The sequence below is a fragment of the Aeromonas rivuli genome (assembly GCF_000820045.1).
GTDB lineage: Bacteria > Pseudomonadota > Gammaproteobacteria > Enterobacterales > Aeromonadaceae > Aeromonas > Aeromonas rivuli.
Genome location: NZ_CDBJ01000027.1, coordinates 443,976 through 501,646, shown reverse-complemented (window position 1 = coordinate 501,646; position 57,671 = coordinate 443,976). Strand labels below are relative to the sequence as shown.

The 57,671-nt window shown below is 62.3% G+C and carries 44 protein-coding genes (1 of these 44 only partly in view); 20 read left to right on the top strand and 24 right to left on the bottom strand.

Annotation, left to right across the window (positions count from 1 at the left end):
- Positions 1–935, bottom strand: partial view of an HD domain-containing phosphohydrolase gene (locus BN1130_RS06550; protein ID WP_084218145.1) — the start only. It extends 2,014 nt beyond the left edge of the window; 935 of the gene's 2,949 nt are visible here — the first part of the coding sequence; the start codon lies at positions 933–935; its stop codon lies beyond the left edge, outside the window.
- Positions 936–1,080: 145 nt separating this feature from the next.
- On the opposite strand from BN1130_RS06550, the gene BN1130_RS06545 reads away from it, so the two are divergent.
- The 5 genes from BN1130_RS06545 to BN1130_RS06525 all read left to right on the top strand — a co-directional run bounded on the left by BN1130_RS06545 (position 1,081) and on the right by BN1130_RS06525 (position 6,679).
- Entirely contained in the window at positions 1,081–2,064 is a 984-nt protein-coding gene (locus BN1130_RS06545; protein ID WP_042040955.1) for an MsnO8 family LLM class oxidoreductase, read from the top strand.
- Between the two features lie 639 nt (positions 2,065–2,703).
- Positions 2,704–3,900 carry a glycine betaine/L-proline ABC transporter ATP-binding protein ProV gene (proV, locus tag BN1130_RS06540; RefSeq protein ID WP_042040954.1) on the top strand — a complete coding sequence of 399 codons (1,197 nt, stop codon included), beginning with the start codon at positions 2,704–2,706 and terminating at the stop codon, positions 3,898–3,900.
- On the top strand, positions 3,897–5,051 hold the full coding sequence (gene proW, locus BN1130_RS06535; RefSeq protein WP_042040953.1) for a glycine betaine/L-proline ABC transporter permease ProW: 1,155 nt from the start codon (positions 3,897–3,899) through the stop codon (positions 5,049–5,051). The genes proV and proW overlap by 4 nt, the downstream gene beginning before the upstream one ends.
- Positions 5,048–6,019: a glycine betaine/L-proline ABC transporter substrate-binding protein ProX gene (gene proX / locus BN1130_RS06530; protein ID WP_042040952.1), complete on the top strand. Its 972-nt coding sequence runs from the start codon at positions 5,048–5,050 to the stop codon at positions 6,017–6,019. Before proW ends, proX begins: the two co-directional genes overlap by 4 nt.
- Before the next feature lie 180 nt (positions 6,020–6,199).
- Positions 6,200–6,679: a 2TM domain-containing protein gene (locus BN1130_RS06525; protein WP_042040951.1), complete on the top strand. Its 480-nt coding sequence runs from the start codon at positions 6,200–6,202 to the stop codon at positions 6,677–6,679.
- 57 nt (positions 6,680–6,736) lie between these two features.
- On the opposite strand, the gene BN1130_RS06520 is transcribed toward BN1130_RS06525, so the two are convergent.
- The 3 genes from BN1130_RS06520 to BN1130_RS06510 are packed head-to-tail and all read right to left on the bottom strand — an operon-like array spanning position 6,737 to position 11,067.
- Positions 6,737–7,495, bottom strand: a complete 759-nt coding sequence (locus BN1130_RS06520; protein ID WP_042040950.1) for a phosphoadenylyl-sulfate reductase — start codon at positions 7,493–7,495, stop codon at positions 6,737–6,739.
- Between the two features lie 60 nt (positions 7,496–7,555).
- Positions 7,556–9,280, bottom strand: coding sequence for an assimilatory sulfite reductase (NADPH) hemoprotein subunit (gene cysI, locus BN1130_RS06515; protein WP_042040949.1), 1,725 nt, complete (start codon positions 9,278–9,280; stop codon positions 7,556–7,558).
- Positions 9,280–11,067, bottom strand: a complete 1,788-nt coding sequence (locus BN1130_RS06510) for an assimilatory sulfite reductase (NADPH) flavoprotein subunit (RefSeq protein ID WP_042040948.1) — start codon at positions 11,065–11,067, stop codon at positions 9,280–9,282. Before BN1130_RS06510 ends, cysI begins: the two co-directional genes overlap by 1 nt.
- 205 nt (positions 11,068–11,272) lie before the next feature.
- Here BN1130_RS06510 and BN1130_RS06505 point away from each other — a divergent pair, with 205 nt between their 5' ends.
- Positions 11,273–12,067 (top strand): PhzF family phenazine biosynthesis protein, encoded by a 795-nt coding sequence (locus BN1130_RS06505; RefSeq protein WP_042040947.1) that lies wholly within the window; start codon positions 11,273–11,275, stop codon positions 12,065–12,067.
- 110 nt (positions 12,068–12,177) lie between these two features.
- Here BN1130_RS06505 and lysS read toward each other — a convergent pair whose 3' ends face one another.
- Together lysS and prfB are read right to left on the bottom strand one after the other, a co-directional pair.
- Complete coding sequence (gene lysS, locus BN1130_RS06500; RefSeq protein WP_042040946.1) at positions 12,178–13,716, bottom strand: lysine--tRNA ligase; 1,539 nt, start codon at positions 13,714–13,716, stop codon at positions 12,178–12,180.
- Between the two features lie 18 nt (positions 13,717–13,734).
- Positions 13,735–14,833 (bottom strand): peptide chain release factor 2 gene (gene prfB, locus BN1130_RS06495; protein ID WP_157013917.1). Its coding sequence is split into 2 segments (ribosomal slippage): positions 13,735–14,757 and positions 14,759–14,833, totalling 1,098 coding nucleotides; the frame shifts between segments, so codons are not numbered across the junction.
- 261 nt (positions 14,834–15,094) lie between these two features.
- Here prfB and BN1130_RS06490 point away from each other — a divergent pair.
- Entirely contained in the window at positions 15,095–16,966 is a 1,872-nt protein-coding gene (locus tag BN1130_RS06490) for a methyl-accepting chemotaxis protein (protein ID WP_042041018.1), read from the top strand.
- 147 nt (positions 16,967–17,113) lie between these two features.
- On the opposite strand, the gene BN1130_RS06485 is transcribed toward BN1130_RS06490, so the two are convergent.
- A complete protein-coding gene (locus BN1130_RS06485) occupies positions 17,114–18,697 on the bottom strand; it encodes an EAL domain-containing protein (RefSeq protein WP_042040945.1) in 1,584 nt (527 codons plus the stop codon).
- Between the two features lie 126 nt (positions 18,698–18,823).
- Positions 18,824–19,684: a Tim44 domain-containing protein gene (locus BN1130_RS06480; RefSeq protein ID WP_042040944.1), complete on the bottom strand. Its 861-nt coding sequence runs from the start codon at positions 19,682–19,684 to the stop codon at positions 18,824–18,826.
- 289 nt (positions 19,685–19,973) lie between these two features.
- Between BN1130_RS06480 and dnaB the strand changes: the two genes are divergently transcribed.
- Both dnaB and alr read left to right on the top strand, forming a co-directional pair.
- Positions 19,974–21,368: a replicative DNA helicase gene (gene dnaB / locus BN1130_RS06475; RefSeq protein WP_042040943.1), complete on the top strand. Its 1,395-nt coding sequence runs from the start codon at positions 19,974–19,976 to the stop codon at positions 21,366–21,368.
- A 196-nt stretch (positions 21,369–21,564) separates the two neighbouring features.
- Positions 21,565–22,638, top strand: coding sequence for an alanine racemase (alr, locus tag BN1130_RS06470; protein WP_042040942.1), 1,074 nt, complete (start codon positions 21,565–21,567; stop codon positions 22,636–22,638).
- Positions 22,639–22,833: 195 nt separating this feature from the next.
- Here alr and putA read toward each other — a convergent pair whose 3' ends face one another.
- Positions 22,834–26,817 carry a trifunctional transcriptional regulator/proline dehydrogenase/L-glutamate gamma-semialdehyde dehydrogenase gene (gene putA, locus BN1130_RS06465; protein ID WP_042040941.1) on the bottom strand — a complete coding sequence of 1,328 codons (3,984 nt, stop codon included), beginning with the start codon at positions 26,815–26,817 and terminating at the stop codon, positions 22,834–22,836.
- Positions 26,818–27,374: 557 nt separating this feature from the next.
- On the opposite strand from putA, the gene BN1130_RS06460 reads away from it, so the two are divergent.
- Positions 27,375–27,812 (top strand): VOC family protein, encoded by a 438-nt coding sequence (locus BN1130_RS06460; protein WP_042040940.1) that lies wholly within the window; start codon positions 27,375–27,377, stop codon positions 27,810–27,812.
- A gap of 55 nt (positions 27,813–27,867) precedes the next feature.
- On the opposite strand, the gene fumC is transcribed toward BN1130_RS06460, so the two are convergent.
- Positions 27,868–29,259, bottom strand: coding sequence for a class II fumarate hydratase (gene fumC, locus BN1130_RS06455; protein ID WP_042040939.1), 1,392 nt, complete (start codon positions 29,257–29,259; stop codon positions 27,868–27,870).
- A gap of 142 nt (positions 29,260–29,401) precedes the next feature.
- Between fumC and BN1130_RS06450 the strand changes: the two genes are divergently transcribed.
- From BN1130_RS06450 to BN1130_RS06440, 3 genes are read left to right on the top strand one after another with little or no spacing between them, the layout of a single operon-like run.
- On the top strand, positions 29,402–29,830 hold the full coding sequence (locus BN1130_RS06450; RefSeq protein ID WP_042040938.1) for a MarR family winged helix-turn-helix transcriptional regulator: 429 nt from the start codon (positions 29,402–29,404) through the stop codon (positions 29,828–29,830).
- Positions 29,831–29,857: 27 nt separating this feature from the next.
- A complete protein-coding gene (locus tag BN1130_RS06445; protein ID WP_042040937.1) occupies positions 29,858–30,919 on the top strand; it encodes an HlyD family secretion protein in 1,062 nt (353 codons plus the stop codon).
- Positions 30,920–30,929: 10 nt separating this feature from the next.
- Positions 30,930–32,465, top strand: a complete 1,536-nt coding sequence (locus BN1130_RS06440) for a DHA2 family efflux MFS transporter permease subunit (protein ID WP_042040936.1) — start codon at positions 30,930–30,932, stop codon at positions 32,463–32,465.
- A 90-nt stretch (positions 32,466–32,555) separates the two neighbouring features.
- On the opposite strand, the gene pepE is transcribed toward BN1130_RS06440, so the two are convergent.
- The 3 genes from pepE to BN1130_RS06425 form a co-directional block, all read right to left on the bottom strand.
- Positions 32,556–33,284, bottom strand: coding sequence for a dipeptidase PepE (gene pepE, locus BN1130_RS06435; RefSeq protein ID WP_042040935.1), 729 nt, complete (start codon positions 33,282–33,284; stop codon positions 32,556–32,558).
- A 142-nt stretch (positions 33,285–33,426) separates the two neighbouring features.
- Positions 33,427–34,038, bottom strand: a complete 612-nt coding sequence (locus tag BN1130_RS06430) for a response regulator transcription factor (RefSeq protein WP_042040934.1) — start codon at positions 34,036–34,038, stop codon at positions 33,427–33,429.
- Between the two features lies 1 nt (position 34,039).
- Positions 34,040–35,863 (bottom strand): sensor histidine kinase, encoded by a 1,824-nt coding sequence (locus BN1130_RS06425; protein WP_042041017.1) that lies wholly within the window; start codon positions 35,861–35,863, stop codon positions 34,040–34,042.
- 316 nt (positions 35,864–36,179) lie between these two features.
- Here BN1130_RS06425 and dsrO point away from each other — a divergent pair, with 316 nt between their 5' ends.
- The 3 genes from dsrO to BN1130_RS06410 are packed head-to-tail and all read left to right on the top strand — an operon-like array spanning position 36,180 to position 41,189.
- Positions 36,180–36,965 carry a sulfate reduction electron transfer complex DsrMKJOP subunit DsrO gene (gene dsrO, locus BN1130_RS06420; RefSeq protein ID WP_042040933.1) on the top strand — a complete coding sequence of 262 codons (786 nt, stop codon included), beginning with the start codon at positions 36,180–36,182 and terminating at the stop codon, positions 36,963–36,965.
- Entirely contained in the window at positions 36,955–38,082 is a 1,128-nt protein-coding gene (gene nrfD, locus BN1130_RS06415) for an NrfD/PsrC family molybdoenzyme membrane anchor subunit (protein WP_042040932.1), read from the top strand. The genes dsrO and nrfD overlap by 11 nt, the downstream gene beginning before the upstream one ends.
- Positions 38,082–41,189 (top strand): tetrathionate reductase subunit A, encoded by a 3,108-nt coding sequence (locus BN1130_RS06410; protein WP_042040931.1) that lies wholly within the window; start codon positions 38,082–38,084, stop codon positions 41,187–41,189. The genes nrfD and BN1130_RS06410 overlap by 1 nt, the downstream gene beginning before the upstream one ends.
- A gap of 60 nt (positions 41,190–41,249) precedes the next feature.
- Here BN1130_RS06410 and BN1130_RS06405 read toward each other — a convergent pair whose 3' ends face one another.
- Positions 41,250–42,623 (bottom strand): endonuclease/exonuclease/phosphatase family protein, encoded by a 1,374-nt coding sequence (locus BN1130_RS06405; RefSeq protein ID WP_042040930.1) that lies wholly within the window; start codon positions 42,621–42,623, stop codon positions 41,250–41,252.
- Between the two features lie 346 nt (positions 42,624–42,969).
- On the opposite strand from BN1130_RS06405, the gene BN1130_RS06400 reads away from it, so the two are divergent.
- Positions 42,970–43,908 (top strand): L,D-transpeptidase family protein, encoded by a 939-nt coding sequence (locus tag BN1130_RS06400; protein WP_042040929.1) that lies wholly within the window; start codon positions 42,970–42,972, stop codon positions 43,906–43,908.
- 76 nt (positions 43,909–43,984) lie between these two features.
- On the opposite strand, the gene BN1130_RS06395 is transcribed toward BN1130_RS06400, so the two are convergent.
- The 4 genes from BN1130_RS06395 to fldB all read right to left on the bottom strand — a co-directional run bounded on the left by BN1130_RS06395 (position 43,985) and on the right by fldB (position 48,077).
- A complete protein-coding gene (locus BN1130_RS06395; RefSeq protein WP_042040928.1) occupies positions 43,985–44,359 on the bottom strand; it encodes a VOC family protein in 375 nt (124 codons plus the stop codon).
- Between the two features lie 304 nt (positions 44,360–44,663).
- Complete coding sequence (locus tag BN1130_RS06390) at positions 44,664–46,004, bottom strand: TldD/PmbA family protein (protein WP_042040927.1); 1,341 nt, start codon at positions 46,002–46,004, stop codon at positions 44,664–44,666.
- Positions 46,004–47,404, bottom strand: a complete 1,401-nt coding sequence (locus BN1130_RS06385) for a TldD/PmbA family protein (RefSeq protein WP_042040926.1) — start codon at positions 47,402–47,404, stop codon at positions 46,004–46,006. Before BN1130_RS06385 ends, BN1130_RS06390 begins: the two co-directional genes overlap by 1 nt.
- Positions 47,405–47,558: 154 nt before the next feature.
- Positions 47,559–48,077, bottom strand: coding sequence for a flavodoxin FldB (fldB, locus tag BN1130_RS06380; RefSeq protein WP_042040925.1), 519 nt, complete (start codon positions 48,075–48,077; stop codon positions 47,559–47,561).
- Between the two features lie 184 nt (positions 48,078–48,261).
- Here fldB and xerD point away from each other — a divergent pair, with 184 nt between their 5' ends.
- A complete protein-coding gene (gene xerD, locus BN1130_RS06375; protein WP_042040924.1) occupies positions 48,262–49,179 on the top strand; it encodes a site-specific tyrosine recombinase XerD in 918 nt (305 codons plus the stop codon).
- Position 49,180: 1 nt separating this feature from the next.
- Here xerD and BN1130_RS06370 read toward each other — a convergent pair whose 3' ends face one another.
- Together BN1130_RS06370 and mscL are read right to left on the bottom strand one after the other, a co-directional pair.
- Positions 49,181–50,737, bottom strand: coding sequence for a sensor domain-containing diguanylate cyclase (locus BN1130_RS06370; RefSeq protein ID WP_052448200.1), 1,557 nt, complete (start codon positions 50,735–50,737; stop codon positions 49,181–49,183).
- A 159-nt stretch (positions 50,738–50,896) separates the two neighbouring features.
- The gene (gene mscL / locus BN1130_RS06365; RefSeq protein ID WP_042040923.1) at positions 50,897–51,304 is read right to left on the bottom strand and encodes a large-conductance mechanosensitive channel protein MscL; all 408 of its coding nucleotides are present in this window, start codon (positions 51,302–51,304) and stop codon (positions 50,897–50,899) included.
- A gap of 281 nt (positions 51,305–51,585) precedes the next feature.
- Here mscL and recJ point away from each other — a divergent pair, with 281 nt between their 5' ends.
- Positions 51,586–53,316, top strand: coding sequence for a single-stranded-DNA-specific exonuclease RecJ (recJ, locus tag BN1130_RS06360; protein ID WP_042040922.1), 1,731 nt, complete (start codon positions 51,586–51,588; stop codon positions 53,314–53,316).
- Between the two features lie 99 nt (positions 53,317–53,415).
- On the opposite strand, the gene BN1130_RS06355 is transcribed toward recJ, so the two are convergent.
- Positions 53,416–54,015 carry an RBBP9/YdeN family alpha/beta hydrolase gene (locus BN1130_RS06355; protein WP_042040921.1) on the bottom strand — a complete coding sequence of 200 codons (600 nt, stop codon included), beginning with the start codon at positions 54,013–54,015 and terminating at the stop codon, positions 53,416–53,418.
- 188 nt (positions 54,016–54,203) lie between these two features.
- Between BN1130_RS06355 and BN1130_RS06350 the strand changes: the two genes are divergently transcribed.
- Positions 54,204–55,280: a Gfo/Idh/MocA family oxidoreductase gene (locus tag BN1130_RS06350; RefSeq protein ID WP_042040920.1), complete on the top strand. Its 1,077-nt coding sequence runs from the start codon at positions 54,204–54,206 to the stop codon at positions 55,278–55,280.
- Positions 55,281–55,399: 119 nt separating this feature from the next.
- Here BN1130_RS06350 and lipA read toward each other — a convergent pair whose 3' ends face one another.
- From lipA to ybeD, 3 genes are all read right to left on the bottom strand, one after another.
- Positions 55,400–56,365, bottom strand: a complete 966-nt coding sequence (gene lipA / locus BN1130_RS06345) for a lipoyl synthase (protein ID WP_042040919.1) — start codon at positions 56,363–56,365, stop codon at positions 55,400–55,402.
- Between the two features lie 85 nt (positions 56,366–56,450).
- Positions 56,451–57,119: a lipoyl(octanoyl) transferase LipB gene (gene lipB, locus BN1130_RS06340; RefSeq protein ID WP_042040918.1), complete on the bottom strand. Its 669-nt coding sequence runs from the start codon at positions 57,117–57,119 to the stop codon at positions 56,451–56,453.
- Between the two features lie 65 nt (positions 57,120–57,184).
- Positions 57,185–57,448 carry a DUF493 family protein YbeD gene (ybeD, locus tag BN1130_RS06335; protein ID WP_042040917.1) on the bottom strand — a complete coding sequence of 88 codons (264 nt, stop codon included), beginning with the start codon at positions 57,446–57,448 and terminating at the stop codon, positions 57,185–57,187.
- Positions 57,449–57,671: the final 223 nt, after the last annotated feature.

The following is a 57,671-nucleotide window of genomic DNA, read 5'->3' as shown; positions in this document are numbered from 1 at the left end:
TTGACCTGCCACTCCCCCCGTTCTGGATCGTCGAGGGTCAGGGCGTGGCGCCCCTTGAGCAGTTCGGGTTCGGCGCTCAGCCGGCGCTGCAACAGGGTAAAGACGGGATCGCTCAGGGTCGAGATCTTGGGGAGAACTCGCAGTCTGTCGTAGCCGGGTAGTTGGGCCGGATCCGTGGCCAGCAGGGTGGCATGACGATCGAACAGTACCAGTTGGGTTCCCTCCTGCTGCATCTTGCCGATGAGTGCCGAGATGCGCTCGACACTGGCATCGATGCCGATCACCGCTTTGCGATCCTGGCTGGCCATCGCCAGTGTGATGCCTGGCTCCTTGGTGGTGAAAAAGAGATAGGGGGCTGTGCTGGTGATGCCATTGTGGTGAAGCGCCTGCTGATACCAGAGCCTGGCGCGGGGATCGAACTGGTAGTCGGGGATGGGCTGGCGGGCAATCAACTGCTGGCGGGCATCATAGTAGAGGTAGTCGCCTTGGCCTCTGGCGAGGCTCTGCACCAGAATGTTGCTGCCTTCTGGCAGTGAACCCAGCTGCACCTTGACTCGCTCGGTCAGGGTTCGCACCAGAAAGAAGTCACCGTTGTCATAGCCGACATAGATGGCGCCATAACCGTGGTTGCTGGCCAGTACTTCGATGAGCTGGGGCAAAAATGTCAGTCGCGCCTCCAGATCGTCTGCCTGCATCAGTGAACCGGCCCTGAGTAGCTTGAGACTGGTTCGGGCGGGACGTTCGTTGAGCTGCAATGCGAGGGCCAGCCGCTCCCTATATTGCTGAAAATTCTGATATTCGTGTGCCATGCCCTGAGCACGATGCTGTGCGAATTGCTGCAGTATCAAGAGGGCACCGAACAGACAGAACAGGCCGATAAACAGAGTGGCTATGTGCACATAGAAAGGGCGGCGTTGTGAGCCGGATTGCCTCATGGTCCAGATCCTTGTGATGGCCACTCATCCATGGTTGGCCAGCAATGAGTGTGGCTCATGGCATCGAGATCGCCAGTGATGGATGATTGTGTCTCATTCAGAGCTAGTGATAGAGTGGGGGTTTTCTCATCCACAGGAGTGAGTCATGGGTGTTCCCTATTCGGTACTGGATCTGGTGCCTGTCCCCGTCGGTTCCCGCCCCGCCGATTCTTTCCGTCGCTCCCTTGAGTTGGCCCAGCAGGCCGAGGCCTGGGGTTATCACCGCTATTGGCTGGCCGAACATCACAACATGCCGGGGATCGCCAGTGCGGCCACCTCGGTGTTGATTGGTCATCTGGCTGCGGGTACCCATACCCTGCGTCTGGGCGCCGGTGGCATCATGTTGTCCAATCACTCTCCTCTGGTGATCGCCGAGCAGTTTGGCACCCTGGAATCCCTCTATCCGGGCAGGATCGATCTGGGTCTTGGCCGGGCACCAGGTTCGGATCAGCGCACCATGCAGGCCCTGCGCCGTCAGCGGATCGGTGAGGTGGATGATTTCCCTGCCGATGTGGCAGAGTTGATGGCCTATTTCGGTGATGAGCCTGGCCCGGTACGCGCCGTGCCGGGGCTGGGACTCAAGCTGCCAGTCTGGCTGCTCGGATCCAGCCTTTACAGCGCCCAGTTGGCGGCGACCATGGGGTTGCCGTTCGGCTTTGCTTCCCATTTTGCCCCGGCGCTGTTGTCGCAAGCGCTGGAGATCTATCGCAGTCAGTACCGCCCCTCGGTGCGTTGGCCCGAGCCGTATGCCGTGGTCTGCGTCAATCTGATTGCCGCCGAGAGCACGGCCGAGGCCCGCTTTCTGCTGAGCACAGTACAGCAGCAGTTTTTACGGCTCTATCGGGGAGATGCCGGGGAATTGCCGGCGCCGGTCGAGGAGCTGACAGGTTGGGCACCCCATGAGCTGGTGGCCATGGAGAAGACGCTGTCTCGCTCCCTGGTGGGTGATAAAGCGGCCATCCGCCATGGCATTCAGGCATTGCTGGCCGAAACTCAGGCCGATGAACTCATGTTCAATGGCCCCATCTTCGATCATCAGGCCCGCTTGCACTCCTTCGCCCTGGGTGCCGAGGTAATGCGCTCGCTCTGATGGCCCGCAAACCCGGTGTACAGACACCGGGTTTTCACTCGCGATTGACAGACCTCCCCACCCTTTTTATCCCCTTCTGACCTTCTGACCTTCTGACCTTCTGACCTTCTGACCTTCTGGCCTTCTGACGTTCTGATCTTCGGTCTCATTCTTGCCATCCACTGCACGTCATCTCATTGGTTTCGGCAACCATTCATATGTTCGACGTTTATGGAATTTAGCGGCAACTTTGCCGATTTTTATCAATTTATCCTGATTTTAATCCCTATTTCCTCCTGCTTTTTTCTGCCCATTGCTGGCTCTGCCTGCTTCGGTGTCGGCTGATCAGGCCCTCCTGTTGCAGTGGTGGAAAAGAGGCATCTGTTCCAGGAGTTTGATGCTCTGAGGCTCAAGCATTAAATTTAGTTTAGAACATTAAATAATTACATGGTCAAAATATTCTGGCTTGGTGCCTCAACCTGATAATAGAAATTGTTATTATCGTGTTTTATGGTTTAAGATCAGTGGTTTAGTTATTTATTGTGGGCTGGTGGATGTTATTTAGCCTTTAAATTCACTCAAAAATTGTTTAGTGTATAAAGTGAATTTCACCATGGCCATGCCATGGCGATGGCGTTTTAATCAATTAGAAAGGGCAACATGACAGTCAAACTGGAAGTAAAGACCCTGTATAAAATCTTTGGAGAGCAACCTGACAAGGCGTTCAAGTTATTGGAAGAGGGTGATGATCGTGCCGGTATCTTGCAAAAGACTGGGCAGACCCTCGGTGTGCATGATGTGAATCTGCAGATCCATGAAGGAGAGATCTTCGTGGTGATGGGGTTGTCGGGATCTGGCAAATCCACCCTGGTACGCCTGCTCAACCGGCTGATAGAGCCGACCCGAGGACAGGTGTTGATCGATGGTGAAGACATCGCCGTCATCTCGGATGAGGCGTTGCGTCAGGTGCGCCGAAAGAAGATCAGCATGGTGTTCCAATCCTTCGCCTTGATGCCGCACCTGACGGTATTGGACAACGCCGCTTTTGGTCTGGAGCTGGCTGGGGTATCCCAGGACGATCGTCATCGCAGTGCCCGTCAGGCGCTGGCTCAGGTAGGTTTGGACAAGTGGGCGGACGCCTATCCTGACGCTCTGTCCGGTGGCATGAAGCAGCGGGTCGGCCTGGCCCGCGCCCTGGCCAATGACCCCGATATCCTGTTGATGGATGAGGCGTTTTCTGCGCTAGACCCCCTCATTCGCACCGAGATGCAGGACGAGTTGCTCAAGCTGCAAGCCAATCACCAGCGCACCATCGTCTTCATCTCCCACGATCTGGACGAGGCGATGCGCATCGGCGATCGCATCGCCATCATGCAGGATGGCCAGGTGATCCAGGTCGGCACCCCGGATGAGATCCTGAGTCAGCCAGCCAACGATTATGTGCGTGCCTTCTTTCGCGGCGTGGATCTCGCCAATGTGTTCAGCGCCCGTGACATCGCCAGCCGCAAACAGACCCCGCTCATCAAGAAACACATCACGGATGGCCCGGCCAACGCCCTGCGTCAGCTCAAGGAGCAGGAGCGGGAGTTTGGTTATGTGATCGATCGCAGCCGACACTTCGTCGGTGTCGTCTCTCTCGATTCCCTGGCCTGTGCCGTGGCGAGCAAGGGCAGCCTGGATCAGGCCCTGCTCGAGGAGGTGAGCCCCTTGCTGGCGGATACCCCCTTGCATGAGCTGATCAGTCAGGTGGCAGCCGCACCCTGTCAGGTGCCGGTGATCGAAGAGGATGGTACTTACCTGGGGCTTATCTCCAAGGCCAATCTGCTCAATACCCTGGACAGGAGTACCCCGGCATGAAGCATCTGTTATCCCTCTGCCTGGCGACCCTGTTGCTGGCCGCACACCCAGCCTGGGCCGATGAAGCCCCTGGCGCCGCTCCGGATCCCTGGGCCGAAACCCCGACGACGCAAGCCGAGGCGGATCCCTGGGGCAGCACTACCCAGACCGCGGTCGCCAGCAACGATTGGCAGAACCAGATAGCCGTGGCCGATGAAAAACCGGCGCTGGATCTGCTGGATCCTTTCCAGCAGGCCTGGTTGCCCCTCGATATCTGGGTTGAAGAGGGGATCGGTGTCCTGGTGACCCACTTCAGACCCCTGTTCCAGGTGATTCGTGCACCGGTCGAGGTGACCCTCAACGCCTTGACCCAGGCGCTGCAGAGCGTGCCTTCCGCCCTGATGGTGGGCCTCTTGACCCTGATCGCCTGGCAGCTGGTCAGTGGGCGCATGGCACTTGGCACCCTGGGTTCTCTCATCGGGATTGGCCTCATCGGGGCCTGGTCCGATGCCATGGTCACCCTGGCCCTGGTGATGACCTCCCTGCTGTTTTGCATGTTGATTGGTCTGCCTGCCGGCATCTTGCTGGCCCGTAGCGAGCGGGCCACCGCCTGGACCCGGCCCCTGCTTGATGCCATGCAGACCACGCCAGCCTTCGTCTACCTGATCCCCATCGTCATGCTGTTTGGCATAGGCAACGTGCCAGGGGTGGTGGTGACCATCATTTTCGCCCTGCCACCCATGATCCGGCTGACCATACTCGGCATTCGCCAGGTACCGGCGGATCTCATCGAGGCGGGTCACTCATTTGGTGCCAGCCCACGGCAACTGCTGTTCAAGGTACAACTTCCGCTGGCCATGCCGACCATCATGGCCGGGGTCAACCAGTCGCTGATGCTCTCCCTCTCCATGGTGGTGATCGCCTCCATGATTGCGGTGGGCGGGCTGGGCCAGATGGTCCTGCGCGGCATAGGCCGTCTCGACATGGGCATGGCCTCGGTCGGCGGGCTCGGCATAGTGCTGCTGGCCATAGTGCTCGACCGTCTCACCCAGGCCATGGGCCAATCCAGCGCCGAGCGTACCGGTCGCTGGTATCAGCGAGGCCCCATCGGCCTGCTGCTCGCCCCGTTCGGCCGCCATCATCAGAATCACACCAAAGGAGAAATACTATGAGAGCCATCACCAAGGGATTGACCCTGGCAAGCCTGTTACTGAGCACCACCGCCATGGCCAGCGTCCCGGTGCAACCCATTCAGAGCAGCGTACCGGAGGAGGCATTTCAGACCCTGCTGGTGAGCAAGCTGCTCGGCGAGCTTGGCTATGACGTCAAACCCGCCAAAGAGGCGGATTACAACGTGGGCTATGCCTCGGTCGCCAGCGGCGATGCGACCTTCCTCGCGTTCAACTGGGATCCGCTGCACAAGGACAAATACGAAAAAGCGGGCGGTGACACCAAGTTCTATCGTGAAGGCACCTATGTGACGGGGGCGGCTCAGGGCTACCTCATCGACAAGCTGACAGCCGACAAGTACGGCATCACCAATATCGCGCAACTGAAGGATCCCAAGCTGGCGGCCCTGTTTGACAGTGACGGCGATGGCAAGGCCGACTTGGCCGGTTGCAATCCGGGTTGGGGCTGTGAGGGGGTGATCAATCATCAACTCAAGGTGTTTGGCCTGGACAAGACGGTGACTCACCAGCAGGGTAACTATGCGGCCATCATTGCCGACACCATTACCCGCTACAAGGAACGCAAGCCGGTGTTTTATTACACCTGGACCCCATACTGGGTCAGTGGCGATCTGATCCCGGGCAAGGATGTGGTCTGGCTGGAAGTGCCCTTCACCGCGCTGCCGGATGGCCGCGATGGCGACACCAAGCTGGCCAATGGCAAGAACTATGGTTTCGAGATGAACACCATGCACATAGTGGCCAACCGCGTCTTCGCCGAGGCCAATCCGTCGGCGGCCAAACTGTTTGACGAGATGAAGTTGCCCATCAACGACATCAACGTCCAGAATAGCCTGATGAAGCAGGGTCAGAACAAGCCCGCCGACATAGAGCGGCACGCCGATGCCTGGATCAAGGGGCATGATAGCCTGGTCAAGCAGTGGCTGACGGAGGCTCGCGCCGCCAAATAGGTGTCAGCAGTCTGTCATCTGATCACGCCCGGCTCTTGAGCCGGGCGTTTTTATTTGTGCAACTTATTCTATAAGATGTTGATCTAAAAAGGCTGTCGCGCAGATGTCGGGTCGCTGTCGTCAAGGATTACTGCCAGGCCGGGTACGCTTGCTCTCGTCAATACCACAAGGAGTTCATCGATGATTGTCAGGAAGTTGAGATTGCAGCGCGGCTGGTCACAGGATCAATTGGCTACCATGTCGGGGCTGAGTGTCCGCACAGTGCAACGGATAGAGCGGGGGCAGGCCCCCGGCCTCGAATCCCTCAAGGCCCTGGCCGCCGTCTTCGAACTCGATATCAGTCAACTGCAGGAGAGCGAGATGAGGGAAACAAGCATGGAGACGGGATCCGGGGTGTCGCTGGAAGAGCGCGAGGCGATGAAGTTTGTCGAGGATCTCAAGGGATTCTACGGCCACCTCATCAGCTATGGGCTGGTGATCAGCCTGCTGTGGGTCATCAATCTGGTGACCAGCCCGGGGCATATCTGGGCCTGGTGGCCCATGCTGGGCTGGGGTATAGGTCTGACGGCTCACGCCTTCAATCTGTTCAAGCTGCCCAAGTGGCTCGGCCCCGACTGGGAGCGGCGCCAGATAGAGAAGCGACTCGGCCGCAAGTTATGAGCCGAATATGAAGAGGCCCGGCATGATCCGGGCCTTTTTCATGGGGTAAACAGGCGCTTAGATCCCGGAGCCGTCGTTCTCGCCGCTCTCTTCATGCAGGCCGCACTCTCGCTTGAGGCCGAAGAAGCGGGTCTGCTCCTCGCTCATGCCCGGCTCCCACTTGGCGGTGGTGTGAACGTCGCCCACCGAGAGATAGCCCTGCTCCCACAGGGGGTGGTAGGGCAGGTCGAACTCCTTGAAGTAATAGAAGACGTCCTTGTTGCTCCAATCGATCACCGGCAGGAACTTGAAACGGCCGCGCTGGATGGCCAGCACTGGCAAGTTGCCACGGCTGCCTGACTGCTCCCGGCGCAGACCGGAGAACCAGGTTTGCGCGCCGAGATCCCGCAGCGCCCTGTCCATGGGCTCGACCTTGTTGAGCTGGTTGTAGCGGGTGATCCCCTCCACTCCCTGCTCCCACAGCAGGCCGAAACGGGCCTCCTGCCAGGCAGGGGACAGCTCGGAGCGGTAGATCTTGAGATTGAGCTTGAGCCGCTCGCTCAGTTCGTCGATGAAGCGGTACGTCTCGGGGAAGAGGTAGCCGGTATCGGTCAGCACCACGGGCACGTCACCTTGCTCGCGACTCACCAGGTGCAGCATCAATGCGGCCTGAATGCCGAAGCTGGAAGAGAGGATGTGCTGTCCTGGCAGATTGGCCAGGGCCCAGCGCACCCGCTCGGGGGCGCTCATGGCCTCCAGCTCACGGTTGTGGGGGGCCAGGGCGGCGACCTGCTCCTCTTTGGAGAGGTTGAGCAATAGGGTCAGATCCAGTGTCATCTCAGTGTCTCGCTCTGTGAAGAAAAGCGGGCGTCGCGGCAATGCGGGGCGCCCTTGGGATCAGGCTGCGTAGAAGTCCACGGCCGAGTTGACCACGGGGGCGACGATGGCGGCGCGGATCACGAAGTCACCGAAGCATTCCCCCGGGTTGCGCTCCTTGGCCCAGCGGCCGATCAGGGCATCCAGTTCGGCCAGGATCTGCGGCTCAGTGATGTTCTCCTGATACATGCGCGGGATCCGGGTCCCTTCCAGATTGCCGCCCAGGTAGAGGTTGTAGCGACCGGGGGCCTTGCCCACCAGTCCCACCTCCGCCAGCATGGCGCGCCCGCAACCATTCGGGCAGCCGGTGACCCGGAAGATGATGGCGTCATCGGCCAGGCCGTGCTTGCCGAGCAAGGCTTCGATGTCGGTGACGAAGGCGGGCAGCATGCGTTCGGCTTCCGCCATCGCCAGCGGGCAGGTGGGCAGGGCCACACAGGCCATGGACTGCTTGCGCTGCTCGCTCACCCCATCGTCCAGCAGGCCGTATTGGCGAGCCAGGGCTTCGATCCGTGACTTCTCGCTGGCGGGCACCCCGGCGATGATCAGGTTCTGGTTGGCGGTCAGGCGGAAATCCCCCTGATGCACGCGGGAAATCTCCAGCATCCCGGTCTTGAGCGGCTTGCCTGGGAAGTCCAGCAGGCGGCCATTCTCGATAAAGAGGGTCAGGTGGTGCTTGCCGTCTATGCCCTCAACCCAACCGAAGCGATCCCCACGGCTGGTGAACTCATAGGGGCGACTGTCGGCGAAGGTGATGCCGGCGCGGCTCTCCACCTCGGCCTTGAACGCCGCCACGCCCACTCGTTCGAGGGTGTATTTGGTCTTGGCGTTCTTGCGGTTGACTCTGTTGCCCCAGTCGCGCTGGGTGCTGACCACGGCGGCCGCCACCTCCAGCACGTGGGAGAGCGGGATAAAGCCGAAGTCGCTCGCCTTGCGTGGATAGGTGCTGGTGTCGCCGTGGGTCATGGCCAGTCCGCCACCGACCAGCACGTTGAAGCCCACCAGCTTGCCGCCTTCGGCAATGGCCACGAAGTTGAGATCGTTGGCATGCACATCGATGTCGTTGTGGGGCGGGATCACCACTGTGGTCTTGAACTTGCGCGGCAGATAGTTGGAGCCGAGGATGGGTTCCTCATCGTCGCCGAGCTTCTCGCCATCGAGCCAGATCTCCACATAGGCGCGGGTCTTGGGCAGCAGGTGTTCGGAGATCTGCTTGGCCCACTCGTAGGCCTCCTGGTGCAGCTCGGATTCGACCGGGTTGCTGGTGCAGAGCACGTTGCGGTTCACATCCCCGGCGGTGGCGATGGAGTCGATGCCGGTGCTGTTGAGGGTCTGGTGCATCAGCTTGATGTCGCGCTTGAGCACCCCGTGGAACTGGAAGGTCTGACGGGTGGTGAGGCGAATGCTGCCATACAGGCTGTGATCTTCGGCGAACTTGTCGATCACCTGCCACTGGGCCGGGGTGATGATGCCACCGGGCAGACGGGCGCGCAGCATGACGTTGTGCAGGGGCTCAAGCTTCTGGGCGGTGCGTTCCGGACGAATGTCGCGGTCATCTTGCTGGTACATGCCATGGAAGCGGATCAGCTGGAAGTTGTCGCCGTTGAAGCCGCCGGTCAGGGGATCCTGCAAATCCTGCTCTATGGTGCCGCGCAGGAAGTTGCTCTCGCGCTTGAGCCGCTCGTTGTCGGACAGCGGCCCTGCAACCGGCCCCGCTTCTTGTGTTGAGATTGTTTGCTTGCTCATCAGTAGACATCCCTTTGGTAACGTTTGGCACGACGCAATTCGCTCAAATACTCTTCTGCTTCTTCACGGCTCTTGTGGCCATGTTGGGCAATCACATCCAGCAGGGCTTCCTGCACATCCTTGGCCATGTGGTTGGCGTCGCCACACACATAGAAGTGGGCACCCGCCTCAAGCCAGGAGAACAACTCTGCACCCTGTTCACGCAATCTGTCTTGCACATAAATCTTGCTGGCCTGATCCCGGCTGAAAGCCAGGGAGATGTTCGACAGCAGGCCGCTCTTCACATAACGCTGCCACTCCAGCTGATAGAGGAAATCCTGGGTGAAGTGGGGGTTGCCGAAGAAGAGCCAGTTTTTACCCGAGGCTCCGATGGCATCACGCTCTTGCAAGAAGGCGCGGAACGGCGCTATGCCGGTGCCCGGGCCCACCATGATGACGGGGGTGGCGGGGTTGGCTGGCAGGCGGAAGTTGTCGTTGTGCTCCACGAAAACCCGCACCTCGGCATCCTCATCCAGCCGATCGGCCAGATAGGAGGAGGCGGCGCCACTGCGCAGGGTGCCATCTTGCTGGGGATAACGGACCACGGCGACGGTGAGGTGCACCTCCTCCTCGACTTCGCTCATGGCGGAGGCGATGGAGTAGAGGCGGGGGGTGAGGGGACGCAGCAGGCCGACCAGCTGTTCCACGCTCAAGGGCGTCGGGAAGCGCTTGAGCACATCGACGACCTGGGCGCTGGCGACCAGGGCGTTGAGCTGAGCCTTGTCACCGGCGATGTCGTGCAGTGCCGCATCGTTGGAGATGGCGGCCAGACCCGTGATAAAGCCGCCATGCAAGCGGGTCAGCTCGAAGTTGCGAGTCAGGGCCGCACGCAGGTTGCCCTGCTCGGTTGGCTCCTCGCCGGACAGGCTGGCCAGGGCCAGCAGTTCGTCCACCAGCGCGGCCTCGTTATCGAACCAGACGCCGAGGGCATCACCGGGTTGATAAGTGATGCCGGACTCTTCGAGGCTTATCTCGATGTGGCGGATATCCTTGGTCGAATCACGGCCGGTGACCTTCTGATTCACAGACAGCCGGGCCGGGAAGGGGTTGGCTTTATCATATTGACTGTGACCGACCGCGCTCTTGACGGCACCGGCCACCGAGCCGACCGGCCCCGCATTCAGGGTCGCGGCGACGGCCGCCAGCGCCTGTTCTGTCCAGGCTTTGGCACCCGCTTCGTAGTCCACATCCAGACCGGCCAGGGGCGCGATACGTTCAGCCCCGGCCTGAGCCAGCCAGCCATCGAAATCCTGGCCGGTCTTGCAGAAGAACTCATAGGAGCTGTCTCCCAGCCCCAGTACGGCAAACTTGACGCCATCGAGCTTGCCGAGCTTGCCCTTCTTGAGCTGCTCGTGGAGATCGACCGCGGGCTCGGGCGGCTCGCCCTCGCCATAGGTGCTGACGACGATCAGCAGGTGGCTCTCTTTCTTGAGCTGCTTGGGCTTGTAGTCGGCCATGGAGATCAGCGTGGTGGGTAATCCCTGTGCCTGGGCCTGTTTCTCGATGGCACTGGCCACTCCTTTGGCATTGCCGGTCTGGGAGCCGTACAAGATAGTCAGGCTGCCACCGGCGCTGGCGGGCAGGACAGGCGCCGCACTGACAGCGCCACCGGCCTGGACCAGACCATAGAGATAACCGCTGACCCAGGTCAGCTGCTGGCTGTTGAGCGTGCCCAGGGCCTGGGTTAGCTGGCGCTGCTGCTCATTGGAGAGGGGAGTTATGTTGGTCAAAGAGTCCGTCAATTGCATCACACAGGTCTTCCATGGTCTGAATTTTGGTCAGATTAAGGCTTGGCATGAATAACAACAAAGAATAAAAATGTCTTTTTTATTCGATTGAGGCATTAAAAAGTGTGAAATCTCCCTTGCAGATCCCTGCCCACAGGAAGGCATGTCTGGGGGAGGGCGATCTTTGTTAGAGTCAGTGCCTTCCATCTGTCTGCCTGGAGCCCCGATGATCCGTCTGTTTCACGTCAATGCTTTCGCCCATGCCCCTTTCACCGGCAACCCCGCCATGGTGGTGCTGAGTCAGGGACTCGATGAAGCCACCATGCAGCGCATGGCCGCCGAGTTCTGCCTCTCCGAGACCGCCTTCCTGGAGGCCATCACAGGGGATCACTATCGACTGCGCTGGTTCACGCCGCAGCTTGAAGTGGATTTGTGCGGCCACGGCACCCTGGCGGCGGCTCATGTGATCTGGGCGCTGGGTTTGGCTCTCCCTGCCCAGCCACTGCGCTTCGATACCCGCAGTGGCTTGCTGACGGCGGTGCAGGCGGAGGGGGGGATCCGGCTCGATTTCCCTGCCATCGCGATGGCGCCGCTGACGCTGGACGCCGCTTACGGTCAGGCGCTCGGGGTCAACCCTCGTCACTGCCTGGCCGCAGGGGCCAAATTTGTACTGGAGTTGGATAGTGAGGCCGAGGTGCGTGCCATCAAAGCCGATTTTCAGGCCCTGCGCGCCCTGCCTGGACGGGGACTCATCGTCACCGCCCCCGGGGAGGATCCGGCGATAGATTTCGTGTCCCGCTACTTTGCCCCCTGGGTCGGGGTGGAGGAAGATCCGGTCACCGGCTCCAACCACTGCGCCCTGGCGCCCTTCTGGGGCAAGCGTCTGGGCAAAACGGAGCTCAGGGCCTATCAGGCTTCAGGGCGGGGTGGTGAGTTGTTACTGCGGCTGGCAGGTGACAGGGTGCAGATGACGGGGCGGGCGCTGATCCTGAGCCGGGGTGAGTGGTTGCTGCCAGTGTGACAAGCCTCAGTGGCTGAGCAAGAGATAGGCTGATCCAACCCATAAAAAACGCCCCGCAGTTGCGGGGCGTTTCGTTGCGCTCAAGGGGCAGGTCAAGCCTGCCAGAGTGCTTACTTCTGTTGCGGGCGCAGGGCCGGGAACAGGATGACGTCGCGGATGGTGTGGCTGTTGGTGAACAGCATCACCAGGCGGTCGATACCTATGCCCTGACCGGCGGTGGGCGGCAGACCGTGTTCCAGCGCGGTCACGAAGTCGGCGTCGTAGAACATGGCTTCGTCGTCACCCGCTTCTTTCTGGTTCACCTGATCCTGGAAACGCTTGGCCTGATCTTCCGCATCGTTGAGCTCGGAGAAGCCGTTGGCCAGCTCGCGGCCACCGATGAAGAACTCGAAGCGGTCGGTCACGTCCGGGTTGGCGTCGTTGCGACGGGCCAGGGGGGAGACAGCGGCCGGGTATTCGGTGATGAAGGTCGGTTGCAGCAGCATGTGTTCCACCGTCTCTTCGAAGATGGCGGTGATCACGTGGCCCAGCTCCCAGCCCTTCATCAGCTCGATGTGCAGACGCTTGGCGACGGCCTTGGCGCTCTCCAGGGTGGCGAGATCTTCCAGGGTGACGCCCTCGGCGTACTTCAGGATGGAGTCCACCATGGTGAGGCGCTGGAACGGCTGACCGAAATCGATGGTCAGGCCCTCTTCACCCTCTTTGGCGTAACGGATCTGGGTGTCACCCAGGATGTCCTGGGCCAGGGTGCGCAGCAGCTCCTCGGTCAGGTCCATCAGATCGATGTAATCGGCATAGGCCATGTAGAACTCGATCATGGTGAACTCGGGGTTGTGACGCACCGAGATCCCTTCGTTACGGAAGTTGCGGTTGATCTCGTAGACGCGCTCGAACCCACCGACCACCAGACGCTTCAGATAGAGCTCGGGGGCGATACGCAGGTACATGTCGATGTCCAGCGCGTTGTGGTGGGTGACGAAGGGACGCGCGGAGGCACCACCGGGGATGACCTGCATCATGGGGGTTTCCACTTCCATGAAGCGCTTCTCATTGAAGAACTTGCGGATGCCGGAGACCACCTGGGTGCGGATCATGAAGGTCTTGCGGGACTCTTCGTTGGCGATCAGATCCAGATAACGCTGGCGGCAGCGCGCCTCCTGATCGGTCAGGCCCTTGTGCTTCTCTGGCAGCGGACGCAGTGCCTTGGTCAGCAGACGAATGGTGGAGACATGCACCGACAACTCGCCAGTCTGGGTCTTGAACAGGGTGCCTTCCACGCCGACGATGTCGCCCAGATCCCACTTCTTGAACTGCTCGTTGTAGAAGCCTTCCGGCAGATCGTCACGGGTCACGTAGATCTGGATCTTGCCAGCCATGTCTTGCAGGGTGGCGAAGGAGGCCTTGCCCATGATGCGGCGGGTCATGATACGACCGGCGATCGACACCCGTTTACCCAGGGCAGTCAGCTCATCGCTGCTCTTGTCGTCGAATTCGGCGTGCAGATCACCGGAGAGGCTGTCACGACGAAAATCGTTGGGGAAGGGGTTGCCCTGGGCGCGCAGGGCGGCCAGCTTGGAGCGACGCTCGGTCATCTCGTTGTTCAGTTCGAGCTGGTTCTCGACTGCCGGAGTGGTGCTTTGTTCAGACATGGTGATTCCTGCTGCGTGTTACAGACCTGATTTCAGGCTGGCTTCGATAAACTTGTCCAGGTCGCCGTCGAGCACCGCTTGGGTGTTACGGGTCTCGACGCCGGTGCGCAGATCCTTGATACGAGCATCATCGAGCACGTAAGAGCGGATCTGGCTGCCCCAGCCGATGTCGGACTTGGTCTCTTCCAGGGCTTGTTTCTCGGCATTCTGCTTCTGAATTTCCAGCTCGTAGAGCTTGGCCTTCAGCTGCTTCATACACTGATCTTTGTTCTTGTGCTGGGAACGGTCGTTCTGGCACTGCACCACCACCCCGGTCGGGATGTGGGTGATCCGCACCGCAGACTCGGTCCGGTTGACGTGCTGACCACCGGCGCCCGAGGCACGGTAGACGTCGATGCGCAGATCGGCCGGGTTGATGTCGATCTCGATGTCATCGTCGATCTCGGGGTAGACGAACACCGAACAGAAGGAGGTGTGGCGGCGGCCACCGGAGTCGAACGGCGATTTACGGACCAGACGGTGCACACCGGTCTCGGTGCGCAGCCAGCCGAAGGCGTACTCGCCGGTGAACTTGACGGTGGCGGACTTGATGCCGGCCACGTCGCCGTCAGAGAGCTCGATCAGCTCCGGCTTGTAGCCGTGGGCGTCGCCCCAGCGCAGGTACATGCGCAGCACCATGTTGGCCCAGTCCTGGGCCTCGGTACCGCCCGAGCCGGACTGGATATCGATGTAGCAGTCGGAGCCGTCGTGCTGACCGGAGAACATGCGGCGGAACTCGAGATCCACCAGCTTGGCTTCCAGCACATCCGCTTCGGCCACGGCTTCGTTGAAGGTCTCTTCATCTTCCCCTTCGACGGCCAGGCTGACCAGCATCTCGACGTCCTCAGCACCTTGTGTCAAGACGTCTATGGTAGTGACCACGTTTTCGAGCGACACGCGCTCCTTGCCCAGCGCCTGTGCGCGCTCGGGTTCATTCCAGACGTCGGGCTGTTCCAGCTCGGCGTTGACCTCTTCTAGACGCTCTTTCTTGGCGTCATAGTCAAAGGTACCCCCTAAGAAGCTCGGTCCTCTCAGACAGCTCCTTAAGCTTGTTTAATACAGGATTGACTTCAAACATCGTGAAAACTCTCGGGGTCGATGTGATTTAAAAACGGGATATTCTAGCCAATTGTGGAAGGAATAAACAGGGTTGCCCGCCCCTCGTGGGACTTGATGGGGCAATTAGTGGTGCATTTTTGCCCATGGGGGTGAAAATTTTAGCGGTACAGGCAGATAAAGGTTCAGATTTTCCCCAGCGCGCCGCTATTAACGTCTGCAAGACAAAGATGTCGACGGCATTAATGGGCACTCTCTCTTCCTGACATAAGAAGCACACATGATGAAAAACCTCTCACTCAAGCAGAAGATACTGTTATCTGTGGTGATCGCTCTCTCCCTGGTGATCCTGCTGCTCTCCTGGCAGAGCTATACCAGCCAGAAGTCCCTGTTGCTGCAAGGCAGTCAGGAACAGGTGCAGCGCTTGGGTAACCAGCAAGCACAGAGTGTCAGCGACTGGCTGAGTGCCCGCCGCGACGTGATCCAGGCACTGGGCAACAAGGCAAGCAGCGAGCCCCTCAATGCCCTGCAGCAGGCCCAGGTCTCCGGCCGTTTCCAGCTCACCTATTTTGGTGAGGGCAATGGCAAGATGAATGACTCGGATCCCTCCATCAACCGCGACGGCTATGACCCTCGCTCCCGTGGCTGGTATCAGGAGGCCATGAGCAAGGGCGGCCTCATCGTCACCAAGCCTTATCTGGACGTGGCTTACAACATTCTGGTGGTCACCCTGGCGCAACCCGCCCAGGGCGGCGTGGTAGGCGGCGATCTCTCCATCGCCGCGCTGGTCGATGACGTTACCAAGATGACCCTGCCGGCAGACGGTTTTGCCATCATGATGCACAAGGACGGCACCGTCATCGCCTACAAGGATGCCGCCAAGGCGATGAAGCCGGCCACCGAGATCGACAACGACTTGACCAATGCCCTGATCGATCAGAGCAAGTCGAGCCAGAGCCTGGTGCCTGCCTACTTTGATAACGAGGGGCGCGACAAGTTGCTGCTGGCGGTGGACGTGCCCGATACCGATTGGGAGCTGGTGCTGGTGCTGGACAAGGCCACCCTGGAGGCGCCGCTCTCCTCCTTGCTGATGACCCAGCTCGCCATGGCGCTGGTGGTGCTGGTGGGCAGCATCCTCGCCATCTCCTGGCTGGTCAGTCTGCTGCTTGGCCCCCTGGCCAAGGTCTCCCAGGCCCTGGCCCGCATCGCCGATGGTAATGGCGATCTGACCCAGCGCATCAAGATAGATGCCAATGATGAGGTGGGTCAGCTGGCCAACAGCTTCAACCGCTTCGTCGGCAGCCAGCATCAGCTGATCGGCCATATCCGCAATCTGGCCCATGAGCTGAATGCCGACGCCGAGCGCAGTCTGGTGACCAGCCAGGCCGCGGTGGAAGAGCTGCAGCGTCAACAGCAGGAGGTGACCATGGTCGCCACCGCCGTCACCGAGATGGCGAGCGCCACCATGGAGATCGCCGGCAACGCCGAGAACACCGCCTCTGCGGCCCAGCAGTCGGCCCAGAGCAGTGAACAGGGCAAGCAGCTCGTGAACCAGACCCGTCAATCCATCAACAGCCTGGCCAGTGAAGTGGGGCAGGCGACCGAAGTGATTGGCGAGCTGAGCCGTCATGCTCAGGCCATCTCCGGCATTCTCTCCACCATCCAGGGCATTGCCGAGCAGACCAACCTGCTGGCGCTCAATGCCGCCATCGAAGCGGCCCGTGCCGGTGAACAGGGTCGTGGTTTCGCCGTGGTGGCGGACGAGGTGCGGGTGTTGTCCCGCCGCACCCAGGACTCCACCCAGGAGATCCAGTCCACCATCGAGACCCTGCAAAAGACCACGGCCCGTGCGGTGAGCCTGATGCAGACCAGCCAGGGGCTGGCGGACAACAGCGTGCAGGATGCCGATGCCGCCGCCGCCGCCCTGGAGGAGATCACCCAGGCGGTCTCCCTCATCTCCGACATGGCGGGCCAGATCGCCACCGCCGCCGAGGAGCAGACTCAGGTGACTGGCGAAATCACCCAGAACACCACGGCCATCAAGGATGTGAGTGACGAGATCACCGCCTCCGCCATGCGCGACCTGGATCAGGCCCATGGCCTCAAGGGTCGGGCCACGGATCTGAGCAAACAGGTGTCGACCTTTATCCTGTAGCGAGGCAGGGTTGGCCCAGTGAGCTGACCCCTGCCGCCGGTGTCATGAAAAAGAGCCCATTCGGGCTCTTTTCTTATCTGGGCGTCAGCCGCTCTGCAAGCCGGTGCCGTGCTGGGTCCCCACCACGAAATGAGATGGCGCCGGGCCTTAGTCGAAGGAGGGGGTCAGCAACTCCGTTTCGCCCGGGGCGACAGCCGATGGAGACGGCTTGCTCAGCTGCAGCAGGAACTGCTGCTGGGGCTGGGGTTTGGCGTAGAGGTACCCCTGCTGGAAGTGCACCTGGCGCTGGCGCAGAAAGTCGGCCTGCTCCTGGGTCTCGACCCCTTCGGCAACCGTATCCAGACCGAGGCGGGTCGCCAGATTGATGGTGTTGTCGAGTATGTGGTGAGAGAGCGCGTCTGTACCGATCATGTCGACGAAGCTCTTGTCGATCTTGAGCAGGTCTATCTGGAATTTTTGCAGATAACTCAGGCTTGAATTGCCTGTGCCAAAGTCATCCAGCGCTATCTTGACCCCTAACTCATGGAGGGCGCCAAACAGCTGCTCGGTGATGAGGGTGGGGGTGATGAGCTCACGCTCGGTCAACTCCAGTACCAGTACCAAGTCTCGGCGCTCGAAGGCGGCCAGGAAGGCCTTGCAATCATCGAGCAGGCTGAGATCCTGGCAGTGGCGGGCGCAGATGTTGAAGCCGAAGTAAAAGTCAGGGGGAAGGAGGTGAACCTTAGGGGCAAGTGCCTGGCTCACCTGCTGCATCAGGCTGCGGGTCATGGGGACGATAAGGCCGCTCTCCTCGGCCAGGGGAATGAAGAGATCCGGGCGGATCAGCCCCTGATGCCTGTGCTGCCAGCGCATCAGTACCTCGCAGCCACGGATGGCCTTGCTCTGGCTATCTATGATGGGTTGCAGATAGGGGATGAACTCCCCGTTGCCGAGGGCGCGCCTGAGTTCCTGGGTCGGGGTGGATATGTGCCACCACCAGCGGTAGACGCTGAGCCCCGTCATGAGTGCCAGCACCAGGCAGAGCAGCAGGGCGGGCCTTTGCTGTTCGAGCAGATATTGATGGAGCTGCGCCTGGCTGAAACCAAAGCGCACGCTATAGGGATAAAGAGTGGAGTCGAGCTGGACGTTATCCCCCATCAGCGGCGGCGGCGGCTCCAGATGTATGACGCCATGGGTGCCAATCCAGCGATCGCCGACCTTGATCAAGGTCTGGGGACCAGTAAGAGTCCAGTCTAGATTGCGGAACAGGTTATAAGGGTCGATAGCGACCTGGACACCCGTACCGCCGAGGTCCAGATGATAGAGAAAGAGTTGAGAATGGCGGCCCAGGGCCGAGCTGGGGAGTAGGCGCAACTGACCCCCTATGTAGCTGTCCCTGTGTTCAGGCACATCGATCTCTTCGAAAATAGAAGAGCAATAAAGGTGGCCATTGCGAGTGAGACTGATAGCGCGAATATAGGGAGAGGCGGCGGCCAGCATGCGCAGTTCTCGCGCGGCCGTCGTGCAGGCGCTGCCCGCCAGGGGAGTGGCCTGCATGGCTATTTCTTTACTGTCTTCCAATACCTGATCGATCTGTTCCACGGCATCAAGGGCTGCGTTGTGAGCCTGTTGACGCAGGTCGGATCGGGTTTGCCAATAAAGCGCGGTGAGTGCGGTGAGTGCGACCAACAGGAGAGACAACAGGCTGTTCAGCAGGCGAGGCTTGTTGCTGCGCATGAAAGAGAGGGGCATAGCCTGACCTTGGTGGAAAATGGCCGCTGAGTTTACTGAGGGGGAGAGGGATAGACCAGTGCATTTCACATTCTACAAATGATAAAAGCGACCATAAGGTCGCTTTTTCAACAAACAAAGCAGGAATCAGAGCTGTTCGATACCAGTGATATGCCAGGGGGCACCGGCCTTGGCCAGGTTGCGCTCCAGGTGCCACACCTCTTTGATATCTTCCTCAACCTGCTCCTGGCGGTCCATGTAGCGGCCGCTGAAGCGCACGCTGACCTGAGCCCAGTCGCTGCCGTGGTCGGCGCGGACCAGCTGGGTATCCACATACATCACTTCGGTATGCTGCTCACCGGTCAGTTCGGCACGCTCTGTGATGAGCTGTTCGAACAACTCCGGGCTCAGATACTCGCGCATCTTCTCCAGATCGTTCTGGTTCCAGGCCTCTTGCAGGGTGCGGTAGTGATCGCGGGCACCGGACAGGAAACCGTTCATGTCAAAGCCCGGCGGCAGACGGAAAGGCACATCGCTGTCGGCAAAGCCGGTCGCCTGGGGGGCGCTGCTGCTCTGCTCGAACTGCTGTGGTGCCTGGGGCTGATAACCTGCCCCGGCATAGGCCGTTCGCTGCTGCTGTGGCATCTGGGCCGCCTTGCTGCGGCGCAGGGCACGGATCAGGAAGAAGGCGCCGAGGGCCAGAGCCGCTATCAGCAACATGTCCATGCCTTGCAGGCCTTCGAAGGCACCGCCACCGAGCAGGGCTGCAAACAGGCCACCGGCCAGCAGGCCGCCGAGCAGGCCACCCATCATGCCGCTCTTCTTGGGAGCCCCTTGGGCGCCCACTGTCGGGTTCTTGCTGTCAACGGGCTTGGCGGCAGGCTGGGCCGGCGCCGTCTTGTAGCTCTTGCCAAAAGATTTACCGCCGCCAAATTTCTTGGCTTCGGCGATGGGTGCCCCCAGGCCAACGGCCAGGATCAAGGCAAACAAGGTCAGCATTTTTTTCATTTTGACGCTTTCACTCTCAGCAATGGATGGGGCATGCCCCGTTAGTGGCAAGGCGCATGGCAAGCTGCCAGTCCCGCTATGTGTCGCAGCTTGTCACTAGGAGTAACACCCCCGGCATGAATTATTCATGAACGAATTTATCAAGGTGCCAGCCTGCCCGAACGGCGATCTCTTGGCAAATCGCGGCGGCCCTGGTCGCTTATCCGGCCCGTGGCCAGATTAGCGCTCGCGGTGGCGGGCTTTCTTTTGTAAAATTCTCGTCCCCTTCCCGCTGCGGTTTTTTAGGTGTATGGCAGAGCAAGTGACGGCGAAAAAAGACGCCAAGACACAACAGCTGAAAGTCCCCCCCCACTCTTTTGAGGCAGAGCAGTCCGTACTGGGCGGCCTGATGCTGGATAACGAGGCCTGGGACAGGGTCGCCGAGCGGGTGATCGACAAGGATTTCTACAGCCGTCCCCATCGGCTGATCTTCCAGGCCATGGCGCGCCTCTCCAATACCGGCAACCCCATCGATCTCATCACCCTGCAGGAGGAGCTGGAGCGCTCCGAGCAGCTGGAAGAGTCGGGAGGTTTTGCCTATCTGGTGGAGATCGCCAAGAATACCCCGAGCGCCGCCAACATCAGCGCCTACGCCGAGATAGTGCGCGAGCGCGCCGTGGTGCGGGAGATGATCTCGGTTGCCAACGAGATAGTCGAAGCGGGTTACGAGCCCCAGGGCCGCACCTCCGGCGATCTGCTCGATCTGGCCGAGAGCAAGGTATTCAAGATTGCCGAGCAGCGCACCAGCGCCAATGAGGGGCCACAGCCGCTCAAGCTCATTCTGGAGCAGACGGTCGACAAGATTGAGGAGCTGTTCAAGACCCCTCACAACGGGGTGACCGGGGTCTCCAGCGGATATGGGGATCTGGACAAGATGACCGCCGGTCTGCAGCGCTCGGATCTGGTGATCGTGGCGGCCCGTCCCTCCATGGGCAAGACTACCTTTGCCATGAACCTGTGTGAGCACGCGGCCCTCACCGCCGACAAGCCGGTGCTCATTTTCTCCCTGGAGATGCCCTCCGAGCAGATCATCATGCGTATGCTCGCCTCGGTCGGGCGCATCGATCAGACCAAGGTGCGAACCGGCCAGCTCGACGACGAGGATTGGGCGCGGCTCTCCTCCACCATGGGGCTGCTGCTCGAGAAGGGCAAGATGTACATAGATGACGCCTCCGGCCTGACCCCGACCGACGTGCGCTCCCGTGCCCGGCGCATCGCCCGCGAGCACGGCGGCCTCTCCATGATCATGATCGACTACCTGCAGCTGATGCGGGTTCCGGCGCTGTCTGACAACCGAACCCTGGAGATCGGTGAAATCTCCCGCTCTCTCAAGGCGCTGGCAAAAGAGCTGCAAGTGCCGGTGGTGGCGCTCTCCCAGCTCAACCGAAGCCTGGAGCAGCGCGCCGACAAGCGGCCGGTCAACTCGGATCTGCGGGAATCGGGCTCCATCGAGCAGGATGCGGATTTGATCATGTTCATCTACCGCGATGAGGTCTATCACGATGACAGCCCCGACAAGGGGGTGGCCGAGATCATCATCGGCAAGCAGCGTAACGGCCCGATAGGCCGTATACGACTCACCTTCCAGGGTCAGTTCTCCCGGTTCGACAACTATGCCGGCCCGGCGTTTGACGATGATTACTAAGGTGATATTGGTTTAGGTATCACCATGTTCGCCCTGACAGGGGATGGCCGAGTCGGTGCTCGTCGCTCCCGTCAGAGCCAGTTTTCCCGGTTCGACAATTATGCCGGTCCGGCCTTCGACGATGATGACTCAGGGTTGACACCACAAGGTGCCTGGCGCATTCACGCGCCATCACGCCCTCGCATAGGGAAAACAGATGAAAGCGGCTATTGCCCAAATTGATACCTCGGCCCTGCGCCACAACCTCGCCGTGGTCAAGCGCCACGCCCCTTCCTGCAAGATCATCGCCGTGGTCAAGGCCAACGCCTATGGCCATGGCCTGCTGCCGGTCGCCCGTACCCTGGTGGACGCGGACGCCTATGCGGTGGCCCGCATCGAAGAGGCGCTGATGCTGCGCTCCTGCGCCGTGGTCAAACCCATAGTGCTGCTGGAGGGGTTCTTCTCCCGGGCAGACTTGCCGGTGCTGGCGGCCAACAACCTGCAGACCGCGGTGCACACCTGGGAGCAACTCGAGGCCCTGGAGCAGGCCGAGTTGCCGGCTCCCGTGGTGGCCTGGCTCAAGCTCGACACCGGCATGCACCGGCTCGGGGTGCGGGCCGAGGAGATGCCCGCCTTTATCGAGCGGCTGGCCCGCTGCAAGAACGTGGTGCAGCCGTTCAACATCATGACCCACTTCAGCCGCTCCGATGAGCTCGAACAATCGACCACCCGCGAGCAGATCGATCTGTTCAGCCGCCTGACTGCGCCGCTCAACGGCGAGCGCGCCATGGCCAACTCGGCGGGCATCCTGGCCTGGCCAGACTCCCACTGCGACTGGGTGCGCCCCGGCGTCATCCTCTACGGCGTCTCCCCCTTCCCGGATACGGTGGCGGCGGATTATGACCTCAAGCCGGTGATGACCCTCAAGACCCAGCTCATCGCGGTGCGGGATCACAAGGCGGGCGAGCCGGTGGGCTATGGCGCGAACTGGGTGTCGACCCGGGATACCCGGCTCGGGGTCATCGCCATCGGTTACGGCGACGGCTATCCCCGCATGGCGCCTAACGGCACCTCGGTGCTGGTCAATGGCCGCATAGTGCCGCTGGTGGGCCGCGTCTCCATGGACATGACCACGGTGGATCTCGGCCCCGGCGCCACCGACCAGGCCGGCGACGAGGCCGTGCTCTGGGGCGAGGGCTTGCCGGTGGAGCGGGTCGCCGAGGAGATAGGCACCATTCCTTATGAGCTCATCACCAAGCTTACGTCCAGAGTCTTTATGGAGTACGTTTAACCCCCCCCCTCATCCCCAACCCTTCTCCCGCGAGGGGAGAAGGGAGTGACGACCACAGTTCTCTCTCTGCTGGGAGAGGGATTAATCAATGAAAAGGCCGCTCGCGTGATATCGCGAGCGGCCTTTTTGATCGGTGAAGGATCATAAAAAGCCCCGCATCGGCGGGGCTTGAGTCCATGTCGTTAAGCGGGGCGCTTAGCCTATGGTCATCAGGCTGGCGTTACCACCGGCGGCGGCGGTGTTGACCGAGAGGGCGTGTTCGACAAGCAGCCGCTCCAGGGGGATGTCGGTCTCGCCACGGTGCAGGCCGTGCACGCCGACGATGGCGCCAGCACGGGCGGCGGCGAGTTTGGCCACTTCCCGCAGCTGATCCGAGTCGCCGTGGTGCAGCAGGGCATCGAAGCCGATGTCGCTGTTTGCCCAGTCCCCGACCAGCTGGATACGCTGTTGCACCTCCGTTGGCAGGCTGGCGAGCAGGGTGCGACGCTCGGCATTGTCCTGCCACAGCACTTGCGTCCCGACCGCCAGACAGGCGGCGAGCTGGGCCAGCAGATCCGCTTTGGCCTCGTTATCGTCGGCAGCCAGACAGAGCACCCGTTCCCGGGGCAGCAAGCTGTATGTGTTGCGCTCACCGGTGGGGCCGACCAGCACCTGGGTCAGGCCGCTCTGGGCCAGCTCGGCATACTGGTCGCAGAGGGTGACGAGGGCCGGAGCCTGTTTGGCTGCCCAGTTGCGCAGGGCCTGCAGGACCGGTTTGGTCGCCTCGGTCTGTTGAGATGCACCGGACTCCTGGCGCAGCTGACTGGCCACCGCATCCTGCGGACGGGTGGCGAGCAAGCGGTACATATAGAGCGGACCGCCCGCCTTGGGACCTGTGCCTGAGAGGCCCTCGCCGCCGAATGGCTGCACCCCGACCACGGCGCCCACTATGTTGCGGTTCACATAGAGGTTGCCCACCTTGGCGGTGTTGACCACCTGGGCGATGGTCTCGTCAATCCGGGTATGGACCCCCAGGGTCAGGCCGTAGCCGCTGTCATTGATCTGGCTGAGCAGCTCGCCGAGCTTGGCTCGGGGGTAGCGCACCAGGTGCAGCACGGGGCCGAACACCTCGCGGCCGAGTTCGTCCAGGCTGTCGAGCTCGATCAGGGTCGGCAGCACGAAGGTGCCGCGGCTGTAATCGGCCCCCTTGTCTGCACATAAGGGGACGCGGGCAATCTGGTGCACCCGGCGACCCTTGTCGCTCATGGCCTTGATGTGTTGCTCGATGTTGGCCTTGGCCTCGGCGTCGATCACCGGGCCTATGTCGGTGGAGAGGTGCTCCGGGTTGCCGACCTTGTACTCGGCCATGGCGCCCTTGAGCATGCGGATCACCCGATCCGCCACATCTTCCTGTACGCAGAGCACCCGCAGGGCGGAGCAGCGCTGACCGGCGCTGTCGAACGCCGAGGAGATGACGTCCATCACCACCTGTTCGGTCAGGGCGGAGGAGTCGACGATCATGGCGTTCTGACCGCCGGTCTCGGCGATGAGCGGTATGGTGCGACCCTGGGCGTCTAGGCGACCGGCCAGGTTGCGGGAGATGATGCCCGCCACCTCGGTGGAGCCGGTGAACATGACGCCACGCACCCGCTCGTCGGCGATAAGGGCGGCACCCACGGTCTCACCACGGCCCGGCAGCAGTTGCACCGCGCCGGCGGGCACGCCGGCTTCCAGCAGGATGCGCACCGCCTGGGCGGCGATGAGGGGGGTCTGCTCCGCCGGTTTGGCGAGCACCGTATTGCCGGCGGCGAGCGCCGCGCAGACCTGGCCTGCGAAGATGGCCAGCGGGAAGTTCCAGGGGCTGATGCAGACCACGGGGCCGAGCGGTCTATGGCTGTCGTTGGCGAAGTGGTTGCGGGCCTGGGCGGCGTAGTAGCGCAGGAAATCCACCGCCTCGCGCACCTCGGCGATGGCGTTGCTGAAGGTCTTGCCGGACTCGCGCACCAGCAGGCCCATCAGGGGTTGCAGTTCGGACTCCATCAGGCTGGCGGCTCTGTCCAGCACGGCGGCGCGCTCGGCGGGCGGGGTCGATTGCCAGATCTGGCCGCTGGCCAGGGCGCAGCCGAGGGCAGAATCGACCAGCTCGGGGGTGGCTTCGCTCACCTGACCGACAACATCGCGGTGATCCGCCGGGTTGAGCACATTCAGGAACTCGGTCGGTGCCTCAGTGTCACAGCCCGGCTGTTCATTACCCAACATGGGCAGCGCCTGATAGCGGTTGTTGGTGCTGGCGAGCAGGGCGGCGGAGAGCGACCCCAGGCGGTGTTCGTTGGCCAAGTCCAGCCCTTCCGAGTTGGGACGGGCCTCGCCGTACAACTCCCGCGGCAGCGGAATGCGTGGATGAGGCAGACCCAGCGCCCCTTCACGGGCGGCCATCTGTTCGATCTGCTGCACCGGATCCTGTACCAGATCCGAGAGGGAGATATTGTTGTCCGCGATACGGTTGACGAAGGAGGTGTTGGCCCCGTTCTCCAGCAGGCGGCGCACCAGATAGGCGAGCAGGGTCTCGTGGCTGCCGACCGGCGCATAGATGCGGCAGGGGCGGCCCAGCTTGCCATCGGCAACCTTGCCGACCACCTGCTCATAGAGCGGCTCACCCATGCCGTGCAGGCACTGGAACTCGTACTGACCCGGGTAGTAGTTCTGCCCCGCCAGCTGGTAAATCGCGGCGAGTGAGTGGGCGTTGTGGGTGGCGAACTGCGGGTAGATGGCTTCCGGCACCGCCAGCAGCTTGCGGGCACAGGCGAGGTAGGAGACATCGGTGTAGGGCTTGCGGGTATAGACCGGATAGCCCTCCAGGCCGTTGACCTGGGCCAGCTTGATCTCGCTGTCCCAGTAGGCGCCCTTCACCAGCCGGATCATCAGGCGGTGACGGCTGCGCTTGGCGAGATCGATCACATAGTCGATCACATAGGGGCAACGCTTCTGGTAGGCCTGGATGACGAAGCCGATGCCGTTCCAGTCGGCGAGGCTCGGGTCGAAGCAGAGTCTTTCCAATAGATCGAGGGAGATCTCCAGCCGATCGGCCTCCTCGGCGTCTATGTTGATGCCGATGTCGTACTGTTTGGCGAGCTGGGTCAGGGAGAGCAATGTGGGATAGAGCTCTTCCATCACCCGATCGTACTGGGCGCGGCTGTAGCGCGGATGCAGGGCGGAGAGCTTGATGGAGATGCCCGGGCCCTCATAGATGCCGCGGCCGTGGGAGGCCTTGCCGATGGCGTGAATAGCCTGCTCGTAGGAGGCCAGATAGCGCTTGGCGTCCTCCTCGGTGAGGGCCGCTTCCCCTAGCATGTCGTAGGAGTAGCGGAAGCCCTTGCTCTCTGTGGTGCCCGCGTTGGCCAGCGCCTCGGCTATGGTCTCGCCGGTGACGAACTGCTCCCCCATCAGCCGCATTGCCATGTCGACACCCTTGCGGATCAGCGGCTCGCCGCCCCTGCCGATCAGCCCCTTGAGGGAGCTGTTGAGGCCGGCCTCGTTATGGGTCGAGACCAGTTTACCGGTGATGAGCAGGCCCCAGGAGGCGGCGTTGACGAACAAGGAGGTGCTGTTGCCCAGATGCTGGCTCCAGTTGCCGCCGCTGATCTTGTCGCGAATGAGGGCATCGCGGGTCGCCTTGTCGGGGATGCGCAGCAGCGCCTCGGCCAGGCACATCAGTGCCACCCCTTCCTGAGAGGAGAGGGAAAACTCTTGCAGCAGACCCTGCACCAGGCCCTGACGACCACTGGCACCCTTCTGGTTGCGCAGCTTCTCGGCGATGCTGGTGGCCAGCTTCTGGGTGGCCTCTGCCTTCTCCTTGGGCAAGCGGGCCTGCTCCAGCAGCATGGGCACGGCCTCGGTCTCGGGGCGGCGATAGGCGGAGGTGATGGCGGCGCGCAGCACGGACTGCGGCAAGATGCTCTCGGCAAATTCGAGGAACAGTTGCAGACCCTGTTCGGTCAGGGTTTCCACCGACTCTTCTCCCGCGGCGGCGGCCAGACCAGAGAGTTCCGTGGGGGTCAGGCCACGCTCCAGCTGCTCCAGATAGGTGAAGATCGCCTGCTTGATCAACCAGTGCGGGGTGCGGTCGATGGTCTGCGCTGCCTGCTTGAGCCGGTCGCGGGTGGCTTCATCGAGTTTAACGCCAAGGGTGGTAGTAGCCATGGGACTTCCTGTATCTGTGCCGGCGAGAATATTGCCGTATGGTTAAATTCCGATGAGGATGGCGCAACCAGGTGCAACCTTCAAGTTAGAAATTTTAATGTCTCCGTTACATGGTTGCGTTTGGATAAGCGCGGTGGCGGGGACTGGCGGTGAAAAACGATGCAGTGTCAGTGTGTTGCGACAAGATAATGAAGTTAAAAATATGTCTCAAAAATGTGCGCTCGCCACGGATGTATAAACGGAGGGTTGCACCTTTTTTCAGTCGTGCCGTGGTGTGGGTGCAACCCATGATGTGGGTGAAAATGGAGGTTTGTCGGCCTTGTGCCAGGGGTCAGGATCTGTCACAGGGCGCCGCAGGCGGCATATCCGTTGATTGGCGATGCCAGCCCAGGGGAAGGCCTGTGCCAATGGGCATGCTGCCTAGGTTGGTATGGCTGACACCGTACAATGGACTGCGCTGTCCGCTCGGTGAGAGGGGGCCATTGAGGCGATGGAGCCGCGCTCTTCTATGCTGATAGCTGGTCTCGTAACCCGTAATCAATGACAAGGAGTTCACCATGGCGCGTGTCAGTACCTATCTCAACTTTGCCCGGGAGACGGAGGCGGCGTTCCTCTTCTACCGGGAGGTGTTTGGTGGCGAATTCAATGGCCCCATCCACAGGTTCAGCGATTCACCGGGCTGCCCGGGTCAGGATCCCGTCTCCCCGGAAGATGGGAACTTGGTGATGCATGTGGAGCTGGCCATCCTGGGCGGCCATGTGTTGATGGGCACGGATGCGCCGGCCAGCATGGGGTTCACCCTGGTGCAGGGCAACAACAGTTACCTCAATCTGGAGCCGGACAGCCGGGCCGAGACCGACTGCCTGTTTGCTGCCCTTGCCGAAGGCGGCAGCGTAGAGATGGAGTTACAGGAGATGTTCTGGGGCGACTACTTTGGCAGCCTGGTGGACAAGTTCGGTACCCACTGGATGTTCAACTGTCAGAGCAAGAGCTGAGACGGCTTTGCTAATGAAAAGGGCGCCATGGCGCCCTTTCGGTTTTTACTCGTGGCTATTTGTTTCGGCCCACCATCTCGGCAGGCACCACCCAGAGATCGAATTGCTCGGCACTCAGGTGGCCGGAGGCGATGGCCGCTTCCCGCAGACTGATCCCCTGATGGTGTGCCTTCTTCGCTATCTCGGCGGATTTGTCGTAACCGATGTGGGGGTTCAGCGCCGTGACCAGCATCAGGGAGTTGGCCACCAGCTCGTCGATGCGGGCCTGGTTCGGGGTTATGCCGCGGGCACAGTGATGTTCGAAGCTGGTCATGGCGTCGCTGAGCAGGCGCACGCTCTGCAAGAAATTGTGGGCAATCATGGGCCTGAACACATTGAGCTCGAAGTTGCCGCTGGCCCCGCCGATGTTGATGGCCACGTCGTTGCCCATCACCTGCGCCGCCACCATGGTCAGCGCCTCGCACTGGGTCGGATTGACCTTGCCCGGCATGATGGAGGAGCCGGGCTCGTTCTCCGGAATGTTGATCTCCCCTATGCCACTGCGCGGGCCGCTGGCGAGCCAGCGCACATCGTTGGCGATCTTCATCAGGCTGGCGGCCAGGGTCTTGAGGGCGCCATGGCCGTGGACCAGGGCATCGCAGCTCGCCAGGGCCTCGAACTTGTTCGGCGCTGTGACCAGGGGCAAGCCGGTCTGGCTGGCGAGCTCCCCGGCTACCGCCTCGGCATAACCGGCTGGCGCATTGAGGCCAGTGCCGACCGCGGTGCCGCCCAGCGCCAGTTCGCACAGATGGGGCAGGGCGGCTCGAAGATGGCGCTCTCCATGGGCGAGCTGAGCGGCCCAGCCGGAGATCTCCTGACCCAGGGTAAGGGGGGTGGCATCTTGCAGGTGGGTGCGGCCTATCTTGACGATATGGTCAAACGCCTTGGCCTTGTGCTCCAGGGTCTGGCGCAGGCTGGCGAGGGCGGGCAGCAGATGCGCCACTATGGCGGTCACGGCGGCGAGATGCATGGCGGTGGGGAAGACATCATTGCTGGATTGACTGCGGTTGACCTCGTCATTGGGATGCACCAGACGCTCCTCGCCGCGCATGCCACCGAGCAGCTCGCTGGCCCGATTGGCGAGCACCTCATTGACGTTCATGTTGGTCTGGGTGCCAGAGCCGGTCTGCCAGACCACCAGGGGGAACTCATTGTCATGCTGACCCGCCAGCACCTCGGCGGCGGCGGCAATGATCGCCTCGGCATGGCGATCCTTGAGCAGCCCCAGCCGCTGGTTGACCCGGGCGCTGGCGCTCTTGATTTGCACCAGGGCACGAATGAGCTCGGGACTCTGCCGCTCCACCGAGATGGCGAAGTGGTGCAGGGATCGCTGGGTCTGGGCCCCCCACAGCCGGTTGGCCGGTACCGCGATCTCTCCCAGGCTGTCCCGCTCCATCCTTGTCTTCATCGTCGTTCCCCTTTTGTTGGCTAGATCAGCAACTCTTGGCTGTAGAGCCTTAGCATGCTGGCAACAAGAGAGGGAGGCCAGCATTGAATTTAAACATGCATTGTATATAATAAGTAATGCTTACTAATTTATTGGTCTCGCTATGATGAAACAACCTGACACCCTGGGCTTCCTGATCGGCGACGTGCATCGCCTGATGCGTCGTCACTTCCAGCAACAGCTGGAAGGAAGTTGTCTGACCCTGGCCCAGGCCCGTGCCCTGGTCCATATCGCCCGGCATGAAGGGATGCGTCAGGTTGAGCTGGCCGAGCGGCTGGATATCCAGCCTATCACCCTGGCTCGCCAGCTCGATCAGCTGGCCCAGAGTGGTCTGGTCGAGCGACGCCCGGATCCCGATGACAGGCGTGCTCATCAGCTGTTTTTGACCGAAGCGGCCGTCCCTCACCTGCAATGCATCAAGCGGGCTGGCGACGCCGTACATCGCAGTGCCATGGGCGATCTGGATGAGAAGGCGGCGAACGCCCTCTATCAGGCGCTAAAGACAATGCACGACAACCTTTCCCAGAGCTGATCTTCTCGATTTTTCGGAGTGTTTCTCATGACTACTGATCCGACTTCCGCCCCTGTGGCGGTTTCCGACCGACGCCGTACCCGACTGTTACTGCTGGTGGCGGTCCCTCTCATTGCCCTGTTTGGATGTGGCGTCATCTATATGCTGGGCGGGCGCTATGTGGAGACCGACAACGCCTATGTGAAGGCCGACAAGGTGCCGATCAGTACCGAGGTGCTGGGCCGGGTAGACAAGGTGATGGTCAAGGAGAATGCCCAGGTCAAGGCCGGGGACCTGATGTTCGAATTGGATCCCGCCTCCTTCGAGCTCGCCGTGGGCAAGGCCGAGGCTGAGCTTGCCAAGGTACGCACCGATCTGGTGGCATTGCAGACCAGCTATCGCGGTCAGCAGGCGGAGATAGCCGTGGCTCATACCCGCAACGCTTATGCCCAGAAGGAAGAGCATCGCCAGGCAGATCTGGTTGCCAGGCACTTCACCTCCACCGCCAACTATGATGATGCCCGTCAGCTCACCATACAGACGGCGCAGCAACAGGTGGCGCTGGAAGAGGGGCTCAAGAAGATAGAGGCTTCCCTGAACGGTGACGTCAATCTGCCGGTCGAACAGCAACCCGCCTATATGGAGGCGGCCGCCGAATTGGCCAAGGCAAAACTGGATTTGGCCCGTACCAAGATCTATGCCCCGGTCAATGGCATCGTCAGCCAACTGCCCAAGTCTGGCCAGTACAGCATTGTGGGCATGACCGCCATGATGCTGGTAGAGACCGATCAGCCCTGGATAGAGGCAAACTTCACCGAGACGGATCTGACTCATGTCCAGCCTGGCCAGCAGGTGAACATCAGTGTGGATACCTATCCGGATGCTCACTGGACAGGGGTGGTCGAGAGTCTTAGCCCGGCGACAGGTTCAGAGTTCTCGGTGATACCGGCCCAGAATGCGACCGGCAACTGGGTCAAGATCACCCAAAGGGTCGCGGTCAGGATCCGGTTGGACGATGCCAGTGCAGCGCCTGCGCTCAGGGCTGGACTCAGTGCCGTGGCCGAGATAGATACCGGCCATCACCGCAGCCTGTTTGGCTGGTCGTTGTGAGGTGAACCCTATGACAACAGCGACTCAGGAAGGCCCCAGCAAAGCACATCTTGGCTTCATCACCCTGTCGGTCATGCTGGCCACCATCATGCAGGCGCTGGACACCACCATAGCCAACGTGGCCCTGCCCCATATGCAGGGTGCCATGGGGGCGACCCAGGATCAGATCTCCTGGGTGCTCACCTCCTACATAGTGGCGGCGGCCATCTTCATGCCGCTGACCGGCTTCATCTCTGACCGAATTGGCCGCAAGCGGTTGTTCATGTGGTCGGTGGCGGGTTTCACCATCGCCTCCATGCTGTGTGGCGCGGCCCAGAGTCTGGAGCAGATAGTGCTGTTCCGGCTGCTGCAGGGGATCTTCGGCGCCAGCCTGGTCCCCCTCTCCCAGGCGGTACTGCTCGACAGCTATCCCCCTGAAAAGCATGGTTCTGCCATGGCGATGTGGGGCATAGGTGTCATGGTTGGCCCCATCCTGGGCCCCTCGCTCGGGGGTTGGCTCACCGAGTACTACAACTGGCGCTGGGTGTTTTACATCAACCTGCCATTCGGCCTGCTGGCCTGGTTCGGCCTCGCCGCCTTCATCGAGGAGACCAAGATCAATAGCAGTCGGCGCTTCGATCTGCTCGGCTTTGCCCTGCTCAGTATTGGCATAGGCGCGTTGCAGATGGCGCTGGACAGGGGCCAATCCCAGAACTGGTTCGCCAGCGCCGAGATCGTCATAGAGACCGGGTTGGTGGTGCTCTGCTTCTACCTGTTCGTGGTGCATATCTTCACCCATTCACACCCCTACATAGAGCCGGCCCTGTTCAAGGATCGCAACTTCAGCGTCGGCCTGGTGTTCATCTTCATCGTCGGCATCATCTTGCTGGCGACCATGACACTGCTGCCCCCCTTCATGCAGGGATTGATGGGTTATCCGGTGATCGATGTCGGCTACCTGCTGGCGCCACGGGGAGTCGGCACCATGTTCGCCATGATGCTGGTGGGCAGGCTGTCGGGTCGGGTGGATGTGCGCATCCTGATCCTGCTGGGGCTGCTGCTCACCAGCTTCTCCATGTGGGAGATGACACTGTTCAACACCGACATCAGCAACTGGGACATCATCCGTACCGGGGTCGTTCAGGGCCTGGGTCTGGGTTTCATCTTCGTGCCGCTCTCCACCATCACCTTCGCGACCCTGGCGCCCCGTTTTCGCACCGAGGGCACGGCCTTGTTCAGCCTGATGCGCAACATCGGCAGCAGCATCGGCATCTCTGTGGTGATCACCTATCTGGCCCAGCGCACTCAGATGAATCATGAGGTGTTTGCCTCCTACATCACCCCCTTCAACCAGGCGCTGCATCATGGGGGAGGCATGGCGGAGCTGATGACGCCCAAAGGGCTCAGCGCGATAAATGGCGAGGTGACCCGCCAGGCCAGCCTGCTCGCCTATCTGCAGGACTTCCGGCTGATGATGTGGGTGAGCCTGTGCGCCATTCCGCTGGTGTTGCTGCTAAAAGCCCCCCAGCGGGGCGCCGGCAAGGAGGAGATGGCGATCCTGGAGTGAGTGCCCTTGCAGGACTTCACCCCGGCGCGAGGGGGCAAACGAAAGAGGGATGGCCCAGGCCATCCCTCTTTTCATTGCAGTGCCCCTGACTCAGAGCTTGGGGATGAAGGGGGTGAGGGCGGCCAGGGGAGCGGCATCCTCATACTCCTGGATCGTCTCGCCGTGCTTGAAGATCTTGAAGCCTTCGCCGCGCACGCTCCAGTACTCGACGGTCTCGCCGCTGATCTGCAACAGGCTGGCTTCGCGCAGGGCCACCACGGATTCGCTCGGGTTGATGGCGCAGAACTCGGCGAGCCGCTCGTCCCGGGTCTCCCCCATGTGGCCGCTGATGCTGGCGTCCAGGTAGTGGGGATTGATCTGCAGCGGGAACAGGCCCAGGGCCGGCAGTACGGCGGCGCTGCACACCGGCATGTCGTTGGTGGTGCGGATGCTCGGGGTCGCCACGTTGCAACCTGCGCTCCAGCCTACATAGGGCACGCCCCGTTCGCGCACGGCGCGCTGGATGGGCACCACCAGACCGTATTCGTGCAGCAGCTGGTTCAGGCGCCAGGTGTTGCCGCCGCTGATAAAGATGGCGTCTGCCTGGTTGATGGCCGCCACGGGATCGTCGAACTGGTGGATGCTGATGGTCTCCACCCCCAGGCTCTCGGCGAGATCCTGGGCGCGGGCATCCCAGTCGCTGCGGATCACCGCATAGGGGATGAGCAGGATGCGCTTGACCTGTTTGCGGGCGAGCAGGGTCTGCACCCGGTCGCGGGCCCAGCCGAGCAGGCCCGGGTGTTCGGTGGTTTTGCCATTGCTGAGCAGAAGCAGTTCCATGATGTCTCCTCGAAATAATGCGCAGGACCTAGGTCGGCCCTGATAAAGGGAAGGGGCTACTCTACCCCCAAGGCGGCGCCAAGTGTGTGATCTCGCCACGTTTTATCTCCCGGGGCTGGGGTTTGCCCATGGCGTGAGCGAGTCAGGGCTGCCCATTGACCGCCGCATAGCGCAGCATCAGCTCGGCCAGGGAGCCCACCTCGAGCCGCCTCATCAGGCTGGCGCGGCACACCTCGACGGTGCGCACCGAGATGCAGAGATCCTGCGCTATCTGCTGGTTCTTGTGGCCTTGGGCGATGAGCTGCAACAGCTGGTGCTCGCGGGGGGGGAGCCGCTCGAAGGCGTGTCTATGGGCAAGACGCGTCGCCGCGGCCAGGGTTGCCTGCTCGGCCCGCGCGATGGCGGCGAGCAGGGGGGCCAGCTGCACCGGCTTTTGCAAGAAATCCACCGCCCCCTGCTTGAGGGACTCCACCGCCAGGGGCACCTCCCCGTGACCGGTGAGAAACAGTATGGCGATGGGGCTCTGGGCCGCCTTCAGCCGCTGCTGCACCTCGGGGCCCGACAGCCCCGGCATGCGGCAATCCAGGATGAGACAGGCGGGCAGGCGCAGATCGACCTCTGCCAGGAAGCGCTCGCCGTCGGCAAAGCAGCGCAGCTGCCGCTCGTCGCAGCTCTCCAGCATGAAGCGCAGGGAGTCGAGCACGGCCTGATCGTCATCGACCAGGTAGAGGGGAGGGCGGTCAACGGGCTGCATATCAGCTCCTTGGGTTGAAATCGGAAGCGACCTCAAGTCGCTGCTGAGGGGCGGGCAGGGTCACCCGGGCCAGGCAGCCATGGGGGCTCAGGTTGCTCAAGGCGAGCTGGCCACGATGACACTCGACCACGTCCCGGCAGATGGCGAGCCCCAGCCCCATGCCGCCCTCCTTGTCGCTGTGAAACGCCTGTTGCAGCAGCGCCTCTGGCATCCTCAGGCCGGGGCCGTTGTCGCGGATCTCCAGGATCAAGAGCGCCGCCTCGAAGCAGGCAAGCAGCTCGACCCGGCCCGGCTCAGCCCTTTGCGCCGCTGGGCCGCCCGTTCGGGCCGCGCTCTCGGCGCCATTCTTGATGAGGTTTATCAGCAACTGTTCCACCCCTATGCCATCCAGGGGGAGCAGGCGCGGCTGCCCCTGCCAGCGCAGGGTGAAGGTGACCCCGAGGGGGGCCAGCATCTGACCGAGCAGGGGTTGCAGGCCCTCCACCAGGGCGACCAGGTCCGTGGGCTCGGCTTGGCGCGGGCGTTTCTGCAGCCGGGATCTCAGCCGGTTGACTGTCTGGGTGATGCGCTGGACCTGCAGGCCAATCTGCTCCAGGGCCTGGCGCAGGGGCTCCTGTGATGCGGTCGTGGCCGGATCCTGCCCCTGCCTTGCGAGGCGCAGCAGGGCACCCTGGCTGTAGTTGGCGATGGCGGTGAGGGGCTGGTTGATCTCGTGGGCCATGTTGGCGCCGAGTTCGCCGAGCTCGGCGAGGCGTCTGGCCTGCTCGAGCTGGCGTCCCTTCTCCTCGAGTTGTTGGCGGGTGGCGAGCAGTCGGCGCTGGCTGCGGTTGAACAGGTATTGCAGCAGCAGGTGGTGGCCGCCGAGCAGCAGCACCAGCGCCAGGGCGCCCCAGCCCCACTGCTGATGCTGGCGCAGCCAGTGCCAGGCCGATTGCCACCAGGGGCCCTGCAGGGGGTGGCGATCCAGCGCCTTGAGCAGGCGGTCGATGCCAAGCTGGCTGGTGGGCACTGTCCAGCCCGCCGAATCGGCGGCCATGGCCGTCTCGCTGTCTGCTGGCAGGTCGAACAGGGCTCGCGTCACCGCCAGAGCAAGCGCAGGGGAGGCCTGCTCCGTCTGGGCGAAGGCCCAGTTCGGGTAGAGCCGGGTCGAGCTCTGGCAGCCAAAGCCCGCCGGCGCCTGGTTGTCCAGCACCCGAAAATCCGAGTCGGCGACCTTGCCCTCCCGCACCATGCGCTCCAGCTGACACACGGGCACTATGGCGGCGGCCACCTGGTCCGCCGCCAGCTGCTCGATGAGCCTGTCCAGGGGGAAGCCGGTGAAGCGCACGGCGGAGAAGAAGCGCTCCAGCCTGACCCCCTGCTCGTCTGCCTCGAAGCGGTAGGCGAGGTAGCCACCGAAGGCGTTTTCCGACACGGCGGCGACCGGCTGTCCCTCGAGATCCTGCCAGTGCCGGTAGGGGGCATGGGCGCGCACCACCAGGGCGGCGCCTATGGCGAGGTTGTCACCCCCGGCCGGGCTCTTGAGGGTGGCGAGCCAGGCCAGCGGATACTGGCGCGCCAGACTCACCGACTGGCCCGGGTTGGTGATGACAAAGTCGAGCCTGCTTTGCGCGACGGCCTCGGCCAGGGCATCGAGCTCCAGGGGCACCAGCGCGAAGCGCCGCTCTGGCACGCGCTCATTCAGCCAGCCCATCAGCGGCTGCCACTGCTGTCGGGCGAGGGGGAGGCCGCGAGTCGCCAGCACGCCGACTCGCACCGGCTCTACTTGGACTGATACGGACACAGGGTGGCTCGGCTCGGGTGCGGCCAAAGCGGGCAGGGCCATCAGCCAGAGCAGCAGGCAGGACAGCAGCCAGCTCAGCCGCTGGCACCGGAACGATGGCGAGGGTTGGAGGAACAGGGGCGCGAACATAGGCGGCCAGTCTATCACCGGGAGGGGCATCAGGGGCCGGCTTGACCCCCTGTCGGGCGTGCAATGGGGGGCCCGTCACAGTTCGGCCAGAGGCCCGCCGCTTTTCTTGCGCTGGATCAAGGGGGCCCCCGCTATGTGGAAAACCACAATAGAGACGGATTTTTGTGGCGGGGACAATGGCCTCATCCCCACGCTTGCCCCCTAGGCAAGCCAGCAGAAGGAATAGTCCATGGAGCCCAGCAAGCGCCGATTGTTATCCGGCATTGCCGCCATCACCGCCGGGGCGGCCCTGATCCCCGTCGCTCAAGCCAGGAGCCCGCGCCATGCCGCCCCGGGTGCCCGCCCAGCCATAGGCCGGGGCGATCCCGGCAAGCGCTACGGCATGCTGATCGATCTGCGCCGCTGCGTCGGTTGTCAGGCCTGCACCGTGGCCTGCACCATCGAGAATCAGCCCCCCCTCGGCCAGTTTCGCACCACGGTCAGCCAGTACGAGGTGAGCGATGTGGCGGCACTCGATGCCCCCGCCTCCCTCTTGATGTTGCCGAGGCTCTGCAACCACTGCGCCGAGCCCGCCTGCCTCGACGTCTGCCCCACCGGCGCCACCTTCCAGCGCGATGACGGCATAGTGGTGGTCAACAACGACTGGTGCGTCGCCTGCGGCTACTGCGTGCAGGCCTGCCCCTATGACGCCCGCTTCATCAACCACGAGACCAACACCGCCGACAAGTGCACCTTCTGCGCCCACCGGCTGGAGGCGGGGCTCTTGCCCGCCTGCGTGGAGAGCTGCGTCGGCGAAGCGCGCATCATCGGCGATCTCAACGATCCCAAGAGCCAGATAAGCCGGTTGCTGCGGGAATATGAGTCCGCCCTCAAGGTGCTCAAGCCCGAGGCCCATACCCAGCCGCGGGTCTTCTATCTGGGCATGGATGAGGCCTTCGTCAGCAAGATCGACGGCCATCCGGCGCAGTGTACCCTGCTCGGCGACGACGGCAAGGAGATAGCCCATGACCATTAACGAACTGCTGGCCCCGGATCAGCCCATCACCTGGCTGCCCTGGGCGGTGCAATATTTCTTCCTCATCGGCCTCGCCTATGGGGCCCTCTGGCTGGGCGCGGCCGATCTATGGCGCAAGGTACCGGATCGGCGGCTGCAGACCCTGGCCGCCGTGCTGATGATGGGGGCCGGTCTGGTGGCGCCCATCGCTCTGACCGCGGATCTGCACCAGCCAGCCCGGGCCTGGCACTTCTACGCCCAGACCCGCTTCACCTCCATCATGTGGTATGGCGCCTACCTGCTGCCCCTGTTCAGCCTGCTCAGCATGCTGTTTGGCTGGCTGCTGATAAGGCCCAACCTGGCCAGACGCGGCGAGGAGCGGGACAGGGTCGCCGCCCTGGCGCGACTGCTCTGCCTGGGGAACTGGTCCGGCGAGCCCTGGCGCAAGCCGCTGGCTTTGATGGCGGCCTTGAGCGGGCTCAGTATCGCGCTCTACACCGGGCTCGAGACCATGGCGGTGCAGGCGCGCCCGCTCTGGCACACCCCTTGGCTCCCCTGGTTGCTGGCGCTGAGCGCCCTGCTGGCGGCCCAGAGCGCCCTGCTGCTGCTCAACCGGCTGCTGGCGGGCTGGCAGCAGCACACCGAGGCGGGGCTGCTGCGCCAGATCCGCCCGATCCTGGCCCTGCTTGCGCTCTCCCTGCTGGGCTGGGCCCTGTTTGGCGGCGCCTCGGCGGCTGAGGCGGCGGCCCTCTATCGGCTGGATCCTAGCTGGCGGCTGGCGGCCCACTGGCTGCTGCTGACCCTGGGCCTGCTCGGCCTGTTGCTGCTGGCGGGGCACCGATTCTCCCCCCGCCTGCAAACCTGGGGCCTGGGGCTGCTGGCACTGCATCTGGTGTGGGGCCTGCGCTGGCTGGTGCTCATTCAGGGGCAGTTGGCACCGAAATATGGCGCCGGTGTCTATGTCTACCAGATAGCCTGGGGGCCGGCCGGGGTGCTCGGCATCCTCGGCACCTTCGGCCTGCTGCTGGCCCTGCTGGTGGCGCTCTCCGAGCTGGTACGCGCCCCGGCTCTGCCATCCGTCACAACTTCATCTGCCACCCAGGCAGCCACCACCGATTGCGCTCGCGAGGCACTCTGATGGATCACAGCAAACGCAAGTTTCTCAAGGGAGCCGCCATCGCCGGGGGCACGGGGTTGTTCGTGGCCGGTTACAGCGACACCCTCAAGCAGGTGGTGAGCGGGGTGGCCACCGGCAGCTCGGGCAAGCCGACCCGGGATCCCATCCACGGCAACTCCCTGGCGGTGGAGTATCGGGTCGATGAGGGAGGGGAGCTTCACCCCAACCCGGCGCAGCGGCTGGCCAACACCATGTGCCTCGGCTGCTGGACCCTGTGCGGGGTGCGGGCCCGCATCGACAACGAGAGCGACAAGATAGTGCGCATCCTCGGCAACCCCTATCACCCCCTCTCGGCCCTGCATCACATCGATTTCAAGACGCCGATCAAGCAGGCGCTGCTCGCTACCAGCGGTTATCAGGAAGGTGGGCTGGATGGCCGCTCCACCGCCTGCGCCAGGGGCAACGCCATGCTGGAGCAGCTCGACAGCCCCCACAGGGTCACCCGCTGTCTCAAGCGGGTCGGCCCCCGTGGTAGCGGTCGCTGGCAGAGCATCCCCTTCGAGCAGCTGATCGAGGAGGTGGTGGAGGGGGGCGATCTGTTCGGGGAGGGCCAGGTTGAAGGGCTCAGGGCCATCCGCAACCTCGCCGAGCCGCTGGATCCCGCCAACCCGGAATATGGCCCCAGGGCCAACCAGCTGCTGGTGAGCAACGCCTCGGACGAGGGCCGCGACGCCTTCATCAAGCGCTTCACCTTCAACGGCTTCGGCACCCGCAACTTCGCGAACCACGGCGCCTACTGCGGCCTGTCATTCCGGGTCGGGGCCGGCGCCCTGCTGGACGATCTGGAGAAGAACGCCCACCTCAAACCCGACTGGGACGAGAGCGACTTCCTGCTGTTTATGGGCACCTCCCCCCAGCAGTCCGGCAACCCCTTCAAACGCCAGTCCCGCCAGCTGGCGGCGGGGCGGGCACGGCAGGGAAAGCCGTTCTCCTACGTGGTGGTGGCGCCCAGCCTGCCGAACACGGTGAACCTGCCGTCTGCCCCCACCAACCGCTGGCTGCCCATCAAGCCCGCCACCGACTCGGCCCTGGCCATGGCCATGCTGCGCTGGATCATCGACAACGATCGTTACGCCGAACCCTTCCTAGGGGCACCTAACGCAGAAGCGGCCGAGCGGGCCGGCTATCGCGGCTTTTGCAACGCCAGCCATCTGGTGGTCTGCGACGAGTCGCACCCCCGCTTCGGCCAGATGTTGCACGCCAGCGATCTGGGGCTGCCCTTTGAGGGCGAGGCCTATGGCGAGGGGGATGCCGTGCTGGTGGTCGAGGAGGGGAGTGACGAGCTGACACCGGCCGGCCGCTGCGAGCGGGCCCGACTCTGGGTGGCGCGCAGCATTTCGACCCCGGGCGGGGAGCTGGCGGTCAAGAGCAGCTTCCAGCTGCTGGCCGAGGCGAGCCGGGAGCACAGCCTCGAGCAATACAGTGCCGAGTGCGCCGTGCCGGTGGCCGACATCAAGGAGCTGGCCCGGGAGTTCACCAGCCACGGCACCCGGGCGGCGGTGATCACCCACGGCGGCACCATGAGTGCCAACGGCTTCTACACGGCCTGGGCCATCATGATGCTCAACGCCATGATAGGAAACCTCAACGCCAAGGGCGGCGCGGTGGCGAGCGGCGGCAAGTTCAACCCCTTCGGGAGCGGGCCGCGCTACGATCTGGAGAGCTTCCCCGGCATGGTGAAACCCGCCGGCGTCTTCCTCTCCCGCTCCAAGTTCCCCTACGAGAAGACCTCCGAATATCGTCGCAAGAAAGAGGCGGGGCAGAACCCCTATCCGGCCCACGAGCCCTGGTTCCCCATCTCGGGCCCGCTGCTCGGCGAGCACCTGACCGCGGCGGTGAGCGGTTACCCCTACCGCGCCAAGGCCTGGATCAACCACATGGGCAACCCGCTCTACGGTCAGGCCGGGTTGCACCAGGCCATAGGTGAACAGCTCAAGGATCCGAGCGTGCTGCCGCTGTTCATCAGCATCGACAGCTTCATCAACGAATCCTCGGCGCTGTCGGACTACATAGTGCCTGACACCCTGACCTACGAGTCCTGGGGCTGGGCAACCGCCTGGCACGGGGTCATGACCAAGGTCTCGACCGGGCGCTGGCCTGTGATCGAGCCCAGAGTGGTCAAGACCACCGAGGGGGATCCCGTCTGCATGGAGTCCTTCCTCATCGCCGTGGCGAAACGCCTCGGCCTGCCGGGCTTCGGCGAGGGGGCGATCGAGGGATCGGATGGCAAGCTGCATGCGCTCAACAAAGCGGCGGACTTCTCCCTCTACGGGGCTGCCAACGTCGCCTACCTCGGCCAGCCGGTGCCTCCCATCGGCGCTGAAGACCTCGCTTGGTCCGGGGTGGAGCGGATCCTGCCCACCCTCAACGCCACCCTGAGCGCGGAGGAGGCGAGCCGCGCCGCCTATCTCTTTGCCCGGGGCGGGCGCTTCGAGCCGGTCGCCAAGGGGCGCGACGAATCGGGTCAGCCGAGCAAGCGTTGGCCCAAGCCGCTGATGCTGTGGAACCCGGCGGTGGGCAGCCGCCGTCACAGCCAGAGCGGCCAGTTCTTGAGCGGCACCCCGCGCTTCTTCCGGGCCCAGCTCGCCGACGGCACGCCGCTGAGCGAGGCGTTCAAGCCTGCCCAGTGGCCCCTGCTGCTCACCAGCTACAAGTCCCACACCATGAGCTCCATGAGCATAGGTTCGGATCGCCTGCGCCAGGTGCACCCCAGCAACGGGGTGCGGCTCAACGCCCAGACGGCGGCCCGCCTCGGCATAGTGAGCGGGGACAGGGTGCGGGTCAGCACCCCCAATGGCAGCGTGATCGGGCTGGCCGAGTGCGTGGCCGGGGTGCAGGAAGATGCCATCGCCATCGAGCACGGCTTCGGTCACAAGGAGCTGGGGGCGCGGGCACACTGGGTCGACGGCAAGGAGGTGGCGGCCAGCGCCCTGCGCGGCGCCGGGGTGAACCTCAACGATCTGGCGGTGCTGGATCCCAGCCGCCACGGCCGTTATCCCCTGGTGGACTGGGCCATCGGATCCTCGGCCCGCCAGGGGCTGCCGGCCCGGGTCGAGAAGCTGGTCTAGCGCCAGTTGCAAAAAAGCGGGGCCATCATGGCCCCGCTTTTCATTGAGTGATCCTGAACATCACTTGTCCAGTTCGACGTCCACCCACACCAGGCGGTGATCCGAGCTCACTCCCTTGGCGATGCCGAGCTGTGGGTCATACACCAGGTGGTAACCCGGCTCGAAGCTGGCGGGCCAGAACACGCCGGAGGCGATGGCATTGAGGTTGGCGGAGGGGATCAGGTGATCGAGCTGCAGGCCGCTGCTGCTGGTGATGCGCTCCGGGGTGGTGCGGTTGTTGTTGCGCTTGCACTGATCCGGCTGGCTGGCGAGGCACTCGGGGCCCCCCTGGCTGACCGGGATAAGGGCGCCATTGGTGACCGCCTGGTTGACCAGCACATGGTTGTGCAAGTCCTGGATGGCACTGAGATCCCCGTCACCCGCTTGCGGATCTGCGTTGAGATCCCCGGCGATGACGAAGTGGGCGCCCTCGGCCAAGCCACCCGCCTTGCCTCCATCGTCCACCATGTAGCTGGCGCTCTCCACATAGTCCTGCCAGAAGGCGACCTCGGCCCTGTTGTGCTTGACGTTGTGGCGCGCCGCATTGCCGAAGATGGGGGGCGTGGGGTGAGAGATGAGGAAGTGGACCACCTGCTCCTTGTTGCCCTGCTTGATGCGCACCGGCACGTCGGCGTGGTTCTTGGAGGAGAGCGGGAACTGCGCCCAGGCCGCGGCGTCATACCAGGCATCACCGCACTGGCGGCCGGCCGGGATCGGGGCCCTGGGGTTGTTGCAGTCGTCGATGATGGGGTTGGTTTCGCCCGGCATCTCCTTCCACTTGAAGTGCTGGAAGGTGCGGATCTGTTTGGTGTCGATGGGATATTTCGACATCACCGCGAAGGCATACTGGCCGTGGTAGTTGCCAAAGCCCCAGGCGTCATCCGGCCCGCGGCTCACTTTGCCGTCCAGATTGAGGTCCTGGCCGCTCATCAGGCCGGTGTTGGTGGCGAAATTCTGCATCACCGGGTAGCTGATGGCCTGCACCTCGCCGTGCTGGGCATGGGCCAGGTAGTTGTCGTTGAACGCCTTGAGATCCGTTGTGCTCTCGCCCTTGCCGTCGTTGTCGAACTCGTTCAGCAGAAACACGTCCGGGCGGGTGCGCTGCACTATCTCGGCAATATTGCGGATCTGCTGCACGTTTTTGGCCTGGGTGATCTCGGCCTTGCCGAGGCTGGCGTCACCCTCCTGGTAGCGGGCCAGCAGGGCGTCCTGGGCGGCGCGGTCCAGGGCCAGTTCGCCGGAGAGCATGCCGGGGGCGGTGCGATCAAACGACAGATTGAAGGTAGCGAAGCGAACCATGGGATCGGGGGCCTTGGAGTCATTGTTGCTGTTACAGCCTGCCAGTAATCCAAGGGAAATGGCGGCGGCCAGTAGGGTTTTATTGAGGTTTTTCATTATATTTTCCGTAGCGTCAATAGGTTAGCGCCTTTTTTTGGCGCTGGCATTATAAGGCGCAAGGAGGAAGGTTGGGTGTCGATTGACCTCGGTTGTGAGCTACTTCACAGGCCGGGAAATAGCAGCAACCTTAAGCGGGATCCCACTGTTCATGGAATAGTCAGCCAAAGGGCAGTAGGGTAAATCATTAAATAGTGTCAAAGCGGGGCCTTTGAGTGATAAATCCCCCGTCTGGACGTTGAAATTTGTGTCACGGCAGGGAAGAATGCGCACCAAGGGTGCTGGCAGCTCATGATGAGCGTGCACCTTCCCAAGATCAGGTCACAGAAACACCTATAGGAATTGTATGAACGCCTTTAGTACCACGGTTCGCGTCGCCGCCTCGGCCCTCTTGTGCAGCCTGACACTGGTCAGCCAGCAAGCCGCCGCTGTTGAATATGCTCTGCCTACCGCCAAGAGCCGTTTGATCGGTGAAAATCAGGAGTACGTGGTGCCGGCGGACAACCGCCCCCTCGAACAGATCGCCGCCGACTTCCAGTTGGGGCTGACCAACATCATGGAAGCGAACCCCGGCGTGGATCCCTTCCTGCCCAAAGCGGGCAGCACCCTGGTGATCCCTCATCAGCTGATACTGCCGGATGCGCCCCGTGAGGGAATCGTCATCAACGTGGCCGAGATGCGTCTCTACTACTACCCCAAGGGCAAGAATGTGGTGCAGGTGTTGCCGATAGGCATAGGCCAGCTTGGGGTCAACACCCCGGAAAACTGGGTCACCAAGGTGGAGCGCAAGCGTGCCAACCCGACCTGGACGCCGACCGAGAACATCCGTCGCCGTTATGCCGCGCAAGGCAAGACGCTGCCCGCTGTCTGGCCGGCTGGCCCGGATAACCCCATGGGTCTGCATGCCCTCTATATCGGTAACTTGTATGCCATCCACGGTACCAACGCGACCTTCGGCATCGGCCTGCGGGTGAGCAGTGGTTGCGTCCGTCTGCGTGCCGACGACATCAAGTACCTGTTTGACAAGGTACCGGTCGGTACTCGCGTGCAGTTCGTCAACCAGCCGGTCAAGGCCACGGTCGAACCCGATGGCAGCCGTTACATGGAAGTCCATGAGCCGCTGTCGCGCAGCGAGGCCGAGTTCAACTCCAATACGCCAGTCCCGCTCAAGCTGACGGCCCCCATCAGCCGTTTCGTCGCTCATGCCGAGAACGATTCCAAGATGGTGAAAGAGGCTCTGGAGCAGCGTTCCGGCCTGCCGACTCGCCTCAACCCCGAGGTCTGATGGTCTCATTGAGAGTGTCAGTCAAGAGAACGGCGACCCCTGGGTCGCCGTTGTTGTTTCTATGGCAGCCATTGGATCAGGATGCCGGGGGCGCATAGAGCGCCAGTCGATTGCCTTCGGTGTCCTCGATGATGACCCGGGAGCCGTGACCGCTGCCGATGCCGTGCAGAGGTGCCAGGACTCGCCCGCCGAGCCGGGGAACCATGAGTTCGGCCTCTTTCAGCCTGTCTCCGAGGGAGAGATAGATGAGGGGGCCACTGCCGCCGGGCTGGTGGTATTCATCCATGGGGCCGAGACAGGCCGCTGCATTATTGCCGTCGTGGCGCAGCATGGCGAAGCGTATCTCCTCCTGTTGTGCCGTGACCGGCACGTCGAGCAGGGCCGAGTAGAAGGCCATGGCGCGGTCCAGATCCCGGGTTGGAATGTCGGCCCAGACTAGCGTGTTGTCCATCTTGCATTCTCCAGACGTTTCCGGCCGATGCGACCGGTGGCTCTTAGAGGTTAGGAGGGGAGAATAAGGGGCGCCATCAATGAAAAAACGGCGCCATCAGGCGCCGTTTTGGGGTGGGGGATAGCAGCAATTTCTGCACTGTATACAGTCAGTTACCTTCGAGGTTCAGGCCAGCGCCCCATCTCTGTGCTGGCATATAGCGGCTCTCCTTGTCCGAAGGCCTCACTTGCCGGCGATGCTCAGCCCGCCGAAGCGGATGAATGATGGTGCGTAGGAGCCTTTGCCATCGGGTCAAACGTACCGCTTATTTCCCGGCGATGTTCAAGCCGCCGAAGCGGATGAGCGGCGCGTAGAAGCCCTTGCCATCGTCGTGGTGCAGCAAGTCGCCGACCGCTTCCAGCTCCCCCAGCAGGCGGTAGAAGTTGCCCGCCACCGTGATGCCGCGTACCGGCGCGATGCGAACCCCGTCCCGACACAGGAAGCCAGAGGCGCCAAACGAGAAGTCACCGCTCACCGCATCGGCGCCCGAGTGCAGGCCATCGAGCTTGACCAGTTCCAGATACTCGCCTGTTTTTACCTCGGTCTCGCTGTGGGGGCCTGTGCCAAACACCAGATGGCGCGGGCTGACATCCAGGGCGCTGCGGGCGCTGCGTGAGGCGGCCCCATTGCTCTGGATGCCGAAGTGGTGCGCAGTGACACTGTTATGGAGCAGGGTTTTCAGCTCCCCCTCGCCAATCAGCAGCAGATCGGTGCTGGGGGCTCCCTCACCGTCGAAGGCCTTGATGTTCATGCCCCCGGGCATATAGACCCGGCTCTCCAGGGTGAGCCAGCGCGACGCCACGCTCTGCCCTACTTTGTTGCGCCAGGGGTTGATCCCCTGCTGGGCCCATTTGCCAGACAGCGCCGACTGGAAGCAGCCAAACAGGCTGGCCAGGCAGTTGGTGCTGAACAAGGCGCTGTAGCGACCGCTCGGCACGGCTTCCCCCATCAGCAGCCCCTCAGCCACGGCATACACCTGTTCGATGAGGGTACGGCTGTCGAGTTCGTCGAAGCGGCGGCCGTACTGTCCCTGATAATGCATGGACTGGCGCCCTTCACGCTCAACCAGCGCCGAGGTGTAGCAGCCGACGCTGAACTCGCTGTGCTGACAGAGGGTTCCCAGGCTGTTGGCGAGCCAGAGACGGCTCTCCCCCTCGAACAGGCTGTTGTAGGGCGCACCTGTCACATCCGGCAGGGCCAGCATGTCCGCCTCGAGGCGCAGGGCCAGGGCTATCTTCTCTTCCACCGGGGTGCGGTCGGGTTGATGGATCTCGGCGCAGTCGGTATTGAGCTGGCTGTCGGCCACCCGAATCGCCTGATCCGCATCCACCTTGGCGAAACGGCTGGCGTCGAGGGCATCTTGCAACATGGCATCGAGGGCGGCCTCATCCAGGGATTCCGAATAGGCGATGCCGACCCGGCCATCCTTGATGAGACGCAGGCCAAGCTGCTGACTGCTGGTGACCTTGTATTCACCAAGCTCCCCCTTGTCGGCCTTGAGGGAGAACGCCTTGTCCTGATTGGCGATGATATCCGCCTCGGCATTGATATCGGCCACTTTCTCCAGCAGGCGGCTGAGCAGAGTATTCATATCGAGTGTGCTCATCAGGCGTTCCCTCCCACTAGGATGTTATCCACTTTCAAGGCTGGCTGACCGACCGAGGTGGGCACTGAGCCCGAGACGGAACCACACATGCCCGCGGCCAGGGCCAGATCGCGGCCGACCATGGAGATCTCCTTGAGCACCTGGGGGCCTGTGCCTATCAGGGTGGCCGACTTGAGTGGCCGGGTTATCTTGCCATGCTCGATGAGGTAAGCCTCCTGCACGTTGAAGTTGAACTCGCCGGTGCCAGGTTGCACCGAGCCGCCGCCCATCTTCTTGGCATAGATGCCGTGTTCCACCGTGGCCAGCATCTCGTCCAGGCTGTGATTGCCCGCTTCGATAAAGGTGTTGCGCATGCGCGAGGCGGGGGCGAAGCGATAGGATTCGCGTCGCCCTGAGCCGGTGCGGGCATGGCCGGTCTTGAGCGCCCCCATGCGGTCGACCAGGAAGCCGGTCAGTACCCCATCCTTGATGAGCTGGGTGTGCTGGGTCGCCATGCCTTCATCATCGACGTTGATGGAGCCCCAGGCGTTGCCTTGCAAGCCTTCGTCCACGGCGCTGACCGCCGGATTGGCGATGAGCTGGCCCATCTTGTCGTGAAACACCGAGGCCTTCTTGGCCACCGAGGTGGTCTCCAGCAGGTGGCCACAGGCCTCGTGGAAGATGACGCCGCCAAAGCCGCTCTCCATGATGACCGGCAGGGTACCGCTCGGGCAGGGCGCTGCGCCGAGTTTCACCAACGCCTGACGGGTGGCGGTGAGCGCCAGCTCGCGGGGATCTATGCTGGCCGCATGCTCCCAGCCCATGAGGGCACCGGGGGCCTCGTAGCCCATGGTCTGCTCGCCGCCCTGGGCGGCGATGGCCTGGGCCATGATGCGGTTGTAGTGGCGACGATCCCCCACCTGCAACCCTTCGCTGTTGAAGATCTCCACCTCCTGCTCCCAACCCATGGCATTGGCGGAGAACTGGCTCAACTTGTCACTCTCGCTGCGGGCGGCGGCATCCATGGCATGCAGATAAGCGATCTTCTGCTCAAGCAGCTTGTCCGCCGACAGCGGCAGGGCGATGGGATGGTGATCGGTCAAACGGGTGAAATCGAAGGCGGTGGCGGTCACCACAGGATCCCGTCTGTCTTTTGCCGCCAGCAGAGTGACGATGCGCAGCAGCTCATCGCGGCTGGCCAGATTGGTGTAGCCGTAGAGCACCTTGTGGCCATAGCACAGGCGCACGCCTATGCCAAAATCGAGGCCGCCACTGATATTTTCTATCTGGCTCGACAGCAGGCTGATCTGGCTGCGGCGCTTGCGCTCCACAAACAGCTCGGCGAAGTCGGCCCCCAGCGCCAGGGCGTGATCGAGCACGTCGCGGGCGATGGCGGGGGCCAGGAGGGAGATTTGGATCATAGAATTTCCTTTTCTGGTCTATTCCTGTTTGCTTCCAGCGCCCTGATTTTTAGGATTATGTTGGGCGCAGGTAAACATTGTTACAGACCAGTGTGCAAAAGTCGCTAGGCCGAACCCGATGACGACAATAGAAAATATGAGGGGAAGGGCAGGCTTACAGCAGTTCCTGGATCTCATTGAGGATCTGTTCGACCCACTGTTCGAGTCGCTCATCGGTCTGGTCATACTGGTTGGCGTCATCGAGGGCCAGGCCGACGAAGTGGCGACCGTCGTCGATGAGTGCCTTGGAGGCCTCGAATTCGTACCCTTCATTGGGCCAGTAACCCACCAGCTTGACTCCCTTGGGCAGCAGCTGATCGTGGAGCAGGCCGAGGGCATCCTGATACCAGTCGCCGTAGCCGAGCTGATCGCCCATGCCGAACAGGGCGATGATGCGCCCCTCGAGGTCGAGCCCGGCGATGTCATCCCAGCTGGATTCCCAATCTTCCTGCAACTCGCCGAAATCCCAGGTGGAGATGCCGAGGATCAGGATCTCGTAATCCTGCATGCGCGCCAGTGGCACGTCTTTGATGTTGTGGATGTCGACCAGCTCCGGGCCCAGCAGGGTACGGATCTTCTCGGCGGCCATCTCGGTGTAACAGGTGGTGGAACCGTAAAACAGACCTATCTTCATCGCTCTTCCAGCCAGCTCAAGGTAAGGGGGCAAGTTTACCAGAGAGTGGCCGCCGCTTCCCAGTCTGGACGGGCCTTGATCCCTCGCCATATCAGGGCGTCTGATCCGACACTCGCAGCCCGGCTTGTGTGGCGGCCCCGACTTGGCGTTAGAATGGCAACCTGTTCGTCAACCCGGCCGCCCCATGACCAAGCAAACCGTCAAGTCCGCCCACTCCCCGCACCCCCTGATCGAGCAGTTCCTCGACGCGCTCTGGCTGGAGCGGGGCCTGTCTGACAATACCGTGGCCTCCTACCGGGTCGATTTGAGCAAGTTCGCCCATTGGCTGGATGCGCAGGGCAGCGCCCTGCTGCTGGCGGGGATGGCCGAGATCCAGCACTACCTCGCCTGGCGGGTGGATCAGGGCTTCGCCCCCAGCAGCACGGCGCGCTTTCTCTCCGCCTTGCGCCGCTTCTATCAGTATCTCAACCGGGAGAAGCTGCGCAGTGACGATCCGACCGTCTTGCTGGAGGGACCCAAGTTGCCCAAGAAGCTCCCCTCAGACCTGAGTGAGGGGCAGGTTGGCACCTTGCTCGATGAGCCTGATGTGGAGGATCCCCTTGAGCTGCGGGACAAGGCGATGCTAGAGCTGCTCTACGCCACTGGCTTGCGGGTCTCGGAACTGGTGGGATTGACCGCCGAGCACCTGAGCCTGCGCCAGGGGCTGGTGCGAGTGGTCGGCAAGGGCAACAAGGAGCGGCTGGTGCCCATGGGGGAGGAGGCGGTGCATTGGCTCGAGCGTTATTATCGTGCCTCGCGCCCCCTGCTGCTCGGCGGGGTGAGCTCGGATGTGGTGTTCCCTTCCAAACGGGCGCAGATGATGACCCGCCAGACCTTCTGGCATCGCATCAAGCTCTACGCCTTGCGCGCCGGCATTGCCGGGGAGCTGTCCCCTCACACCCTGCGCCACGCGTTCGCCACCCATCTGCTCAACCACGGTGCCGACTTGCGGGTGGTACAGATGCTGCTGGGGCACGCGGATCTCTCCACCACCCAGATCTACACCCATGTGGCGAATGAACGGCTCAAGGCGCTGCATGGCGAGCATCACCCCCGTGCCTGATTCAGTGTGAGCTGACTTCTGCCAACTGGTTCTTGCCATTGGCTTTGGCCTGGTAGAGCGCATCATCCACCTGTTGCAACAGCGCTTCCCAGGCTTGCCCCTGCCAGGCTCCGAGGCCAGCGCTGAAGGTGACGGATAGTGCAGGTTCACGCCATACCAGCGTGCTGACTGCTATTCGCCACGCTTCCATCAGCAGCTTGGCCTCCAGCAGTGACTCCTGCTCGAAGATGACGATCAGCTCCTCGCCACCATAGCGGCACAGGGTCCCCCCCTGGGGCAGGATCTCCTGTCCCAGGGCCGACACGCGCTTGAGGACCGCATCTCCGGTCGGGTGGCCGAAGCTGTCATTGATCGACTTGAAATTGTCGAGATCGACCAAGGCGAGTACGAAGGGACGCTGCTCGTCATGAAGCCGACGCATTTGGTTATCGAAATAACGGCGATTGTAGAGGCCGGTGAGCGCATCTCGATTCGCCTTGTCGGCCACCTTGTCCATCTTGGCCGTCATCCGGTTGAGTTCATCTTCCAGCTCCTCAACCCCTTTGATACTGGGCAGGATAACCTGTTTGCCGGGAGGCGTGACTCGCATCAGGCGCACGACCTGGATGAGCTGGGTGATGATCTGTTCAATTTTGTTCTTGAAGATGACGGCCACCAGGCCAAACAGCAGTAGAGAGAGCAGCAACATGACAATGACTGTGGTGATGAAACCCTTGTTGATGTTATTGGTCAGGCTGAGGGGGAGCTGAGTCACCAGGATCCAGTTGGGGTGCCCCTCAATGCTGCCGAAGGTGACGAGGTTATTCTCATCATCGAGGAACTGGCCATCCAACCCCTCCAACTGCACCAGCATCTTGGGGTCGGCGGGGCTGTTGATGAGAGAAGCGTCGCTGTGAGCGATCAGGATCCCGGTCTGGGTATCGACCAGCATCATACGGGCCCCGTTGGCCAGTTTGGTGTGTTGCTGAAAGATAAGACTCCACTCCTGCAGCGACACATCGAGGGTGACTACCCCATCAATTTTGCCGTCGGGAGCGAGCAAGGCCTTGGAGACCGATATGACCGGGATCTTGGTCAAGGCATCGCTATAAGGATTCCCCCACACCGGTGTATTAGGCAGCTGAAGGGCAACCTGATACCAGGGGCGCCGGGTGGGCTGGTAGTCGTCAGTGAGCCGCAAGGTGGGATAGGAGAAGAAGCTGCCCTGATGACTGCTGTAGTAGATGTGCTTTATCAGGGGGGAGGGATAGCTCAGCGCGCGCCAGCGCTGGGCCAGCTCTTCTTTTTCTGCATTGGAGAGCCGATTTCCTCTTTTTGTCTTTTGCAACTGCTCTCCCGCCATATTGAGCTGGGCGACCAGCATGGTGCTCTGGCGGGCTATGTCTTGAACCATGATCTGGCTGGTCGCCTTGAGTGTCGCCTGGAGAAGATTGGACTGGGTGAGCTGATTGAAATAGAAGAGACCGCCACTGATCAGCAGCATGGGGATAGCCAGGATGATGAGATAATAAGTGACAAACTGATGGTAACTGTTTGTGGGTTTGCTGGGGGAGGTCATGGCATTCCTGAAAGGTTCTGGGCCGAAACAGGCTGACCGACCAGTCTACGTGGCGGGATCCCTCAAGGCAAATGATTGATCTGTCATTTGTATATTCATTTGAGCTTATGGCCGAGAAGGGGGCCCTCCTCGGCGTGGTTGCGGGGGCTTGCCGGAGAGTTATTGCTGCTTGTTCTTGAGCAGATCGCGGATCTCGCTCAGCAACTCTTGATCCTTGGTCGGCGCGGCTGGTGCCGCTGGCGCTTCCTCGGCTTGTTTCTTCATGCTGTTCATGGCCTTGACGCCCATGAAGATGGCAAAGGCGATGATCAGGAAGTCGATGATGGTCTGGATAAACTTGCCATAGGCGATCACCACGGCGGGGGTCTCTCCCTCGGCCGCCTTGAGCACCACGGCCAGATCGCTGAAATCGACCCCGCCCAGGATGATACCTATGGGGGGCATGATGATGTCACCGACGAACGAGGAGACTATCTTGCCGAAGGCGGCACCTATGATGATACCGACGGCCATGTCGATCACGTTGCCACGGGCGGCAAAGGCCTTGAATTCCTGGATCAGGCTCATTGAAATCTCTCCAAATGGGTAAAGTTGTACAAAGTTATGAGTGATGGAGTGAGGGCTGAGTACAGGCTGCGCCTACACCCATGAGCCATCTCTGCTAGCTTGATGTGACTGAGCCCAATTGGCAACCTGAGCGGGCAAAATTTCTGTTAACGATCAGTTATTAATGGGATTCGTAATAAGATCCCGAATGATGGAATTTGCCTATCGGGGGCAGGAGTGCGATCCTTGCCACCTGTTTTCGGCCTCTGCCACCGTGTTGATTAACCCCATTGGATAGCCCCATGTCCCTGCAAATTCGTCGTCGTCCCCGGGTGGATGATGCTCATCTCCCCGATACCCTGCATCCCTTGCTGCGTCAAATCTTCGCCAGTCGCGGGGTGGAGGATCCCGCCCTGCTGGAGCGCAGCGCCAGCCAGCTGCTGCCGCCCCAGCGGCTGCTTGGCATGGAGCAGGCGGTGCCCCTGCTGGCGGATGCCCTGACGGCGCAGCAGCGCATCCTCATCGTCGGCGACTTCGACTGTGACGGCGCCACCAGCTCGGCCCTGTGCGTGCTGGCGCTGCGGGCCATGGGGGGCCATCACGTCGATTTTCTGGTGCCCAACCGCTTCGAGTTCGGCTACGGCCTCACCCCCGAAATCGTCGAGCTGGCGGTGGCTCGCGGCGCCGAGTTTCTGATCACCGTGGATAACGGCATCTCCAGCATCGCCGGGGTGGCCGCCGCCAAGGCTGCCGGGATGCGGGTGCTGGTCACCGACCATCACCTGCCGGGCCATGAGCTGCCTGCTGCCGATGCGATAGTGAACCCCAACCAGCGTGGCTGCGATTTTCCCTCCAAGTCCCTGGCCGGGGTGGGGGTGGCCTTCTACCTGATGGCGGCCCTCAACACCCATCTGCGCCAGCTCGGCTGGTACGAGCGACTCGGCATTCGCGCCCCCAATGTGGCGGACTATCTCGATCTGGTGGCGCTTGGCACAGTCGCCGACGTGGTGGCGCTGGATGGCAACAATCGCATCCTGGTCCATCAGGGGCTGCAGCGGATCCGGGCCGGTCGCTGCCGCCCCGGGATCCAGGCGCTGGTGGATATCTCGGGTCGTGACGGTCGCCGCCTGTGCGCCGCCGATCTCGGCTTCGCCCTGGGCCCTCGCCTCAATGCGGTGGGCAGGCTCGATGACATGTCCCTCGGGGTCGCCTGTCTGCTGTGCGATGACATCAATCTGGCGCGCCAGCTTGCGGCCGAGATGGACAGCCTCAACCAGGAGCGCAAGGAGATAGAGCAGGGCATGCAGCAGGAGGCCCTGGCCACCCTGGAGCAGATCCGGTTTCGCGACGGCGAGGTGCCCAGCGGCATAGTGCTGCACCGGGATGAGTGGCATCAGGGGGTGGTGGGGCTGGTGGCCTCCAAGATCAAGGAGAAGTACTACAGACCGGTGATCGCCTTTGCCGAGAGCAGTGACACCGAGCTCAAGGGCTCGGGCCGCTCCATTCCCGGGGTGCACCTTCGCGATGCGCTGGAGCTGCTCGACACTCGTCATCCGGGCCTGATGGGCAAGTTTGGCGGCCACGCCATGGCGGCGGGGTTGACCCTGCCCAAGGCAAACATAGAGGCGTTCGGCCGGGCGTTTGAAGCCGTCATCGCCGAGCTGGTGACCCCGGAGCTGCTGACCGGGGTGCTGCTCACCGACGGCGAGCTGCTGCCCGACGAGCTGAGCCTGGAGCTGGCGGAGCTGATCCGCGCCTCCGGCCCTTGGGGCCAGGCCTTCCCCGAGCCGCTGTTCGATGGCGAGTTCGTGCTGGTACAGCAGCGGCTGGTGGGGGAGAAACACCTCAAGCTGATGCTGACCACGGATTCCGGTCATGCGGTAGATGCCATCGCCTTCGGGGTCGATCTCAAGCGCTGGCCCGATGCCTCGGTGAAACGGGTGCGGCTGGTCTACCGGCTCGACGTCAACGAGTGGCGCGGCAACCGCAGCGTGCAGCTGCTGGTGGAGCATCTGGAGGCCGCAGGCATCTAGCCCTGCCGCTTCAAACGTCACGCAAGCCAACGGCCACCCTCGGGTGGCCGTTTTGTCATCGAAAGTTATCGAAATCTACCGACAATGACAGCCATGCCATCAACCTGCCTTAAGCGTCCCTTGGACATCACCCAGGGCACTGACCATACCCATCACTTGCTCATAGGCGAGGGGCAACTCGGTGAAACCCTCCCGGTCGAGGAAGTGTCCCCCTTGCTCGATCAGATGCAAAGGAGCCTGGAGCCGCTGGGCCAGACGCGCCGAGTAGGGCTGGGGCACTATGGCATCATCCATGGAGGCGATCAGGGCGCAATGGTGCAGGCGAGCACGAAGCTCGGCAAGGGGCAGCGACTGGGCGACGAAGGGGGTCAGCTCGGGCAGGGTCGCGAGGGGCTCATCAAAGCCACTGACCAGCAGCACACCGCCGAGGTGATGCGTCGCGGTTTGTTGATGCAGGTAACGCAGGGCCGCGATGCAGCCCAGGCTGTGGCCAACCAGTATGGTGCTGCCATCTGCTTCTCCGATACGCTGGGCCAGATAAGCATCCCAGGCGGCAGGCGCCGGGGTATGGGGATCCGGCATGGCCAGCACAGTGACCTGCACCCTCTGCTCTTCGAGCCGGGTGGCGAGCCAGGGAAACCAGTTGGCCTGGGGGGATGCCGTGTAACCATGGATGATGAAGATCTTGACCGGGGACATGAGCAGCTCCTGAATGCGGCGGGAAAGTCGGCATCATAGCCTCTGCCCGAAGGAACAGGAATGCTCGAACGGGGCCTTGTCGTTGCCTCCAGACGCCTGCGCCGAGTCAGGTCCGCGGGATTCATTGCTCTGGATCAGGCCAGGTCAAGGCCAGTGGCGCTAGATTGACTCTATTTGGAGAGAAGCTGATGCAAATTGGATTCGTCGGCCTGGGCGCCGTGGTGGAAACCGCTTATCTGCCAGCCCTCAAGCGGCTCACCATACCGGGCCTAGAACTGTGGGGTCATGACGTGGATCCCGCTCGGCAGTTGATGGGCATTCATGGCCTGCCGAGTCTGGAAGCTTTGCTGGCCAAGCCGCTGGATCTGTTGTTCATTACCACTCCCTCCCTCGTTCATCTGGAGACCCTGCAGGCAGCCCTGGCTAGCGCAATACCGCTATTGGTGGTGGAAAAACCCCTGGTAGCCCGTCTGGATCAGCTTGGGGAGATGGAGGCGCTGCTGGCCGACGCTGCCCAGGCCGGGCGAGTGCTGGCCCTGGATCACTGGATGGCACGCCGTGGGATCCAGCAACTGCTATCGGGGCAACTTGGCGCGCATTGGCAGGCAGAGGATCCGGCGCAGGCGGATCTTCCTGACTTCACCGGTGCTCGGCTTGTGCTGCTGGAGGGCTATCTGCAAGAAGCCAGTGGCAGGGACGATCAGGGGCAGCCCATCGCCCTCAACTTTGCCACGGGAGAGGCGGATCGCCGGGCGCTGCGCCATCCCGATGGGGTCATCCTCGACATAGGCACCCATGTGCTGACTCAGGCCAGAGAGCTGGTGGCGGCGCTTGGGGAGGATGAATCCCTGCAACTGAAAGCCCGTGGCGTGACAGACCGGCTGGGCCAGACCATAGCCCGAGGCGACCTGCACAGCGCCGAAGGGCGGGCCGAACTGCTTGGCTCCCTGGGATCCATACCGCTTCATATCTGGCTCGACAAGTACGCCGGCCCTGCCGGGGGACAGAAGGGGATCCGGGCCTCTCTGGCAGATGGTCGGCAAATCAGCCTGGATCGCTGTGGCAGCGAGGAGCGGCTCACCTTGACTCAGGGAGCCGTCAGCCGCAGTTGGCGCCTGAGCGGCCCTCTCTATGATCACTGTCTGGCCGACTTGCTGACGGGTGAGGGCATGGGCAAGGCGGAGCGTATTGCGTTGACCCGGCGCCGCCTGGCCGAGGTCAGGGCCCTGCTTGAGCTGCAACAACAGGTGCGGGGCCCTCATTGAGCCAAGCCAACAGCCGACCCGGCATGGCGCTCGACCTATTACAGCCTTGATTGACCGATACAAGAAGAGCGCCCTGAGGCGCTCTTCTTGTTGGCAGATGCATGGGGATGCAAGGGCGGTTATTTGACCTCTTCGCCCTTGGCTTGCAGGTCTGCGTGGTAAGAGGAGCGCACGAAGGGACCGCAGGCGGCGTGGGAGAAGCCCAGATCCATGGCGACGTCTTTGAGCTCGTCGAACTCTGCGGGCGGCACGTAGCGCTTCACCGGCAGGTGGTGGCGGCTCGGCTGCAGATACTGGCCCAGGGTCAGCATGTTGACGCCGTGCTCGCGCAAGTCCTTGAGCACCTGGACTATCTCTTCGTTGGTTTCGCCCAGGCCCATCATGACACCGGACTTGGTCGGTACATGGGGGTGCATCTCCTTGATGCGGCGCAGCAGCTCCAGGGACCACTTGTAGTCAGCACCGGGGCGGGCGACCCGGTACATGCGCGGGGCGGTTTCCAGGTTGTGGTTGAACACGTCCGGCGGGGTCTCGCGGAACACGTCCAGGGCCTGCTCCATCCGGCCACGGAAGTCCGGGGTCAGGATCTCGATGCGGGTCTGGGGGCTGTGCTCACGGATCTGCTTGATGCAGTCGGCGAAGTGCTGGGCACCGCCGTCACGCAGGTCATCGCGGTCCACCGAGGTGATGACCACGTATTTCAGCCCCATCTCCTTGATGGTGAGGGCCAGTTTCTGCGGCTCGTCGGGATCCAGTGCCAGCGGGCGGCCGTGGGCCACGTCGCAGAAGGGGCAACGACGGGTGCAGATGGCGCCCATGATCATGAAGGTGGCCGTGCCGTGGTTGAAGCACTCGGCCAGATTGGGGCAGGAGGCCTCTTCGCATACCGAGTGCAGCTTGTTTTTACGCAAGGTGCTCTTGATGTGCTCAATCTTCTGGCTCGAAGGCGGCAACTTGATGCGCATCCAGTCCGGTTTGCGCAGCACTTCTTCGGTGGGATCCGGCATGAATTTCACCGGGATCAGGGCCATCTTGTCGCCATCGCGCAGCTTGACGCCCGGCTCCATACGAACTGGTTTGCTCATGATTCACTCTCGGTGTTTGTTACTGTCAGGTTGATGGCCGAAGGGGGCATCTTGATGTTCCCATCGCCGCAGGGCAGGAAACGACTCATGCTGCTTGCTCGACATGGGTAATGGTCTGATAGCCGATCAGGCTGGCCAGGGCGTCGATAAGCGGCACCGCCGCGTCGGCGACGCTCAAAGGGCCGCCCAGGGCACTGGTTTGAGCCATCGGCATGCCTGCATAACCACAAGGGTTGATCCGCAGGAAGGGGCTCATGTCCATGTTGACGTTGAGGGCCAGGCCATGGAAGGAGCAGCCGCGCCGAATGCGCAGTCCCAGGGAGGCGATTTTGGCCTCGAAACCGGCTTGCTGCACATAGACGCCGGGGGCATCCGCCTTGGCATAGGCGGCGATATCGCTCAGGGCCAGGGTTGATATGATGGCCTGCTCCAGGGCGGTCACCAGCTCGCGCACCGACAACTTGCAGCGGCGCACGTCCACCAGCACATAGAGCACCAGCTGGCCGGGGCCATGATAGGTCACCTGGCCACCACGATCGCTCTGCACCACAGGAATATCGCCGGGGGCGAGCAGATGCTCGGCCTTGCCGGCCTGTCCCTGGGTGTAGACGGGCTCATGCTCCACCAACCAGAACTCGTCAGGGGTGTCGCCATCGCGGCCGTCGGTGAACGCCTTCATGGCGTCCCACACGGCCTGATAGGGGCTGCGACCCAGGTGTCTGATCAGCAGGTGACGTTGTGCTGGGCTGGACATGGTTTCCTCACGGGCAGGGCACGACAGAAAATTCGTCGCCCTCAGGGGGCGACGAAGGCATGAGGTTACAGAACGTAGCGAACCAGCTCTATGTTACCCAAGGCGGTATACATGGCTTCGACATGTTCTTTGCTCTGGGCGGTAACCGTCACCCTTACAGAGTGATAATTGCCTTTGGAGCTGGGTTGGACGACGGGGCTGTAAGTGCCCGGCGCATGCTGCTGCAGCACTTGGACAACCTGATCCGGCAGGGCGGGATCGGCGACACCCAGTACCTTGAAGGGGAACTTGCAGGGGAACTCCAGCAGTTCATCAAACTTGGTATTCATTGACTCACCTTTTGTGTCATCAGGGATGACTCTCTCATGTAGCTCATTGCCCTTGGCCTAGACGGCCGCCAGTACAAGTCTATATGGGCATGGCCCAGACCGGGATCAAGACCCGGTTTCGTGCGACAAGACATGGAGGTGCTGCTTTTTACCACAAATCCCGGGGCGGCGGAACCTGCAGATTGCAGGGTTATTCGCTAGTGGCTGTCAGCGAGACAGTAAC

Excerpts from the sequence above, each read along its gene's own strand:
- BN1130_RS06545 (WP_042040955.1), top strand. The coding sequence starts at position 1,081 with ATGGGTGTTCCCTATTCGGTACTGGATCTGGTGCCTGTCCCCGTCGGT.
- proV (WP_042040954.1), top strand. The coding sequence starts at position 2,704 with ATGACAGTCAAACTGGAAGTAAAGACCCTGTATAAAATCTTTGGAGAG.
- proW (WP_042040953.1), top strand. The coding sequence starts at position 3,897 with ATGAAGCATCTGTTATCCCTCTGCCTGGCGACCCTGTTGCTGGCCGCA.
- proX (WP_042040952.1), top strand. The coding sequence starts at position 5,048 with ATGAGAGCCATCACCAAGGGATTGACCCTGGCAAGCCTGTTACTGAGC.
- BN1130_RS06525 (WP_042040951.1), top strand. The coding sequence starts at position 6,200 with ATGATTGTCAGGAAGTTGAGATTGCAGCGCGGCTGGTCACAGGATCAA.
- BN1130_RS06520 (WP_042040950.1), bottom strand. The coding sequence starts at position 7,495 with ATGACACTGGATCTGACCCTATTGCTCAACCTCTCCAAAGAGGAGCAG.
- cysI (WP_042040949.1), bottom strand. The coding sequence starts at position 9,280 with ATGAGCAAGCAAACAATCTCAACACAAGAAGCGGGGCCGGTTGCAGGG.
- BN1130_RS06510 (WP_042040948.1), bottom strand. The coding sequence starts at position 11,067 with ATGCAATTGACGGACTCTTTGACCAACATAACTCCCCTCTCCAATGAG.
- BN1130_RS06505 (WP_042040947.1), top strand. The coding sequence starts at position 11,273 with ATGATCCGTCTGTTTCACGTCAATGCTTTCGCCCATGCCCCTTTCACC.
- lysS (WP_042040946.1), bottom strand. The coding sequence starts at position 13,716 with ATGTCTGAACAAAGCACCACTCCGGCAGTCGAGAACCAGCTCGAACTG.
- BN1130_RS06490 (WP_042041018.1), top strand. The coding sequence starts at position 15,095 with ATGAAAAACCTCTCACTCAAGCAGAAGATACTGTTATCTGTGGTGATC.
- BN1130_RS06485 (WP_042040945.1), bottom strand. The coding sequence starts at position 18,697 with ATGCCCCTCTCTTTCATGCGCAGCAACAAGCCTCGCCTGCTGAACAGC.
- BN1130_RS06480 (WP_042040944.1), bottom strand. The coding sequence starts at position 19,684 with ATGAAAAAAATGCTGACCTTGTTTGCCTTGATCCTGGCCGTTGGCCTG.
- dnaB (WP_042040943.1), top strand. The coding sequence starts at position 19,974 with ATGGCAGAGCAAGTGACGGCGAAAAAAGACGCCAAGACACAACAGCTG.
- alr (WP_042040942.1), top strand. The coding sequence starts at position 21,565 with ATGAAAGCGGCTATTGCCCAAATTGATACCTCGGCCCTGCGCCACAAC.
- putA (WP_042040941.1), bottom strand. The coding sequence starts at position 26,817 with ATGGCTACTACCACCCTTGGCGTTAAACTCGATGAAGCCACCCGCGAC.
- BN1130_RS06460 (WP_042040940.1), top strand. The coding sequence starts at position 27,375 with ATGGCGCGTGTCAGTACCTATCTCAACTTTGCCCGGGAGACGGAGGCG.
- fumC (WP_042040939.1), bottom strand. The coding sequence starts at position 29,259 with ATGAAGACAAGGATGGAGCGGGACAGCCTGGGAGAGATCGCGGTACCG.
- BN1130_RS06450 (WP_042040938.1), top strand. The coding sequence starts at position 29,402 with ATGATGAAACAACCTGACACCCTGGGCTTCCTGATCGGCGACGTGCAT.
- BN1130_RS06445 (WP_042040937.1), top strand. The coding sequence starts at position 29,858 with ATGACTACTGATCCGACTTCCGCCCCTGTGGCGGTTTCCGACCGACGC.
- BN1130_RS06440 (WP_042040936.1), top strand. The coding sequence starts at position 30,930 with ATGACAACAGCGACTCAGGAAGGCCCCAGCAAAGCACATCTTGGCTTC.
- pepE (WP_042040935.1), bottom strand. The coding sequence starts at position 33,284 with ATGGAACTGCTTCTGCTCAGCAATGGCAAAACCACCGAACACCCGGGC.
- BN1130_RS06430 (WP_042040934.1), bottom strand. The coding sequence starts at position 34,038 with ATGCAGCCCGTTGACCGCCCTCCCCTCTACCTGGTCGATGACGATCAG.
- BN1130_RS06425 (WP_042041017.1), bottom strand. The coding sequence starts at position 35,863 with ATGGCCCTGCCCGCTTTGGCCGCACCCGAGCCGAGCCACCCTGTGTCC.
- dsrO (WP_042040933.1), top strand. The coding sequence starts at position 36,180 with ATGGAGCCCAGCAAGCGCCGATTGTTATCCGGCATTGCCGCCATCACC.
- nrfD (WP_042040932.1), top strand. The coding sequence starts at position 36,955 with ATGACCATTAACGAACTGCTGGCCCCGGATCAGCCCATCACCTGGCTG.
- BN1130_RS06410 (WP_042040931.1), top strand. The coding sequence starts at position 38,082 with ATGGATCACAGCAAACGCAAGTTTCTCAAGGGAGCCGCCATCGCCGGG.
- BN1130_RS06405 (WP_042040930.1), bottom strand. The coding sequence starts at position 42,623 with ATGAAAAACCTCAATAAAACCCTACTGGCCGCCGCCATTTCCCTTGGA.
- BN1130_RS06400 (WP_042040929.1), top strand. The coding sequence starts at position 42,970 with ATGAACGCCTTTAGTACCACGGTTCGCGTCGCCGCCTCGGCCCTCTTG.
- BN1130_RS06395 (WP_042040928.1), bottom strand. The coding sequence starts at position 44,359 with ATGGACAACACGCTAGTCTGGGCCGACATTCCAACCCGGGATCTGGAC.
- BN1130_RS06390 (WP_042040927.1), bottom strand. The coding sequence starts at position 46,004 with ATGAGCACACTCGATATGAATACTCTGCTCAGCCGCCTGCTGGAGAAA.
- BN1130_RS06385 (WP_042040926.1), bottom strand. The coding sequence starts at position 47,404 with ATGATCCAAATCTCCCTCCTGGCCCCCGCCATCGCCCGCGACGTGCTC.
- fldB (WP_042040925.1), bottom strand. The coding sequence starts at position 48,077 with ATGAAGATAGGTCTGTTTTACGGTTCCACCACCTGTTACACCGAGATG.
- xerD (WP_042040924.1), top strand. The coding sequence starts at position 48,262 with ATGACCAAGCAAACCGTCAAGTCCGCCCACTCCCCGCACCCCCTGATC.
- BN1130_RS06370 (WP_052448200.1), bottom strand. The coding sequence starts at position 50,737 with ATGACCTCCCCCAGCAAACCCACAAACAGTTACCATCAGTTTGTCACT.
- mscL (WP_042040923.1), bottom strand. The coding sequence starts at position 51,304 with ATGAGCCTGATCCAGGAATTCAAGGCCTTTGCCGCCCGTGGCAACGTG.
- recJ (WP_042040922.1), top strand. The coding sequence starts at position 51,586 with ATGTCCCTGCAAATTCGTCGTCGTCCCCGGGTGGATGATGCTCATCTC.
- BN1130_RS06355 (WP_042040921.1), bottom strand. The coding sequence starts at position 54,015 with ATGTCCCCGGTCAAGATCTTCATCATCCATGGTTACACGGCATCCCCC.
- BN1130_RS06350 (WP_042040920.1), top strand. The coding sequence starts at position 54,204 with ATGCAAATTGGATTCGTCGGCCTGGGCGCCGTGGTGGAAACCGCTTAT.
- lipA (WP_042040919.1), bottom strand. The coding sequence starts at position 56,365 with ATGAGCAAACCAGTTCGTATGGAGCCGGGCGTCAAGCTGCGCGATGGC.
- lipB (WP_042040918.1), bottom strand. The coding sequence starts at position 57,119 with ATGTCCAGCCCAGCACAACGTCACCTGCTGATCAGACACCTGGGTCGC.
- ybeD (WP_042040917.1), bottom strand. The coding sequence starts at position 57,448 with ATGAATACCAAGTTTGATGAACTGCTGGAGTTCCCCTGCAAGTTCCCC.